Source organism: Sutcliffiella deserti (genome assembly GCF_020037475.1).
Taxonomy (GTDB): domain Bacteria; phylum Bacillota; class Bacilli; order Bacillales; family Bacillaceae_I; genus Sutcliffiella_A; species Sutcliffiella_A deserti.
In genome coordinates this window covers 1-56,097 of the sequence record NZ_JAIQDB010000014.1, presented here as the reverse complement: position 1 = coordinate 56,097, position 56,097 = coordinate 1, and the positions used below count along the sequence as shown (strand labels likewise).

Annotated in this window: 49 protein-coding genes, 2 tRNA genes and 2 riboswitches; of the genes, 14 read left to right on the top strand and 37 right to left on the bottom strand. The window is 39.2% G+C overall.

Annotated elements, in window-relative coordinates:
* Positions 1–743 precede the first annotated feature (743 nt).
* The 5 genes from K9B36_RS16040 to K9B36_RS16020 form a co-directional block, all read right to left on the bottom strand.
* Complete coding sequence (locus tag K9B36_RS16040; RefSeq protein WP_223703415.1) at positions 744–2,069, bottom strand: NCS2 family permease; 1,326 nt, start codon at positions 2,067–2,069, stop codon at positions 744–746.
* Positions 2,070–2,242: 173 nt separating this feature from the next.
* Positions 2,243–2,344: riboswitch (purine riboswitch) on the bottom strand.
* A gap of 187 nt (positions 2,345–2,531) precedes the next feature.
* Entirely contained in the window at positions 2,532–4,052 is a 1,521-nt protein-coding gene (gene guaA, locus K9B36_RS16035; RefSeq protein ID WP_223703418.1) for a glutamine-hydrolyzing GMP synthase, read from the bottom strand.
* A gap of 184 nt (positions 4,053–4,236) precedes the next feature.
* Positions 4,237–4,338: riboswitch (purine riboswitch) on the bottom strand.
* Between the two features lie 39 nt (positions 4,339–4,377).
* Entirely contained in the window at positions 4,378–6,585 is a 2,208-nt protein-coding gene (locus tag K9B36_RS16030) for a transglutaminase TgpA family protein (RefSeq protein WP_223703414.1), read from the bottom strand.
* A 2-nt stretch (positions 6,586–6,587) separates the two neighbouring features.
* Positions 6,588–7,799 carry a DUF58 domain-containing protein gene (locus K9B36_RS16025; protein WP_223703413.1) on the bottom strand — a complete coding sequence of 404 codons (1,212 nt, stop codon included), beginning with the start codon at positions 7,797–7,799 and terminating at the stop codon, positions 6,588–6,590.
* Positions 7,799–8,752, bottom strand: a complete 954-nt coding sequence (locus tag K9B36_RS16020; RefSeq protein WP_223703412.1) for an AAA family ATPase — start codon at positions 8,750–8,752, stop codon at positions 7,799–7,801. The genes K9B36_RS16025 and K9B36_RS16020 overlap by 1 nt, the downstream gene beginning before the upstream one ends.
* 404 nt (positions 8,753–9,156) lie before the next feature.
* Between K9B36_RS16020 and K9B36_RS16015 the strand changes: the two genes are divergently transcribed.
* The 4 genes from K9B36_RS16015 to K9B36_RS16000 all read left to right on the top strand — a co-directional run bounded on the left by K9B36_RS16015 (position 9,157) and on the right by K9B36_RS16000 (position 14,131).
* Positions 9,157–9,864, top strand: coding sequence for a Na-translocating system protein MpsC family protein (locus K9B36_RS16015; protein WP_223703411.1), 708 nt, complete (start codon positions 9,157–9,159; stop codon positions 9,862–9,864).
* Positions 9,865–10,063: 199 nt separating this feature from the next.
* Positions 10,064–10,471 carry an anti-sigma regulatory factor gene (locus tag K9B36_RS16010; protein ID WP_223703410.1) on the top strand — a complete coding sequence of 136 codons (408 nt, stop codon included), beginning with the start codon at positions 10,064–10,066 and terminating at the stop codon, positions 10,469–10,471.
* A 335-nt stretch (positions 10,472–10,806) separates the two neighbouring features.
* Positions 10,807–12,516, top strand: a complete 1,710-nt coding sequence (locus tag K9B36_RS16005; protein WP_223703409.1) for a glutamine--tRNA ligase/YqeY domain fusion protein — start codon at positions 10,807–10,809, stop codon at positions 12,514–12,516.
* A 655-nt stretch (positions 12,517–13,171) separates the two neighbouring features.
* Complete coding sequence (locus K9B36_RS16000; protein ID WP_223703408.1) at positions 13,172–14,131, top strand: nuclease-related domain-containing protein; 960 nt, start codon at positions 13,172–13,174, stop codon at positions 14,129–14,131.
* Positions 14,132–14,361: 230 nt separating this feature from the next.
* On the opposite strand, the gene K9B36_RS15995 is transcribed toward K9B36_RS16000, so the two are convergent.
* The 5 genes from K9B36_RS15995 to K9B36_RS15975 all read right to left on the bottom strand — a co-directional run bounded on the left by K9B36_RS15995 (position 14,362) and on the right by K9B36_RS15975 (position 19,781).
* Positions 14,362–14,520, bottom strand: coding sequence for a DUF1540 domain-containing protein (locus K9B36_RS15995; protein ID WP_223703407.1), 159 nt, complete (start codon positions 14,518–14,520; stop codon positions 14,362–14,364).
* Between the two features lie 165 nt (positions 14,521–14,685).
* Positions 14,686–17,268 carry an ABC transporter permease gene (locus tag K9B36_RS15990; RefSeq protein ID WP_223703405.1) on the bottom strand — a complete coding sequence of 861 codons (2,583 nt, stop codon included), beginning with the start codon at positions 17,266–17,268 and terminating at the stop codon, positions 14,686–14,688.
* A complete protein-coding gene (locus K9B36_RS15985) occupies positions 17,265–17,948 on the bottom strand; it encodes an ABC transporter ATP-binding protein (protein ID WP_223703404.1) in 684 nt (227 codons plus the stop codon). Before K9B36_RS15985 ends, K9B36_RS15990 begins: the two co-directional genes overlap by 4 nt.
* 137 nt (positions 17,949–18,085) lie before the next feature.
* Positions 18,086–19,093, bottom strand: coding sequence for a sensor histidine kinase (locus tag K9B36_RS15980; RefSeq protein ID WP_223703403.1), 1,008 nt, complete (start codon positions 19,091–19,093; stop codon positions 18,086–18,088).
* Between the two features lies 1 nt (position 19,094).
* The gene (locus K9B36_RS15975; RefSeq protein ID WP_223703402.1) at positions 19,095–19,781 is read right to left on the bottom strand and encodes a response regulator transcription factor; all 687 of its coding nucleotides are present in this window, start codon (positions 19,779–19,781) and stop codon (positions 19,095–19,097) included.
* A 275-nt stretch (positions 19,782–20,056) separates the two neighbouring features.
* On the opposite strand from K9B36_RS15975, the gene K9B36_RS15970 reads away from it, so the two are divergent.
* A complete protein-coding gene (locus K9B36_RS15970; RefSeq protein WP_223703401.1) occupies positions 20,057–21,040 on the top strand; it encodes a sodium:calcium antiporter in 984 nt (327 codons plus the stop codon).
* 305 nt (positions 21,041–21,345) lie between these two features.
* Here K9B36_RS15970 and K9B36_RS15965 read toward each other — a convergent pair whose 3' ends face one another.
* From K9B36_RS15965 to K9B36_RS15930, 8 genes are all read right to left on the bottom strand, one after another.
* Positions 21,346–22,095, bottom strand: a complete 750-nt coding sequence (locus K9B36_RS15965; RefSeq protein ID WP_223703400.1) for an SDR family NAD(P)-dependent oxidoreductase — start codon at positions 22,093–22,095, stop codon at positions 21,346–21,348.
* Positions 22,096–22,183: 88 nt separating this feature from the next.
* Positions 22,184–25,369 carry a hypothetical protein gene (locus K9B36_RS15960; protein ID WP_223703398.1) on the bottom strand — a complete coding sequence of 1,062 codons (3,186 nt, stop codon included), beginning with the start codon at positions 25,367–25,369 and terminating at the stop codon, positions 22,184–22,186.
* Between the two features lie 173 nt (positions 25,370–25,542).
* On the bottom strand, positions 25,543–26,550 hold the full coding sequence (locus K9B36_RS15955; RefSeq protein ID WP_223703396.1) for a LacI family DNA-binding transcriptional regulator: 1,008 nt from the start codon (positions 26,548–26,550) through the stop codon (positions 25,543–25,545).
* 38 nt (positions 26,551–26,588) lie between these two features.
* Entirely contained in the window at positions 26,589–27,200 is a 612-nt protein-coding gene (locus tag K9B36_RS15950) for a YesL family protein (RefSeq protein WP_223703394.1), read from the bottom strand.
* 135 nt (positions 27,201–27,335) lie between these two features.
* Positions 27,336–28,184, bottom strand: coding sequence for a carbohydrate ABC transporter permease (locus K9B36_RS15945; protein ID WP_223703393.1), 849 nt, complete (start codon positions 28,182–28,184; stop codon positions 27,336–27,338).
* A gap of 11 nt (positions 28,185–28,195) precedes the next feature.
* Positions 28,196–29,113 carry a carbohydrate ABC transporter permease gene (locus tag K9B36_RS15940; protein WP_223703392.1) on the bottom strand — a complete coding sequence of 306 codons (918 nt, stop codon included), beginning with the start codon at positions 29,111–29,113 and terminating at the stop codon, positions 28,196–28,198.
* A gap of 238 nt (positions 29,114–29,351) precedes the next feature.
* On the bottom strand, positions 29,352–30,644 hold the full coding sequence (locus tag K9B36_RS15935; protein WP_223703391.1) for an ABC transporter substrate-binding protein: 1,293 nt from the start codon (positions 30,642–30,644) through the stop codon (positions 29,352–29,354).
* A 281-nt stretch (positions 30,645–30,925) separates the two neighbouring features.
* Complete coding sequence (locus K9B36_RS15930; RefSeq protein ID WP_223703390.1) at positions 30,926–32,269, bottom strand: GH1 family beta-glucosidase; 1,344 nt, start codon at positions 32,267–32,269, stop codon at positions 30,926–30,928.
* An 841-nt stretch (positions 32,270–33,110) separates the two neighbouring features.
* On the opposite strand from K9B36_RS15930, the gene K9B36_RS15925 reads away from it, so the two are divergent.
* Together K9B36_RS15925 and K9B36_RS15920 are read left to right on the top strand one after the other, a co-directional pair.
* Positions 33,111–33,320 carry a YuzF family protein gene (locus K9B36_RS15925; RefSeq protein WP_223703389.1) on the top strand — a complete coding sequence of 70 codons (210 nt, stop codon included), beginning with the start codon at positions 33,111–33,113 and terminating at the stop codon, positions 33,318–33,320.
* 173 nt (positions 33,321–33,493) lie between these two features.
* A complete protein-coding gene (locus tag K9B36_RS15920) occupies positions 33,494–34,384 on the top strand; it encodes a manganese catalase family protein (protein WP_223703387.1) in 891 nt (296 codons plus the stop codon).
* Positions 34,385–34,734: 350 nt separating this feature from the next.
* On the opposite strand, the gene K9B36_RS15915 is transcribed toward K9B36_RS15920, so the two are convergent.
* From K9B36_RS15915 to groES, 6 genes are all read right to left on the bottom strand, one after another.
* The gene (locus tag K9B36_RS15915) at positions 34,735–35,373 is read right to left on the bottom strand and encodes a hypothetical protein (protein WP_223703385.1); all 639 of its coding nucleotides are present in this window, start codon (positions 35,371–35,373) and stop codon (positions 34,735–34,737) included.
* Positions 35,374–35,850: 477 nt separating this feature from the next.
* Entirely contained in the window at positions 35,851–35,937 is an 87-nt protein-coding gene (locus K9B36_RS17080; RefSeq protein ID WP_223703417.1) for an SEC-C metal-binding domain-containing protein, read from the bottom strand.
* A gap of 37 nt (positions 35,938–35,974) precedes the next feature.
* Complete coding sequence (locus K9B36_RS15905) at positions 35,975–36,541, bottom strand: SF0329 family protein (protein ID WP_223703384.1); 567 nt, start codon at positions 36,539–36,541, stop codon at positions 35,975–35,977.
* A 234-nt stretch (positions 36,542–36,775) separates the two neighbouring features.
* Positions 36,776–37,099, bottom strand: coding sequence for a hypothetical protein (locus K9B36_RS15900; RefSeq protein WP_223703383.1), 324 nt, complete (start codon positions 37,097–37,099; stop codon positions 36,776–36,778).
* A 641-nt stretch (positions 37,100–37,740) separates the two neighbouring features.
* Positions 37,741–39,375 (bottom strand): chaperonin GroEL, encoded by a 1,635-nt coding sequence (gene groL, locus K9B36_RS15895; RefSeq protein ID WP_223703382.1) that lies wholly within the window; start codon positions 39,373–39,375, stop codon positions 37,741–37,743.
* 44 nt (positions 39,376–39,419) lie between these two features.
* Positions 39,420–39,707: a co-chaperone GroES gene (gene groES / locus K9B36_RS15890; protein WP_223703381.1), complete on the bottom strand. Its 288-nt coding sequence runs from the start codon at positions 39,705–39,707 to the stop codon at positions 39,420–39,422.
* A 312-nt stretch (positions 39,708–40,019) separates the two neighbouring features.
* Here groES and K9B36_RS15885 point away from each other — a divergent pair, with 312 nt between their 5' ends.
* Positions 40,020–40,742 (top strand): CPBP family intramembrane glutamic endopeptidase, encoded by a 723-nt coding sequence (locus K9B36_RS15885; RefSeq protein ID WP_223703380.1) that lies wholly within the window; start codon positions 40,020–40,022, stop codon positions 40,740–40,742.
* A 57-nt stretch (positions 40,743–40,799) separates the two neighbouring features.
* A complete protein-coding gene (locus tag K9B36_RS15880) occupies positions 40,800–41,000 on the top strand; it encodes a YdiK family protein (RefSeq protein ID WP_223703379.1) in 201 nt (66 codons plus the stop codon).
* A 25-nt stretch (positions 41,001–41,025) separates the two neighbouring features.
* On the opposite strand, the gene tatC is transcribed toward K9B36_RS15880, so the two are convergent.
* Genes tatC through K9B36_RS15865 form a run of 3 tightly spaced genes read right to left on the bottom strand, consistent with a single transcriptional unit; the run spans position 41,026 to position 42,660 of the window.
* A complete protein-coding gene (gene tatC / locus K9B36_RS15875) occupies positions 41,026–41,781 on the bottom strand; it encodes a twin-arginine translocase subunit TatC (RefSeq protein WP_223703377.1) in 756 nt (251 codons plus the stop codon).
* A 17-nt stretch (positions 41,782–41,798) separates the two neighbouring features.
* Complete coding sequence (locus K9B36_RS15870; protein WP_223703376.1) at positions 41,799–41,981, bottom strand: twin-arginine translocase TatA/TatE family subunit; 183 nt, start codon at positions 41,979–41,981, stop codon at positions 41,799–41,801.
* A gap of 40 nt (positions 41,982–42,021) precedes the next feature.
* Positions 42,022–42,660: a redox-sensing transcriptional repressor Rex gene (locus K9B36_RS15865; protein WP_223703375.1), complete on the bottom strand. Its 639-nt coding sequence runs from the start codon at positions 42,658–42,660 to the stop codon at positions 42,022–42,024.
* A 244-nt stretch (positions 42,661–42,904) separates the two neighbouring features.
* On the opposite strand from K9B36_RS15865, the gene K9B36_RS15860 reads away from it, so the two are divergent.
* Together K9B36_RS15860 and K9B36_RS15855 are read left to right on the top strand one after the other, a co-directional pair.
* The gene (locus tag K9B36_RS15860) at positions 42,905–44,845 is read left to right on the top strand and encodes an ABC-F family ATP-binding cassette domain-containing protein (protein ID WP_223703374.1); all 1,941 of its coding nucleotides are present in this window, start codon (positions 42,905–42,907) and stop codon (positions 44,843–44,845) included.
* A gap of 58 nt (positions 44,846–44,903) precedes the next feature.
* Positions 44,904–45,086 carry a hypothetical protein gene (locus tag K9B36_RS15855; protein ID WP_223703373.1) on the top strand — a complete coding sequence of 61 codons (183 nt, stop codon included), beginning with the start codon at positions 44,904–44,906 and terminating at the stop codon, positions 45,084–45,086.
* A gap of 64 nt (positions 45,087–45,150) precedes the next feature.
* Here the strand turns inward: K9B36_RS15855 and K9B36_RS15850 are convergent, their stop codons facing one another.
* The 8 genes from K9B36_RS15850 to thiL form a co-directional block, all read right to left on the bottom strand.
* Complete coding sequence (locus K9B36_RS15850; RefSeq protein ID WP_223703372.1) at positions 45,151–45,852, bottom strand: hypothetical protein; 702 nt, start codon at positions 45,850–45,852, stop codon at positions 45,151–45,153.
* The gene (locus K9B36_RS15845) at positions 45,845–46,726 is read right to left on the bottom strand and encodes an ABC transporter ATP-binding protein (protein ID WP_223703371.1); all 882 of its coding nucleotides are present in this window, start codon (positions 46,724–46,726) and stop codon (positions 45,845–45,847) included. The genes K9B36_RS15850 and K9B36_RS15845 overlap by 8 nt, the downstream gene beginning before the upstream one ends.
* Entirely contained in the window at positions 46,723–47,091 is a 369-nt protein-coding gene (locus tag K9B36_RS15840; protein ID WP_223703369.1) for a GntR family transcriptional regulator, read from the bottom strand. The genes K9B36_RS15845 and K9B36_RS15840 overlap by 4 nt, the downstream gene beginning before the upstream one ends.
* A gap of 1,608 nt (positions 47,092–48,699) precedes the next feature.
* Positions 48,700–49,725 (bottom strand): tRNA (adenosine(37)-N6)-threonylcarbamoyltransferase complex transferase subunit TsaD, encoded by a 1,026-nt coding sequence (gene tsaD, locus K9B36_RS15835; RefSeq protein ID WP_263399403.1) that lies wholly within the window; start codon positions 49,723–49,725, stop codon positions 48,700–48,702.
* Entirely contained in the window at positions 49,722–50,171 is a 450-nt protein-coding gene (rimI, locus tag K9B36_RS15830; RefSeq protein WP_223703367.1) for a ribosomal protein S18-alanine N-acetyltransferase, read from the bottom strand. Before rimI ends, tsaD begins: the two co-directional genes overlap by 4 nt.
* Before the next feature lie 9 nt (positions 50,172–50,180).
* Positions 50,181–50,876: a tRNA (adenosine(37)-N6)-threonylcarbamoyltransferase complex dimerization subunit type 1 TsaB gene (gene tsaB, locus K9B36_RS15825; protein ID WP_223703366.1), complete on the bottom strand. Its 696-nt coding sequence runs from the start codon at positions 50,874–50,876 to the stop codon at positions 50,181–50,183.
* Positions 50,873–51,328 (bottom strand): tRNA (adenosine(37)-N6)-threonylcarbamoyltransferase complex ATPase subunit type 1 TsaE, encoded by a 456-nt coding sequence (gene tsaE, locus K9B36_RS15820; protein ID WP_223703365.1) that lies wholly within the window; start codon positions 51,326–51,328, stop codon positions 50,873–50,875. The genes tsaB and tsaE overlap by 4 nt, the downstream gene beginning before the upstream one ends.
* A gap of 12 nt (positions 51,329–51,340) precedes the next feature.
* Positions 51,341–52,327: a thiamine-phosphate kinase gene (gene thiL / locus K9B36_RS15815; protein WP_223703364.1), complete on the bottom strand. Its 987-nt coding sequence runs from the start codon at positions 52,325–52,327 to the stop codon at positions 51,341–51,343.
* A gap of 156 nt (positions 52,328–52,483) precedes the next feature.
* Here thiL and K9B36_RS15810 point away from each other — a divergent pair, with 156 nt between their 5' ends.
* From K9B36_RS15810 to K9B36_RS15800, 3 genes are all read left to right on the top strand, one after another.
* Entirely contained in the window at positions 52,484–52,801 is a 318-nt protein-coding gene (locus K9B36_RS15810; protein WP_223703363.1) for a DUF3243 domain-containing protein, read from the top strand.
* 166 nt (positions 52,802–52,967) lie between these two features.
* The gene (locus K9B36_RS15805) at positions 52,968–53,909 is read left to right on the top strand and encodes a DUF2268 domain-containing putative Zn-dependent protease (RefSeq protein WP_223703362.1); all 942 of its coding nucleotides are present in this window, start codon (positions 52,968–52,970) and stop codon (positions 53,907–53,909) included.
* Positions 53,910–55,268: 1,359 nt separating this feature from the next.
* Entirely contained in the window at positions 55,269–55,607 is a 339-nt protein-coding gene (locus K9B36_RS15800) for an NIPSNAP family protein (protein ID WP_223703360.1), read from the top strand.
* A 239-nt stretch (positions 55,608–55,846) separates the two neighbouring features.
* On the opposite strand, the gene K9B36_RS15795 is transcribed toward K9B36_RS15800, so the two are convergent.
* Both K9B36_RS15795 and K9B36_RS15790 read right to left on the bottom strand, forming a co-directional pair.
* Positions 55,847–55,922 (bottom strand) — tRNA-Asp (locus K9B36_RS15795).
* A gap of 3 nt (positions 55,923–55,925) precedes the next feature.
* Positions 55,926–56,002: transfer RNA gene (locus tag K9B36_RS15790), tRNA-Met, on the bottom strand.
* Positions 56,003–56,097: the final 95 nt, after the last annotated feature.

The window sequence follows — 56,097 nt, the reverse complement described above, 5'->3', positions numbered from 1 at the left end:
ACGCTGTTGTTTTGTTTAGTTTTCAAAGATCATTTTCACTTGCGTTTATGTCGCTCACTTGCGACTTAATTACTATACCATGTTAACGTTTTGTCGTCAACAACTTTTTGTTTTTCTTTTATCGCCTCAACATTCCGAAATAGTTTTTCTTGTTTTTGCGGCAACGAATAATAATATACCATCTACCTGTTAGCAAAGTCAACTGTTTTTCTGAAATAACTTTTTTGATCATAATTTATAATTCCACACTAATAGATTACTAGCTAACTTCCAAAATCACATTAGCATAAATCTATATGTCGGTATTAGCTTAGTTTATTTGTAACCTTATATTTCTCTTGTTCCCTGTCTATTTCCTGATAAACATCATAAGCCCGTTTTATTTAAACAAACATTTGGTATTTTTATCCTAGGAGCAAATCGCGAACACCTATTAACAACCTGTCGAAATAAAGACCAACACGTTCTCCTTCTATATAATATACAGACTAAACTAAGAAACCAACCGTCATTACTTTTTAACTATGGGCTACTTTCGCATACTATGTAGCTGCAGCAAAAGTTGTTACAATCCAGATCTTATCTCTCTGTCACATTCATCTTTGGAAGATCTGCCATAAGCATCTGTAGTAAATAAGATTGATGTAAACCAAAAAAGCACCATAATAAAAAACACACGACGATTCAATTTAGAATGTCGTGTGTTTTTTATAGATTGTAATTTACTTTCTATATAGAAGAAACTATTCCACTAAAAAGATGAAGTAGAGAACAAAGATGATTAGTAGTCCGTACATTACCGGATGAATTTCCTTAGCTCTACCTTTCATGATCATCGTAATCGGGTAGAAAATAAAGCCAACCGCAATACCTGTGGCAATGCTATAGGTTAAAGGCATAGCAATAATAGTTAAGAAAGCTGGTACCGCTATTTCAAATTTATCCCACGCAATTTTTCCTAGCGTTGATACCATGAGCACACCTACGATAATTAGTGCAGGTGCTGTAACCGGCTCTGTGATGACAGATAATAATGGGAAGAACCATAACGATAACAAGAATAAGATCGCAGTGATGATCGATGTAAATCCGGTTCTTCCTCCTGCCGCGACGCCGGCTGATGACTCAATATAGGAAGTGGTAGTGGATGTTCCAAGTATCGCCCCGGAAACTGTTGCTGCAGAGTCAGCTAATAACGCTTTGTTTGCTCTTGGTAGTTTGTCTTCTTTCATAAGGCCAGCTTGGTTGGCAACAGCCACTAGCGTACCAGCTGTATCAAAGAAGTCTACAAATAAGAAAGTCAGAATAACAACGAGCATTTCAATGGTAAAGATGTCACCAAGATGAGCAAATGCTGCACCAAAGGTAGGCTCAAGAGGTTGAATAGCTCCAACGATTGCTTCTGGTCTGTCGATTAATCCAAATACCATACCGACGATTGCAGTGATAACGATACCGAAAAAGATTCCACCTTTAAAGCCTCTTACCATAAGAATAACTGTAATTATAAGACCAAAGACCGCTAACAAAGTATTTCCATTTGTTAAGTCACCAAGGCCAACTAGTACTGCGTCATCTCCAACGATGATGCCGGCATTTTGAAAGCCGATAAATGTGATGAACAGTCCAATACCTGCTCCTACTGCATATTTCAACTCTGTAGGAATGGCATTAATGATTTTCTCGCGAATTCCAAAAAGCGTTAAGACAATGAAGATCAATCCTGAAACTAAAACGCCTGCTAGTGCTGTTTGCCATGGAATTCCCATTGTGAGAACAACTGTGTAGGCGAAGAATGCGTTTAGTCCCATTCCCGGTGCAAGTGCGATTGGGTATTTTGCGTAAAGACCCATAATTAAACAACCAACTGCTGCTGCAAGTGCGGTGGCGGTAAAGATTGCCCCCTGGTCCATCCTAAGTGCATCTGGATAATCTCCGACACTTGCTAGTGACAACATCAAAGGGTTGACGATTAGGATGTAAGCCATTGCCAGGAAGGTAGTCAGTCCGGCAATCGATTCTGTTTTATAACTTGTTCCGTGTTTATCAAATTCAAAATACTTCTTCATTAGGATTCTCCTCGCGTTGTTTATTATTTTCGGTAAAAAGAAAAGCTATTTTCGTATTGATTGTCGCTTCTACGCAAGTAGAGTTCCTAAAAAAGAAAAACGCCCCTGATTTACCAGAGACGTGAACATACGAGGATGGAATAGGTAAGCGGATCTACGGTTAGACAAATCAATACCTTATCCCTACTCCTCGTAGTCAAGCCTTTTACGGTAGCCTGGTAGAAACTTTTGGGCCATATTCCCAAATTTATACGAGAGTAAAACTATTAAATTATGATTATTTCTATTTTATTCTACTAAATTCTACAGCATTCGTCAATATAAAAACGAACATTTTTTATTATAAGTATATATTCGTTCGGTTTTTATACAACAAAAGCCAGCTGGGATTCTCCAGCCGGCTATTACAGAGGTAATTATTCGTATTAAGCTAATTTTGCGCCATCGTGTAAAAGGGGGCTATTACTCCCACTCAATCGTTGCAGGTGGTTTGCTTGTAATGTCATACACCACTCGGTTAATATGGTCTACTTCATTTACAATTCGTGTGGAGATCGTTTCAAGAACATCCCATGGAATTCTCGCCCAATCAGAGGTCATCCCATCAATGGAAGTTACCGCACGGATACCGATTGTATAATCGTATGTTCGTTGATCTCCCATTACACCTACACTGCGAATGTCAGGCAAAACCGTGAAGTATTGCCAAATATCCCGATCTAGTCCCGCTTTTTTAATTTCTTCACGAAGAATATGGTCTGATTCACGGACAATCTCTAACTTCTGATTGGATATTTCACCTAATACACGTATTCCGAGGCCTGGACCTGGGAATGGTTGACGCCAGACGATTTCATCAGGAATTCCTAATTCTGAGCCTAATACACGTACTTCATCTTTAAATAAAGTGCTGAGCGGTTCAATTAACTGAAATTGCATGTCTTCTGGCAAACCGCCAACATTGTGATGAGATTTAATTGTTTGGGCAGTTGCAGTGCCACTTTCAATGATGTCTGTGTAAAGGGTTCCTTGTGCTAAGTAATCGATCCCCTTCAATTTGGTGGCTTCATCGTCAAAAACATAAATAAACTCGTTCCCAATAATCTTACGTTTTTGCTCAGGATCAGAAACTCCTTTTAACTTGTTAAGGAAACGGTCCTTTGCATCGACTTTGATGACATTCATATTAAAGCCATCACTGAATGTTTTCATAACACTATCAGCTTCATCTTTTCTCAATAGGCCATGGTCGACGAATATACATGTGAGCTGATCGCCAATTGCTTTGTGGATTAACACCGCTACTACAGAAGAGTCCACTCCTCCACTTAATGCACAAAGAACATTCTTATCACCAACAGTGTCACGGATTTTTTGCATTTCAATTTCAATAAAATTCTCCATTGTCCAGCTGTCGGTACATCCGCATATATGGTAGACAAAGTTTTTAATTAGGTCATTTCCATAAACTGAGTGACGAACCTCTGGATGAAATTGAACACCATACAGCTTTCTTTCTTCATCACTAATACCCGCAATTGGACAAGAAGGGCTTGTTAGGTCTGTTACAAAGCCTTCAGGGGCTCCAACCACTAAGTCACCATGACTCATCCATACTATTTGCTGCTCAGGCAGTTCACGATAAAGAGAGGATTGGTTCGTTACGGTAGCAAGAGCTTTACCGTATTCACGATGACTTGCTTTTTCCACAACCCCGCCAAAGTGCTTAGTCATAAGCTGCATTCCGTAGCATATGCCTAATACAGGAATACCTAAGTCAAATATTTTCTCGTCACAGCTTAAAGAACCTTCACCGTACACGCTGTTAGGTCCGCCAGAAAAGATAATTCCTTTAGGATTCATTTTTCGGATTTCTTCTGCTGTAATTGTATGGGGATGAAGCTCACTGTAAACCCCAAACTCACGTATACGACGTGTAATTAACTGATTATATTGACTGCCGAAATCTAAGACAACGACCATTTCTTGCACACCTTCTAAATGAATACCTTCCACACTAATTCACCTCATGTAATTTAATAATGCCCACACCAAGATATTGTTTATCTTTACCTTGAAAAGGATCATAATCCTATTTTCTCCGACTAAAAAACAAAAAAACCAGAATTCCTCTTCCCAAATACATAAGAAGGCAGAATTCTAGTCTACTAGAAAAAACTACCTTCATAGTCGGGTAGTTAACGGCAACCCGGTAGAGACTCTCGAACCATATTATCGAGGATATATGAAGCCAATTGCTATTAAATTTATAAATTTGTTCTTATTCTATCAATGAGTGTATAGCAGGTCAAGATGTTGCTTTTTTAATTAAATTTTCCCATAATTCCACCGATTGCTCCCATTCTGCTTTGGACGAGTCTCCACGATAGATTACTTTTTCATAGCGAGAGGTTAAGGTTTGCATCTCACTGCCCCTGTAAAAACCATCAATATATTTAGCATATTCTCTTAACGTTTGACCGTCCTCGCGAACCAAGCCAATAGAGTGTAGCTGCTTTAACAGGGCGGTATATGCTTTAGGGAAGGTCGAATCATCCCTCTTACCTCGATAACGTGCTATATATAGATAAGGCTTCCACTTTTTTCTTGTGAAGAAAAGCAGAAAAATTAGGGCGGTTATGCTGCCTAATGTCATCAACACAGGTTTCCAGGAAAGTTGTAAGTCAAAGGTATTATCCTGACCATTCGAGGAGCTTCCTCCTTCATCAATATCCTCCTGCCCTTGTTCAGGTGTTAATGGATCTTGCGTATCAGGAGTTTCCGCAGGTTCTGGAATTTGATCTTCCTCGTCTTCACCTGTGTTGCCTTCGGTTGCTTCGTAAACAAAACTATATGGATTACTAAACCCGCTCGTAGGTTCATATGTAACCCAGCCCACCTCAGGATAATACACCTCTACCCACGAGTGGGCATTATTGTTCGTAATTTGATATACACTCTGATTCTCATCATTCATATCAACGTAATCCCCTGATGTATAGCCTTTAACCCATCTTGCCGGAATATCGACAGCTCGGAGTAAGGCAACCATAGAGGTGGAAAAGTTATCGCAATAACCTTTCATTGTTTCAAATAAAAATTGGTCAACATAGTCTTCTCGTCCTGTTGGGACTGCAACATCTGTTGTTTCATACGAAAAGTCATTAAGGCGGAAGTAACGCTCTACAGCCGTCACTTTATCGTGCCTATTAGAGTAGGAGCTTGTGATATCCTCCGCAAGATCTCGGACCCGTTCAGGCAGTGAGTCAGGTAATTGGGTGTAGCGATCAAGAAACTCTTCAACGCTTTCTAACCCTGTACCAGATTCGGCACTTTTTAATGATTCAATATAATAACGAGGAAATTCATAGCTCACCTCGTATTCTTCTAATCTTACAGGATCTTCATCTAAATCCAGGGTGTTAATTTTCTCTGTGATTGGATTTATTTCAAAGATCGTCTCTTCTGCTTCCACACTAGTAAATCCAAGTGGATAATTCAGATGAGGGTATTCCAGTTCCATTGTTATACTAGCAGTCAATGGCTCTGTATCCACCGTATCACTCAGCCAAGAAACAACATTGTTGCTATTCCCATCTAACGGAACAGGATCCGCTTCTGTAGCGTCCCACCCTTTTCCTGTATAGATGTCCTTAGTTTCTACGCGCCAATAATGTCTTCGGTTCACTTCTGCTTGGAAGACCACAGAATCATCAGGTACAAATGGACCGCCTAATCTTGAGTCATTTTCTCCATACCCTATTTTCTTTACTCCTCCTACTCCTTCTCCAGCACCATCTCCATAGGATGTCAGAAAAGGTACTGGATCTGGCCATATTGGGGCAGCTTTAGGTGATAGATACCCAACTGTGGCCGACAATAGCACGAAAACGGTAAGTGGAATTCCCCACGCCAGCATCATTTTTCCAGAACGGAAGACTCCCTCCCTTTCCTTCAACCGTTCCAAATGCACAAATCCTACGATCAGCAAGCCCACCACCATTAATCGAACGATTGCTGTATTCCCTTGATACGTAGTAAAGGTATCGAGTATTGCCACATATGTAACCGTGAAAACAACGAATAGTAGCATTTTTTTCCGATAAAGAATCCAATAGATGACTAAATAACTTATAAGCCATAATAGAATAAATAGGAGGATACTACGAAATAGCCCGGTCATTGCTGGCCAATCAGAAGCCCAAATCATATCAAAATTGTACTGCAAGTCCTGCCATAAAAAGGCGAACCATTCTTTTCCTAAGAAAACGCCTGGCATATATAGTACATGAAGGAAATACATCATAAACCCTAATTGCACGACAGAACTCAATAAAGGAATTATTTGCAAAAAAGACAATACAAAGGTTACGGTGAGAAATACGATAAATACGTAAAGATTGGAAGTGTCTGTCACCTGTTCGAGCGGCAGCACCCATTCTAATAGAAGAACAAAACCAAAAATGTGCATAAGCAGTGCATAGATATTACGTTGGTATGGATTGGATACTCCCATCTTTAACTCACCTCACTTATTGTCTCGGTTGCGCGACCTGCATAAATAACCTTTACGATAATGTTTCTTCTCTTTAAAAGCTCGATATAGATATTCTCTTCTTTCGTTACTCTTGCGCCTTCATCTTTCGTTAACATCACTTGAAGGTGAATGTGGCGCTGCGATAATTTCTCAAGACTCTCCACCGTTTCCTTCCCCAGCTTCCCTGTCAGAAAAAGAAAGGTAACTGTCGGTTGGAATTTCCCTATCTCCATTTCTAGTACCTTCGCAAAGCTCAACTTACTGTCCGGTTGAATTTTTGCCAAATGATAATAGATTTGGGAGAACTGCTCTTCCCCGCTTCGCAAAGGAAAAATAGACCGGTCCTCTCCAATGGAGACAAGACCAATTTGAGAGCCGTATTTCAGTACTGCTTTTGTTAAAGTGGCGGTATAGCTAACAGCACTTTCAAAAGAGGTGGATTGCGACCGGTCTACAAACAAAACCACATCGTGACTTTGCTGCTGTTCAAATTCCTTTGTCATAATGTCATTTCTTCTTGCCGTTGCTTTCCAGTCAATCCAGGAGAACCTGTCGCCAGGTTGATATTCCCTCACCCCAACCGTCATGGAAGTGTCTCTTACCATCCTCATATTCGAGGAAGTTGAACCTTGATCAAATTTATTTTCATGCTGCTTGTAGGTTATTTCTTCATAGTCTGGGTAAACCAGGAACTTATCATGAAGTTCCACCATTCTTTCTTTTTCCATTAACCCGAGAAAATCACCCGTTTTAAAGCGAATCGCCTGTAAGGAGTGTTCTCCACGAGGTATTCGATCTAATGCATATTGATAGGTAATCTTATTGGTGAACCAGGGAAACAGAATCCTCTTGGCACTCTTAGTTTGTTGAGAGAATAAGAGATTGCTAGGCAGCACTTCTTCTACTAATAGATAGGGTAACGGAAAAGGGATGGTTCTTTTTAAAGTGATTGTTCCTATCAGTCTATCCCCTGCTTTGTATTTTTCTTGGTTTAACGTTCTCACTACTTTAAAGTCGGTTAATGGATAAAGCAAAATGAGTAATGAGAAGAGAGCAAAGGGCAAGAAGCTGAAAAATAAAAACCAGCTGACGAATCCACCTTGAAACATTGCATAAACAAATGTGATCACCACAAGCAAAATAAAGGACACTAACTTTGATAGCTTTTTAACTCTATGAAAAAATGCTTTCATTATCGGCTCATCGACCTTTGAACAGGGATAGGCGTTCGGTCAATTACCTTTCGCACCACTTGTTCTGCTGTCATGCCTTCAAATTTCGCTTCAGACTTCAAGATGATTCTGTGTGGCAATACATATGGTGCTAAATACTTTATATCATCTGGCACTACATAATCTCTGCCATGAATAAATGCGTATGCTTGGCCAGCTTTCATAAGAGCTACAGATCCACGTGGACTTGCACCTAAATAAACGGATTGATGTGTACGTGTCCGATTGACCATGTCAACAATATATTCTTTAACTGTTTGATCAACATGAACCTCTTTTACCTGTTTTTGCATCTCTTGAAGCTCTTCTAGTGTAATTACAGACTGAAGCTCATTAATTGGCTGCCGTTTCTCGGTAGAATGTAATATTTGCACTTCCTCATCTGGAGAAGGATAACCCATATTCATTTTAAATAGAAAACGATCTAACTGGGCTTCTGGTAATGGATATGTCCCCTCATATTCGATAGGATTTTGAGTAGCCATAACAAAAAACGGACTTCCTAAGGAAAGAGTATTTCCATCCACCGTCACACTTGCTTCTTCCATTCCCTCAAGTAAAGATGCTTGGGTCTTAGGAGAGGTACGATTAATTTCATCAGCTAAAACGATGTTACCCATAATTGGACCAGGGCGAAATTCGAATCGCAGTTCTTTTGGGTTATAGATGGAGCTGCCTGTTACATCTGAAGGAAGAAGATCAGGCGTAAACTGAATTCGCTTAAATTCTGCTCCAACCGATTTGGCAAGCGATCTTACCATCAGCGTCTTTCCTACACCCGGAACATCCTCAAGAAGTACATGTCCTCCAGCAAGGAGTGCGACAATGCTCAGTTCTGCTACATGATTCTTTCCAATCATTACGTTTCCTATATTATCTAAAATCCTTTTAACCTGTATTTGTGAAGTTTCCATTAATAAAGTACCCCCTATATGGTCTAAGCCTTACTTCCTATACCGAAGTAGTATAAAAGTACAACCTTCTATATATTCTCTCACCGAGACTAGAATCCCTTTTTTAGGAAATAATTATTATTTGCAATATTCCCTATATATAGAATAACAAAAAAAATGAGCGATAGATATTAATCACTCTTTTTCTTTAAGGCTCTTTTCTTAAGGATTGTTCCTATAAGTCCATAAAATATGAAACAAAATAAAGGATTTCTTTCTTAAATGTAGAATATTTTAGTAACTGCAACTCAAATGGTAGGATTGACTTATCTTTTACGTTATACTAGTGTTTAGACTTACATACACTCATTTTAATTAAATTATGGAATAAAGAAGATATGCTTTGTTCTTAGAGGAATGACACTATGACGACAGAAATAAATATAAAGCAAAAACAATTAGAGCTTGCAAGCAGTATTGGCAAGCTTTTGCGAGATCATTTCGGTAAAGGACCAGAATCCATTTATGTTACAATCTCTGATCCTTATGTTACTGTTTATTTGCGTAATTTCCTCACTCCAATGGAGCAAGCTCTTTTAAAAGAGCATCATTCCATCACAGTGGAGGAAACTCGTGATAAACTTATGCATGGACTTGCCCCTGAAATGAAGGAATTAATAAAAAGTGTCTCAGGCATTGAAATTGAAGAGTTTTATTACGACTGGACATTGCAATCGGCCTCGGGATTATTTATGGGAATAGGTATAGAAAAGGAACCATTACCTGACTTTTCCTATCCTAACAGCGATAAGGTGGAATCATTAGTTTCTATCGTAAGTAAAGAAGCCGAAAAAGTTCCAGAGAAAATATATTCTCATCTATTTAACTCTCGAACCCTTGTTATTATTCGAAAAGGGATCCTCGTAGAAATAGAGAAAATGCTGATTGAACTCGGCTTTGAAGAGGAATTGACCATTGCAAAACGAAAGCTTGAAAAAGGTCTGCTTTACAAAAGACAGGACCATTTCGAAAAGTACTTAAACGCGCAACTTCAGGATGTATTTGTTAATTGGGATTTTAAGTTAGATAAAAGCACCATCGTATTTATCCTTAACCCAAATAAAATAGAGTAGGCAGTAATGATCTGGGCATAGAACTAGACATAAGCCAAAAAGAAGGTAGCACGACCAACCTTCTTTTTGGCTTATTTTATTGGATAATATTACTAATTTAATTGAAAAAGAGCATAACAGCAACGAATAATACTTAACACCTTAAATAGAAGTAATCATTAATGCGAAATTTTTAGCAATACCTTTGGAGGTTGATAGGATGAATAATAAAGTTGGAGAAAAGCTGGAAATTAAGGATGAGAAGGACATTATCATTGTCAGGAAAGCTGGACGGGAAATTGCAACCGAGCTAGGCTTTAATGCTATCGACCAAGCCAGAATTGCCACGGCCATATCAGAACTGGCAAGAAATGTAGTCAGGTATGCGGGTAAAGGTGACATAGAGATAGAAGTTATTTCAAAACATGCTACCGGCTTAAAAATCCATGTATCAGATCAAGGTCCAGGTATAGAGAATGTGAAAAAAGCTTTAGAGGACGGCTATTCCACATCCAACAGCCTTGGTGCTGGCTTGCCAGGTGTCAAAAGATTGATGGACGAGTTTAAAATTGATTCTGAAATGAACAAAGGTACAGAAATCAGGATAGTCAAATGGCTAAGAAAATGATTATCCTCCCTACAGTAAAAAGAATCTGTGGTGCTTTCTCCAATCACCGCTTACTTTTTATGTGCCGCCACCGTTAGATCTCCTCTTCAATTATTTCTCCTTTAAAACATCCATGGAGAAAGGCCTTCCATTTAATACCCCCTCCCGTCTGATAATAAACCACTGTTCAGATATTGACAGTCGCGTTAACATATTGATATTGTTATCCTCCCTTCTTTTATTAGCTTTTGCGCTTCCTATTTCTTGTGTTACAATATTGACTATCATAAGTGGTGGGAACAGAGTTCAATTGGCACTTTCCCCCGGCATTCTTAAAATAAGGAAGGTTGAAAAACTTGGAACATAACCCTAAGAACTCGAATTTTATTCGAAATATCATAAAAGAGGACTTGGAATCTGGTAAGCGAAACCATGTTATCACCCGCTTCCCTCCTGAGCCAAACGGCTACCTACATATCGGACATGCAAAGTCCATCGTCATCAACTTCGACCTTGCAGATGAGTTCAACGGTAAAACGAACCTGCGCTTTGATGATACCAACCCATTAAAAGAAGACGCAGAGTACGTTAAATCCATTAAAGAGGACGTAAAATGGCTTGGATATGACTGGGACGGACTTTTCTTTGCATCTGATTACTTTGAAGAGATGTACAACCGCGCCGTTCTTTTGATTAAAAAAGGCAAGGCGTATGTGGATGATTTGTCTGCAGATGAAATCCGCACCTATCGGGGAACACTGAAGGAGCCAGGGAGAGACAGCCCCTACCGTGACCGCTCTGTAGAGGAAAATATGGACCTTTTCGAGCGCATGCGCAATGGCGAATTCGGAAACGGCGAAAAGGTGTTGCGTGCAAAGATTGATATGAAATCACCAAATATCAACCTGCGTGATCCGGTTATCTACCGAATTTCTCACACGCCACACCATAACACAGGTGACAAGTGGTGCATCTACCCAATGTATGCTTTTGCTCATCCAATTGAGGATGCCATGGAGGATGTGACGCACTCTATCTGTACGGTGGAGTTTGAAGACCAACGTCCGCTTTACAACTGGGTGGTTGAAGAAACAGAAATGACAGGAACTCCGCAGCAAATAGAGTTTGGCCGTTTGAATATCACCAATGCGGTGATGAGTAAGCGTAAGCTGCGCAAACTTGTGGAAGAAGGCATTGTTGACGGATGGGACGATCCACGTATGCCGACGATTTCTGGCTTGCGTCGTAAAGGCTATACACCTGAAGCAATTCGGACATTCGTCCGCGAAACTGGGGTATCCAAGGGGTCTGGATTTGTTGACTCTCAAATGCTTGACCACTTTGTGCGCGAGGATTTAAAGCTAAAATCCCCACGTACGATGGGTGTTGTTCGTCCATTGAAGGTTGTGATTACCAACTATCCGGAAGGACAAATGGAAATGTTGGATGCTGAAATCAACCCTGAAAACCCTGAAATGGGAACTAGACAAATCCCATTCTCCCGCGAGATTTACATTGAGCAAGAGGATTTTATGGAGGACCCACCGAAGAAATACTTCCGTCTCTTCCCTGGTAACGAAGTCCGTCTGAAGCATGCTTATTTTATTAAGTGTGAGGATTTCATTAAGGATGAGGATGGCAATGTAGTAGAAATTCATTGTACGTATGATCCAGAGACGAAGAGCGGCACAGGCTTTACTGGCCGTAAAGTAAAGGGTACGTTGCATTGGGTCGAAGCATCTCAAGCTGTTCCAGCAGAGTTCCGTCTTTTCGAACCTTTGTTGTTGGATGAGGAGCCGGAAGCAGAAGTCGATGCTGAAGTAGCAGATGTTGCTGGCACGGAGGAGGAAACGGTGGAAGTGGAAAAATCATTCCTTGACCATGTGAATCCAAACTCATTGAAGGTACTAAACGGCTTTGTAGAAGAAAACATGAAAAGCGTCGAGCCACAGGAGAAATTCCAATTTTTCCGCCACGGTTACTTTAATGTGGATCCGAAGCTTACAACTTCTGACAAGCTTGTATTTAATGAGATTGTGTCGTTGAAGAGCTCGTTTAAGTTATAGGATTAGGTTGGTGGCCCCCGTTAGTGAACGGGGGCTTTTTTGTTATGGGGTGAGGGGTTGGGTGGTTGGGCCTCGGGTGGGGGGGGCGGATTGGGGGCGGCGGGGTCTCGATCTGGGGTGGTGGCGTGTCGATCCGGGGTGGCTGGGGCTCGATCCCGGGCGGGGCATGTCGATCCGGGGTGGCTGGGGCTCGATCCGGGGCGGGGCATGTCGATTGGTGTCGAATGGCATTTATATTAGCTCAATTGGACAATAAATTGAAAAAGTGGCTCATATATTTAAAAGTTGGATTATAAAATAGAAACTTGGATTATAAAACTGTTTCCACAATAATAGCTGTATTTATCTAAGTGGGTACAACCCTGTTAAAGTTGAAAATCGCTCTTTCTTTAGTGTGAATAGTACTGTAAAAATCCAAAATGCCGTTTTTTACGTCTTACAGCAACAACTTTGTTGAAAAAGGCCCTTATAAAAGCGTTCCTCGTAATCGAATGCTACATTTACCTAGGTGCGTACAACCTTTTACAATCGTTGCTGTCGTATTCTTATGGAAGTTTAAAAAACCGAAAACCTGAATATTAAATTTTCACTTGTGCAGGAAATCTTAAGCCCTAAAGCGAAGAAGAGAGAGAATACGAAGGAAACGAGGTAAGAAATGATAATAAAAAACAGAGAAAAGCCATTCAGGTTGCTCGCGCATGAAGCCGCAATGAGAAGAGTCCCCAAAACCCATTCAAAATTCCCACAAATCGAAAAAGAATTCTACCGTTTACACTATGGCTATAAAGGGGAAGAAGCAATGGACTACTTTTCATCCTTCCTCCCGCATGAAAATTATAAAATATTGCACGGTTTAAGGGTTCCCGACACCAAAGGGCGATTCTTCCAAATGGATTCCCTACTTATTGCCCCTAGTCACTGCCTTATTTTAGATTCCAAATACATTTCAGGGAAACTGGAATTTGACGAAGATACCGGTAGTCTTATACGTCACAATGAAGCGGGCGAAGAAAGAGTAGGTGATCCTTTGGCACAGCTATCACGACACAAAATTCAGCTTTCCGCTATTATAAATGAACTCAAACTTCCCATGATACCGATTCATACCCAAATTGTCATCACACACAAAAGCGCCACTTTAATTAAAAAATCCTCCACTCTACTAAATAAAATAGTCTTTCACACTAATCTCCCGACAAGAATGAAAGAAATCGATAACATCCATAAGAGTACAAGTTTTTCAAATAAGGAAATCAATAAACTCGTGAAAGCACTTTTGAAAAGTCATTATGCTGATTCATTTAACATTATGGATTTTTATGAACTTGATGCTTGTGATTATATAAAAGGAGTCATTTGTGCGAAGTGCTCTCATGCACCGATGAAAAAAACGTATCAAAAATGGGTGTGTTTAAAGTGCGGGCATAACGAAATTGATCCTCTGCCTCAAACAATAAAGGACTATCCTTTGCTTGGCCTTGGGAACACTATAACTAATAAAGAGTTCAGAGAGTTTGCATGTATTCATTCTATCAGCATAGCCTCTAAAGAGTTTCTAACATTAAACCTCCCCCACCAGGGTTCCAAAAAAGGCCGGATCTATTATTTGGAATAATAAAAATGCCACCTATTCACTGGAGGCGCTCTTTTTCACTCCCACTACTATTTCTTACCTACTACCCGGGTATGCTAGTGTTATAGAGATTTCGAGGCTATCGTTAAGGTTTAACACTCTTCTTAAAATAAGTGACTGAAAATATGCAAATTAATGTATATTACTGATAATGATTATCAATAATAAGAATAAGAAAGACAACCACGGCAATGGTTGTCTTTTGAATAAAATCAGCTAGTAGGTTCAAACGTTTTGCAATCTGTTTCTTCACTATTAGAAGCATTTTTACTTTTGTTGTTCACTACATAAATTTGAGTTGCACCGCACTTGTTCTCTTGATTTACGTTGTGAACACAACTACTTACTTCACATAAAATATTTTGTGTCAAAATGAACACCTCCTTCTTTAACTAGGATAATCAAGTCGGTTTGTTACTATACATAAGCCAAAAGAAGGCATTTTTGTATGAATTTTATTTTTACAGTAACTATAATAGGTACCATATCAGATACAACTAAAAGATGAGTCGGTTAAACCAGCTCATCTTTTCTTCTTATATGTTCTCTTGTTTCAATCCATCAATAATATTATCCTTTTTAATCTTGGAGATCGAATATAGCATGGCTGAGCTGACGATGATGAAGATGGCAACCACCACAAAAAGTATATCAAGCAACGGCAGGCTAAATCCATATTCAAACGTTTCCACGACGGAGCGATGGATCAGATACATAATAGCAATACTGATCGGCAAGCCAAATAGCAGCGCATTCAGTCCATAGAAGATGCTTTCGAAATTAATCATTTTGTTAAAGCCTTTCGGAGTCATTCCGACAGACTTCAGCATTGCAAACTCTCTCTTTCGCAATGAGATGCTCGTAGAAATGGTGTTAAAGATATTGGCTATGGAAATTAACGAAATCAACGCAATGAATCCATACGTGAATATCGATAAGAACATAATCATCTGCTGGTCACGCTCTCTTGATTGAACGACGTTATATATATACAGTGAAGAAGGGACAATCTCTTCAAGTGCCTCCTGCGTTACCATCGGATCACTGGTATTCAGGTAAAGGCTTGAATGTACTTCATTCTCTGCCTGTTCAGTAAGGATGGTATCTAGCATTTCCATGGGGATAATTATATCCAATCCGCCGATCCCTGACGAATTGCCTCCCATTGGAACCTGGCCTGTGAGTGCACCAATCTCGACGTTCGCCAGAGAAGTTATTTCATTTGTTTCATAATTTGTAAATAGAAGTTCCACTCTATCCCCAAGGTTCGTGTTAATGGACTTTGTTTCAACAAACTTAGAAGCTTCGTAATCCTGGTAGGATATCTGTTCAATAATTATGGCTCGCAGGTTGTCTGAATCTTGATAGGTACTCGAATCTGTTCCTACTTTTTCAGCATACTTTTGAAAACTGCTATCATCTAAGCCATATAAATTAATATAATATTGATACTTGCCGTCTTGAAGCTCGATATTTTCTCTATCAATAAGATCTTTTAACTCTTCAGGAAATTTCTCTTCCTCAATAAGTGAGGTCAGCTGAAGTGTCTTTTGAAGGCTGTAATCCGTCACACCTTCCGTATTGATTAAGGACTCTAGATCGGAAGTGTCTTCGCGGCTTCCTCCAACTAAAATATCATAATCGATTCCGCTCTGTGACATTTCCACCGATCTGCTTAAATTCTCCGTGAAGAATGAAACCGATAAGAAGAGGATAATGCTGATGACAAGTGAGAAAAGTGTCGCATAATACCTTTTTTTGTTCCTTTTCACATTTTTCATGCCGATTTCAGCTTCCAAGCCAAAAACTTTTCTGACCAGCTTGGAGGTTTTTACCCCTTTGCTTGTTAATTTTATATCCTGTGTCTGGCGAATAGCATCAATCGCTGAGACTTTGGATGCTTTACGCGCCGGCATATAGCTTGAAATGAAAATCGTTGCGCTTGAAATAAGACATGCGACAAGAATGGAAGCCGGTGTAGCAACCACTTCAAGCTTTACGGTTGTCCCTAATGCATCTGCAATAAACGAATTAATGAACATAAAGGTGACTGCTATTCCACCGAGACCAGCTATAACACCAACGGGGATGCTGATTAACCCGATTACTGCCCCTTCAAAAAACACGGAATTGCGCTTTTGCCTTTTGGTGGCCCCCACACTCGAAAGCATTCCTAAATGCCTTGCCCGCTCAGAGACACTGATGGCAAACGCATTATATATCAGTGATACCGATCCGATGAGGATAACAGCGATGATAATACCTGCCAATGAATACATCGTTGTGTGCAGATTATCATTATCTGTTACGCCAGAAAACCGGAGTAGCTCATCGTTAAATTCAACAAACTCAATCTCGTTTTGTTCTGCTAATTGTTCTGCCTGTTCAAACAATGAGCGATTTAGTTCCTTTACAACCACAACAGCATTAACTCTATCTGCTTGATCCAGATTTTCATGATTGATAAAATTAATTACTGTGTATCCTGGATACCATGGTTGCTCCCAAGAAGGCATTTCGACAGTGCCTACAACGGTGAATGTTTCGGTTGAGTGAATTTCCAGATTTTCAACTAATCCGTCTTCATCTCGCTGAACGGAATAGTTCTGCAGCAAAGGCTCTGGTTCACCTTCCACAATGCGGTCTCCTATTTCAACGGTTATTTCATCGCCGATTTTATACTCGATCCCTGTGTCTTCCGCGATATGCTCAGAAACGACCACTTCGTTCTCTGCAGCAGGAAGGCGTCCACTGCTTAACTCTATTGGGAATTGTTCCAAGCCTTCCGTGTTGTATCCTTTAAAAAATAGGTAGGGCTTATCCGTCTCCTCGAATCCTTCCAACTTCGCATAGCCCATATCGCTTGAAAGCATCATTTTTTGGGTATTTTCATCCTCTTCGATAGCCTTTATCTGATTTGTGGTAACATTTTTATATTGAACATGCCACTCACCATTGTCTGCAATGGTCTGTCTTTTTAAAAGGTCAAGAAAAGAGACACCAAGCGTCGCCACAGCTGTAACCATCGCAACAGAGATGATGACACCAATAACGGTTACAAGCGTCCTTCTCTTATTCTCTTTCAAATGCCTTAATGTCAGCTTATTGATAATGTTCATGGACGAATCACCTCATCCTTGGCGACTTTTCCATCATTGATTTCAATTACACGGTCAGCCTGCAGGGCAATCCTTTCATCATGGGTAATGACAATAAGTGTCTGATTATAGGTTTTGTTAAACATTTTCAGAAGTTCCATGATCTCGCCGCTATTCTTGCTGTCGAGGTTTCCTGTTGGCTCATCCGCAAGAATGATTGCCGGATTGCTGATTAATGCCCTGCCGATGGATACACGCTGCTGCTGTCCACCAGAAAGTTGATTTGGCAAGTGATTCAAGCGATCTGTTAATCCGAGTGTAGACGAGATCTCATTGAATTGTTTTTGGTCAACTTTGTGTTCATCTAAGAGCAACGGCAGTGTCATATTCTCTTCAACTGTCAAAATCGGAATGAGATTATAAAACTGATAAATTAATCCAATCTGCCTGCGCCGGAATATTGCAAGCTGTGTTTCGTTCAACTGATAGATATCTGTGTTATTGACTAGTACCTTCCCGCTTGACGGTCTATCCACACCACCGAGTAAATGAAGCAGCGTTGATTTACCTGAGCCAGATGGACCGATGATTGCCACAAATTCTCCTTTTTTAACTGAAAACGATACATCATCCAATGCCTTTACTGCGGTTTCTCCCTTACCATAAACCTTAGACAGATTTTCTATTTGTAAAATATTCATAGTGTATAGCCTCCATATTTCGAATGTTAAACTTAGTATATCTGCCTAAGATGACTATAAAGTGACTTTTATTGTGACAGTTTAGTCACTTAAGGGGACAGATTCATATCCCATTGGACGAACCTACCCCCTTTTTGTCAGGTACGAGCCTTGTTATAAAACTTGATATGAAACTCTGTTCCGGCTCCTTGTTCACTTCTGACCTCGATATCCCCCTGCTGGCTGGTGATGATGCTGTACGCCATCGCAAGCCCAATTCCAACGCTGTCCTCTCCGGCATTTTTCCCTTTATAAAAGCGCCTGAAAATATAAGGCAAATCTTCCTTGGGAATTCCATGCCCATTATCTTTCACCTTTATTTCTGTATAAAGGGGATTTTCTGAGAATGAAATGGATAGTTGACCTCCCACAGAAGTATGTTCCACACAGTTTTTCAATATATTGATCAATGCCTCTGCTGTCCAATGATTATCTCCTGTAAAATTGACAGACTCGTCTCCTTCCACCAATAAAGTCTGCTCCTTAATATCCATGGGAATCAAAATTGGCTGCACAGCCCTTTCAATAAGGTCAGAAACAGAAACTTTGTCTTTTCTAAAGCTAACAGTGCCTGCATCAATTTTTGATAATTTTAAAAGAGATGACACAAGCCACTCGATTCTTTCCAATTGCACACGGATATTCCTGGTGAATTCAACCCGCTTCAATTCATCTAGCTTATTACCGCTGAGCAGATCGGCCATGACCATCATGGATGTTAGCGGAGTTTTCAGTTGATGCGAAATATCTGAAATCGCATTCGTTAACTTGATTTTATCCTGTTCTAAATAAGAACTCTGCTCGGAAAGCATCAGGGTGACTTTATAGATATCGCTTTTGAGGATACTCAGTTCTCCCTCATAATTGTCGCGGACATCCAATTTATAATCGCCATTGCTGATACGGCGTAAGTAGCCCGATAGGTTTTCAATTTCCCTGTATCTCCAATTCGTAAAAATCAAACTGCATGTTATAAGCAGCACGGAGGTGAACAGAACAAATAGTGCTGCAGATATAGACAAATAGAATGCTGCTGCCCCGCTGACTACAATGCCACTCAAAATCATTATGATAAGATAAAGTCGAATTTCCCTGTTTCGCCACATATCATTGACCTGCCTTGTAGCCCATTCCGCGAACGGTTCTGATAATCACAGGGCTCTGCGGATTTTCCTCCAGCTTTTCCCGTAAACGCTTAATATACACGGTGAGCGTATTGTCATTTACAAAATCCCCTGCCACATCCCATATGCGGTCAAGCAGCTGAGCTCTCGTCAGTACCTGTCCGACATGATTGGCGAAAATCATCAAAAGCCGGTATTCCAATGCAGTCAGCAGAACCTCTTCCCCATTTTTAAACACTTTGCCTTCTAATGTATTAATACGAATATTCTCAATCTCTATGTAGCTTTTCACCTGTTCAGGCTGCTTCTGGTAGCGCCGCAGGACCGACTTGATACGTGAGAGCAGTTCACGAATCCTGAATGGCTTCGTAATATAATCGTCCGCTCCCATATCCAGCCCCATCACTACATTTACCTCATCATCAAAAGCCGTAAGAAAAATTACAGGTTTGTCCTCACGCTTCTTCACCTGTTTGCACAGGTCATAGCCGCTTCCATCAGGCAAAGACAAATCAAATAAACATAAATCTATCTGATCTAAGCTTTTATCGATCGCCAATTCTGCCGATTCAACGTTATGACAAAGAATCGTCTCAAACCCCTCTTGCTGAAGGGAATACTCCAAACCCACAGCGATCGTCCTATCATCCTCTACCAACAAAACTCTCATCCTCTATCATCCTAACCGTAACCATTTTCTTCTATCATATTTTATCTGTTGCTTCCCGTCAAAAGCTAAAGGGGGTCCTCCCACTCTTATCTGTCTTCCAGTTTTGTTACAGAATAAAATGTGTCTATTAGTAGAAAAGTGTTAGAAGGAATTCAGTCGGGTATATGCTTCATATACTCTCATCTTCCATATTGAAAAAGGTGAATAGGGGTTAGGTCCCCCTATATAAAGATTAGACTTGTGACTAACTGAGAAATTAAGGAGTTTATAATTTTATGACATGGTTTTATATAAGTATTTTTATCATCTCTGCCATCGTTTCTGCAGTGTCGGCTATTCATTTATCCAGACATGCAGACACGATTAGTAAACAAACAAGACTCGGTGGATTTTTAGCTGGAACTATTCTCTTAGCAGTAGCCACTTCTTTACCAGAGTTAACGACTACCGTATCGGCAAGTATAATCGGGAGCGCCGACATTGCAGTCGGTAATGGTTTGGGTAGTATATTATTTAACACTCTTGTATTATTTGCATTAGATATTCACTTCCGAAAAAAAAGATTATTTCTCCAGGTCGCCCATACTCATATCTATACAGGGGTAATCGCTCTCCTGCTTTGTGTAATCACTGCTATTGGATTAACCATTAACTTTTCATATTCTGTGATGAATATTGGTCTCACAAGTTTTGTCGTTACCACCGTTTACGTAGCCGGTATGTGGTTTATTTCTAAAACCCAAAAGAAAGAACCGTCTGCCGAAAAAGCTCAAACAAAGCTTACTGAGAATACATCTATTCGACAGGCGGCACTAAAATTTGTGTTATTTTCCATCGCCATTTTTGTTTTCGGGAGCGCACTTAGTCTATCAGGGGATGCAATTTCTAAAAGTACAGGCATCAGCGCAACAATCATAGGAAGCTTCTTAGTTGCCTTGGCTACCTCACTTCCAGATGCCATGGGAGTATATATGGCCTTGAAACTCGGCAATGTTAATATGGCTATTGGAGCAATCCTTGGCAGTAACGTCTTTAATATATTGGTAATCGCAATTGGAGATATGTTTTATTTCAGGGGAAGTATTTGGCAGGACACAAGTGATGAATTAGCTTACATTTCCTTCGTAGGCTTCCTGTTAACAGCTCTGGTGATGATTATAGTGAAAAGAGATCGTACGCGTAACAGTTTCACGTATATTCTGCCTTCACTGTTGGCGGTTGCTTCGTATCTGATTGTCATTGGACTTGTTTTGTTTTAACAACTAAACTGAGATGGGACTGGGACTTGTCTCAGCCCCATCTCTTTCTCTTAAGTAAAAATTTCATCCACACACTTCGGTCCAGCCCCTTTACTATTTCGTTATACCATGCAAAAATAGTCGATATATATCGACTCGTTTTTAATCGCTCTAAACTTATATGAAAATTTTATTCAATCAAACGTTTGTTTGAAAATTACTACTTTAGGAAAATTTAATAAAATTTAATACTGCTTCTTATTATAAAACTAATAAAAAAAGCATGAAAACTGTTATATCAGTCCTCATGCCTTTGCTTCTTACACCTATATACCAAACGTATTTCCACCATTCACAGCGATCGCTTGGCCAGTAATAAACTTCGATTGATCAGAAGCTAAAAATAGGACTGTTGAAGCAATATCACTAGGTAATCCCGCTCTTCGTAAAGGAACGTTCTTGGCATAGCCACTTGCATCGATTCCTTCATGCCTCTCTACTGGCACAAATCCTGGATTTAACAAGTTTACTGTAATGCCGGATGGGCCTAATTCATTTGCCCATGACCGTGTCATCCCGAGTTGAGCAGATTTAGCAGTAACATAGGATGAAAAATGAGGATTTCCTAAAGATATTACCTCGCTTCCTATATTAATAATACGCCCTTCCCCTTTTTCCTTCATTCCAGGCAATACTGCTTTCACTAGAAACAAAGGGGCTTTCACAAAAAAGTTTAATTGATCCAGATAATCTTCCCAAGAACTCTCTTCTATAGCTAACTCCGGTTGTGGCCCTGTTGCATTATTCACCAGGATGTCGATGGTTCCTCCGAGCTTTTCCTCTACCTCTTGCACAAGTTTTTGCACAGCCTCTTCGTTAGTAATATCGCTTTGAATGACTAACGCCTTTCCGCCTGCCCTTGTAATAGTTTGAACAGATTCCTCTGCTGCCGCCGTATTATGTGCATAGTTTACAATGACCGTTGCACCTGCTTCTGCTAAAGTGGCAGAAATGACCTTTCCTAACCCTCTTGACCCGCCAGTGACTAAGGCAATTTTTCCTTGTAAAATTCGCAAATTAAGTCCCCCCTCATTAATCTTAATTAACATATATAAAGAAGAGCTAAAAGAAGAATAAAAATCTATTCTTCTCTTGCCATTCCCATTATCTTAATTCAACAACGATCCTACTCACTTTTCCATTTCGAATTGCAGCAGCTAATTCGCCAACTACTTCGCTACTCTTTACCTTCTTCACCGTTCCATCTACTAAAGTTAGCTCTAATGATGTTGGCAATACAGCATTCGCTCCGTACGTATTCTTTTTTTCCTTGTTCACATATGTTACTTCTGTTTGACCAAGGAACATGAATGTAACTTCACCATTCTCAGTGAACATCCAGGAAGGTAAAGTTGGTGTCAAACGACATACTAATTCATCGTTTACAACATGGAATGGCTTTTCTCCAGCCATCATCACAAACCACATGTTCATGAACTCAATAGTAGATCCACTTAAACGCGAGACAAAGCCGCGACCGTGCAGTGTCGGGTTCGGATTGGCACTACTTGCGATAAAGGATGAGTTTTCTAATGGACTTCTTCCATACACCGCAGGATTTAAAAATGGAATGAGTGCGGTCTTCATATCTTCAAAAAATTCGTCTGTTAATCCAGCTTTTAACGTTGCTAGTAGATACTTATATTCCATGTGTAAAAAGATCGATTCGTTTTCTAACCATCCTGGAGTAAATGACTTCGCTCGTCCAAGCTCTAAAGGCTCCTCCGCGATACTCATTGATGTTTTATACATTTGAAGCTTTTCATCATAAAGTTTAGATGCTTTAACCGTGTCGTACAGCTTTTTCGCCATTGTCTTATCGCCGATTGTTTTTAACTGCTTTACGACACCTTCTAAAAACGGAGTAACTGCTTTCGGTTTCCATTCTATTGTGGAAAGGTCGATCTCTTTTCCGATTTCCGCAGCCGGCTCGAAGTAAAAATAGGTTGGAATAAGTGGAGCACGATAGGACTCCACTCGTTTAATCCCTTGTTCTACTCGGTTCAATAATTTCGTTACGTACTCTTTTACTTCATCGATGGAGTAGACAGCCTCTCTCCCATTAATTCCGCGATAAATATCTTCCCGATAATTCTCTCTCAGTGTAGATATGTTGTTCCAGTAACGTTGCTCGCTCTCATCGGAGTGACAATCAACTAACTGTATTTCTTCCACTGCATGGCGTAAAAATGCATCTACCTCAATCGGCAAAGAAACCTTTTCTGTACCATTCACATTTACATGGAGCAACAAGTCTAACAATCTTTTCAACTCATATAACTCTGAAGTGCATGCGCCTATCATCCCTGGAAGGCCGTTCAAGGAATCATTCCAACCTGGCTTATCTCCATCCATCTCAATACCAAGTCCAAACGGCGCCATCGTAGATGTTTTCACCAATCCGAGAATTACTAGCTTTGAATATAAACTTGTATAGTACGTTTCTCCTTCACCAAACTGATCTCTAATCCATAGCACACCATCGTTAGCTTGTGCTTTTTCTAGCTTTTCTTTCACTTTTTCCACTGCGTCGTACTGTCTCAGCTTCCCATTCCGGACCACATATTTCTCTTTTCTCGTTTTCACTCGTACAGGACTTTCGAAAAACTTATACTCCTTTTGCAAGAAAAACGGTTGTTCCTTATCAGGATAAATAGATAAGTAGCTATCTATAAGATCAAGATTATATGTCCAGTGGTCCATCCAATATCCTTCTCCAAACTCCGCTTGCTGCTTATCCGAAGACGCTAATAACACGTTTGTTAAAAATTGCTCAAACGAGGTAGTTAACTCTAAGTTATTCTCTTTCACAAAGTGCTTTAATTCACCTGGTGTAAAGCTATTTTCGAAGAATTTAGAAAGCATCTCTTTACTCGTCCCGTCTTGTACGAATGATTCGAAGAAAAATGTCTTTGTTAACTGAAAACGGACACCTTTTACAGAAAGTGGATTATAACCGTCCAATTGTAGTAGATTCATAAATTGCTGAACGTTATAATCCTCCACTTTAGGTTCAAAAAACACATCACAACGGCGATTCTGGTTAATATCTCGGTAATTTCCATTACCTTGTGAATAGTAGGTAGGACTTATTGAAAAGAAGTTATAATCCCTTTCTAAATCCCCATGCTTTCTAGAAAATAAGTAATAAACTTTTTTCTGTTCCTTATTCTCAAAAACAATTGGGAAACCACCACGTAGACCATTATCTAAATAACTTTGTTGTGCATACGCATCAAACAAAGGCATTCCTGTACGAGTCTTTATTTTGTTCGTAATAGATTCTGTAATCGTTCTAGCTCGATTTTTCTTTTCCTCTAACATTGAAAATGACAGCATATTTTTTACAGAAGACTGTACCGTTTCCGCATTTTTCGCATGACCGATTACGGTATACAGTTCAAATTCACCTTCAGGAGCTAGCTCTACTGCTTCTGCTGAAAAGCCTCCTGACACCTTATTCGTCGTTTGTTGAGGCTGTTGTAAAAGTTCCTGTACAGAATGCTTTAAAAACATGCGTGGTACTCGTAACGACGTATCTGTTCCGAATATAACATCTCTATCAACAATTGGCTTTACCATTTGCTCCCCACGTTGCTCGCTTCGAGAAAAACCCACATAAAAATTACCTTGTAGAATTTCTTTTACCTCCGAAGTATCTTCTATGCTGCCTCTCAATCGGTAAAAAGGAATTTTCTCGTCTATATACACAACATCGAACCAGCTCTTAATCGTGTTCCCCAATTCTTTATATGCCCCATTTGGAACACCACTCGGAAATAGTGCAGGAAGTCCATCGAGTATTTCAATTTCTCGCTTTTTATCAGTAAGATTCGTGACCTTTACGTGACGAACGAGCCCCGCAACTGCTGACTCTGGCAAAATAAAGTATTCTACATCTAGCTTTAGTCCCAAATCAGCATGAACATATTCTAATTTTAGAACATTTTCAGAAACGGTCATCTTTTCATGAACGGAAGACTCGAAGGAAGATTGAGCAGTAAACGGTTCAAGAAATGTTGCATTCCCATCTTCCTTTAGAACTTTTATAAATGTTCTAAAGCCTTGCAGAGGAACATGCTGATACGATTTATCGGCAGGCATAAACTCCATCATTGCATGGTTTTTATCCGCTACACCAAAACTGGCAATCCCTTGCCCTTTGTTCACATAGAAAACCCACATCGGAATGCCATTAACTCCGGCAATGCCCGGCAGAAAGCTTGAAAACGGAGCCTGTTCCTGATAATTCCCTATTTCAAACGTACCTTTACTCGTCAACTCGTACATCTCATCACCTTCTTTATAGAATAAAAACCGTTAAATAATTGTTGTTTTTGAGAGAGTAGCCACGGGGAAGAGGAACGGTCTAACTCTAAATTCTTCCTCTATCTTTAAAAGCGAAAACAAACGAAACCGCTTTCGTAAAAATTGAAAAATAAAAGGGTTATAGACCAATATTTCTATATTGGTCTACAAGATTCTCTTTCCATTAGAGAAACCGGGATCTTCACAGACATAAACTGCTTTTTTTTGTTATTAATTTGATCTAACAACATATTCGCAGCCGTTTTGCCGATCAGCATCGTATCTTGTCGAATCGTCGTTAACCCCGGAGAAATATAACGAGCCATTTGAATATCATCAAAGCCTACAATAGAAATGTCTTCTGGAACGTTCAAACCATTCTCTTTAATGGCAGCAATCGCAGCAATTGCCATTAAGTCCCCAGCTACATAAACAGCTGTCGGCCGGTCCTTACGCATTAATAATTTTTCCATCGCTTTTTTTCCACCATCATACGTAAAGTATCCACCATCTACAACGTATCCTTTAGGAACAGTGAGGCCATGCTTTTCCATCGCTTGAGTATATCCCTTTAGACGTTGAACACCGACGTACAATTCCTCACTACCAGCAATATGGGCAATATTCCGATGTCCTAGTGAATAAAGATAGTCGACTGCCATCTCACTTCCATGAAGATTATCACTAAAAACCACACTGACTCCTCTAGTATCTAAATCAATAACGACTGAAGGGATATCTGATTCCATTAACTTCTCAATATCTGGTGTGTTTAGTGTGGAACAAACAACCACTACACCATCTACTCCTCGGTACATAAAATGATCTAAATAAGATCGTGATTCTTTCCCGATTTTACTAGAAGCGAATAGAAGATCATATCCTTCTTTCTCCGCACTTTTTTTAAAGCTTTCAATCACCGCATTGAAAAATGGATGCTCCATGCCTATTCCAGAGTCCTCGACGAATACGACTCCAATTGTCCACGATTTTTTCGTTGATAACGTCCTCGCGCTAGAGCTTGGAAAATATCCTAATTCATCTACCGCTTGATTGATAATTTTTTTTGTTTTTTCTCCTACATCGGAACGATTGTTTAATGCTTTAGAAACAGTGCTGATTGAATAGCCTGTCTTTTTAGCAATATCATATATAGTGGCCATTGTATCTCCCCGCTCCCCCACATCACGTTGTTGATAGGCTAAACTGCTTTATATTTTTTAAACACGGAATAGTTGATACTCATAAGGACGTATGCAAAGACACTAATTCCAATTAATAAAAATAGTTTCGGTAAATTAATTGCAACTAAGATGTAAGCAACCAACCACACAAGCTGCATAACTGTATTCAACGGACTAGCAAAAACTAATCCAGCTGCTACCTTCAGGTACTGTAATGTTTTATACTCAAAATGAGCCATCACTGAAAATAAATTCACAAAAGTCATTAAGACAATAACTGAAAATCCAAAAATAACTACATAAATAAATAAATGTATAGATTCATCGTAAAAGTAAGAAACAAACGAGAAGTTTACATAAATAATATAAAATAATAGTAAGAAGATTGCACCATTGATATTAGAACGGAAGAACTCTTGTTTATAAAACTTTAAATAGCTTCTAAATAAATAAATGTCTTTCTCGCCTTTGATCCATTCTCTCACCACTCGAAATAGCGCTACGGTTGAAGGCATAAAGCCAAAAACACCTAGTCCTAATAGAAAGAAAAACAACCACAAAATATTGAGTGCTGTAAATTTATAAATAAACTCGGCAATTTGAACGATTAACTTCCCCAACTGTATCACCTCGATGTGATAGGGTCGGCCAGAGCTATTTTCATCGCTTCATAGCCAACCCTATTCATTGGTAAGATAGATTCTAGATTTCTTTATTATATCGTCTCATTTCTTCTAATGTAACCTTTTCCATAAAGCACCGTATTACTTAACTGCACCTTCAGATAGGCTTTGAATAAATAAACGGTTGAACAATAAGAAGACAATTAGCAACGGTACGGTCGCCCAGAACGTTCCGGACATAATCATACCATAATCCATTAGACGAGCATCGTTTAGCGCGCGTAACGCAACTTGTAATGTATGCATAGATGGATCTCTTAACACGACCAGCGGCCATAAGAAGTCGTTCCAGACTGCCATGAAGACGATAATTCCTAACGTCGCGAATGCTGGCAAAATCATTGGTACAACAATATTCCAATAGATACGGAAGTTAGAACAACCATCGATTTTTGCCGCTTCGATAATTTCATAAGGTACACCATCTTTTATATATTGTCTCATCCAAAAGATACCGAATGCGTTGATTAAACCAGGGATAATTATCGCTTTAAAATCATTCAACCAACCTAACGTTGTAATGATATAATATTGCGGAATTAAACCTAACTGTGGTGGGACCATCATCGTTACTAAAATCATCCCAAATAAAATACTTTTCCCTTTAAAATCAAGCTTCGCGAAGGCATAACCAGCTAGAGAGCTTAAAAATAGTGTCCCTAACGTTACAGTCGTTGCTACAAAGAAGGAGTTCCACATTGCTCCAAAAAAATCGATACTGCTTAACACTTTCTGAAAGTTTTCTACCAAATGCTTTCCTGGAATAAACGGAGGCGGCACTTGGTTAATCTCCCTATTTAATCGGGTAGCCATTACGAACATATAGTAAAACGGAAAGAGGGAAACTAAAGAACCAATGATTAAGCTTACATATACTAATAATTTTTTAGGTGAGAATTTCCCTTCTCCTACTTCTCTTTTCCCTGCCATTTTAGTCCCCCCTAGCTAATTTTTTTCGAACGTCCAAGTTGATTTGTAATTAGCAAGTTAATTGCAGTTAACGTGATAATGATAAAGAATAAAACAATTGCTGCTGCGGATGCTGTTCCGAAGGAGTTATACACAAACGCGTCTCTCCAAAGGTATGCAACCATTGTAATACCTTCTTCACGTAAGCCTCTTCCTAAGAAAATTAACGGTTCAGTGAATAGTTGCAAGCTTCCGATTGTTGCTGTGAACACGACGAACATCGTAATCGGCTTTAACATTGGTAAAGTGATAAGGCGAATTTGCTGCCCGACTGTTGCCCCATCAATTTTTGCTGCTTCATATAACTCTTTTGGAATACTCTGCATACCAGCTAAGAAGATAATTGTGTTGTATCCTACCCATCTCCAAAAGACCATTGTCGCAATGGCGATTTTAACTGGCCAATCTTCAGCATTCCAACGAATAGGCTCAATATCAAAGAAACTTAAAAAATAGTTAGCAAATCCAAATGGTTGATTATTAAAAATAAGTCCAAATATAATTGCTACAGATACGATGGAAGTAATATACGGTAAAAACACCAATGTGCGAAAGGTATTACGAAAACGTATTAATGCTGAGTTTAAAGCAAAGGCGATCAATAATGCCGCAACGATTTGAGGTACGGTCCCCATAATTCCAATAAGAAATGTGTTTACAATGGAAGAGAAGAACACAGGATCGTTAAATATAAAGGAAAAGTTTTTCAAACCATTAAACTCCATCGCATTTAAGCCATCCCAGCGGAAGAAAGATAAATAGAAACTAAATATCATTGGGAACAGCCCAAAAATAGCAAATAGGATGAAGAATGGTGAGATAAAAAAATATGCTGATAAAGCTGTACGCTTTTTCTCGGATAAACGGTTACCCTTTTTAGTTGTATCCACCTTTAATCCCCCTTAAAGAAATAATAAATGGCTGTTTTCGCATCTTTACGAAAAGAGCTTAATAAAAAAATGTTGGAAACCTCTTGTTGGTTTTCGAGAATGTCCTATATCAACTCCCTGACACCTAGAGGAATGGAAGTGATAGAAGCCACTCTCGAAACAATCTTTTTAATCCGACCAACAAGATTATTTTTTTATAGGGTATGACAAGCAGCTGCCATACCCTATGAACTATAACCTATCTGTCTAGAATAAGTTGAATTCTTTCAAGTGCTTCTTTCCACTCTTGTTCACGATCAGCATCAGCAGAAACGTTATCAAGTGCTTGTTTCATTTCATCATCTACCGGGTAGTATAATCTACCTTTGTAAACTGGCTCTACTTGTTGTGCCGCTTCAGAGAAAATTTGTGCAGTTGCAATTCCACCGAAGTATGCATCTTCGTATTCCATAAACTCAGGCATCTCATATACAGCCGGTGCAGATGGGAATAAACCGTAACCTAAGAATGCTTTTAATTGCTGCTCAGGAGCTGTTAACCAAGAGATAAATTTATAAGCTTCTTCTGCATTTTCAGACTCAGCTGGAACCGCTAAGTAAGATCCACCCCAGTTACCTGCGCCTTCTGGCATTGTTGTAATAGACCAAACACCTTCTTCAGGAGAGTTGTCTTTAATAACACCTTGCATCCACGCTGGAGCTAGCATTGTTGCATATGTTCCTTCACCCATACCTCCAAACCATTCTGGAGTCCATAAAGGAATATCCCCTACTAGATCTTGTTCAAATAAATCCGCTACATAGTTAAACGCGTCTTTAATTTGATTGTGCTCATCCATAATTAACTCATCGTCTGTATTGAAGTACTGTTGAGTTGCTTGGTCACGTCTTGCATTGTAAACAAGCTCCCCAGAATCAGTCATTAACTTACCCGTTTTTTCTTTAATTTCTATCGCTACATTTTCGAAGTCTTCCCAAGTAGAGATTAACTCGGAAACAGCTTCTGGTGAGGAGTCAAAGCCTGCTTCTTCAAATACATCTGTACGATAGAACATTACAGTTGGACCGATATCAGTTGGTAATCCGAATAAAAAGTTTCCATCTGCATTTTCCCCATTTTGCCATACCCAATCAAGATAGTTGCCTGAAATATCAGCTGCACCATAATCAAAAAGGTTTGCAAACGCGTGCTCCGCGTTACGATATCTCTCAATTTGCGCTTCTTCAATCATCGTAATATCTGGTGCACCAGAACCTGCAGAAATAGATGTAAATAGATTGTCATGTAAGTCATTCATATCACTGTTTTGAAGATTAATAGAAACATGTGGATTGTCCTCTACATATTCTTCAATTAATTTATCGTATCCCGTATTCCCAAACTCCCAAAATACTAATTCAACGTCACCGCTGCCGATTTTTTCACTAGATGAATCATCACCTGCGTCATTACTACCGGCATTATTATTACAAGCTGCTAATAAAGACACAGCTAAGGCTGATGTTGCTGCAAGTTTCCAAAACTTTTTCATTTTGTTTTCCCCCCTGGAAAATTTAATTTTATTGAAAAACTTCAATGACAAGTAAGTCTAATTACCGCTCTACTTCCTCACCCCCTCAAAAGATTAGGATACAAACAGGCAAGATTAAAATGTGGTGGTGACTTCTCGAACTTGGTACACCTGTCTCGTAAGCGCTTACTTTAAACAGAAAGAAATTTTAAGCGCTTTGTAATACATAGTAAAATATCGAAGCGTCAACTTTCTTTCTATGATGTGAGTTGACACTCCGAGCAAACACACTGAGTCAGAGCTTAAACTTCAAAGAAATTATTTGTAATCGTCTGTTTATACCAGTAGAAGCTATCCTTTTTTGTACGTTCGAGCGTGCGGTAGTCAACATGAACAATTCCGAAACGCATAGAGTATCCTTCTGCCCACTCAAAGTTATCTAATAAGGACCAAGTTAAGTAACCTTTAATGTTTACTCCATTCTCCATTGCACGGTTTAAGGATACTAAATGCTGTCTCAAGTAATCTGTACGTTTACTATCTTTGACCTTTCCATTCAAAGGCTCATCGTTGTAGCATGAACCATTTTCGGTAATGTAAATTGGCACATCCCCATATGTTTTACTTATATAGGTTAACACTTTATAAAATCCTTCAGGGTAAATGTTCCAGCCTATATCCGTCTTTTGATAGCCTGTATCCACTCTTTCATGGTCAAACAAACCTTCATTTTCTTTGAATCTTCCAACACTACCTGTGTAGTAATTAATACCAAGCAGATCGATTGGTTGATTAATTATTTCCATATCACCATCTTGAATATTTAAAGTAGCACCTTTTGCCGCAAACCAATCAACCATATATTGTGGATAAGATCCTTTGAATACTGGATCAAAGAACCAATCAATGAAAAATGCATTTGCACGGTTACATGCGTCAATATCTTCCTGTCTTTCGCTAAACGGTTCATTCCACTCTACATTGGGAGCGTATCCAATTTTCCCTTCTAATCCTAATTCTCTATACCGAATGACCGTTTTACCATGTGCTACATGTAAATGGTGAGCTACATTCAACGCCAATTGAAGGTCTCTGTGACCAGGGGCATGTGCACCGATATAATTTGATAAAAATGAAACACACCACGGTTCATTGAATGTAATCCAATTTTTTATTTTTCCCTCAAACTCTTTGAACATTACCTCTGCATACTCTACAAATGCATCAATCGTTTCCCTGTTATCCCAACCACCTTTATCTTGCAGCGCCTGTGGCAAGTCCCAGTGATAAAGGGTACACATTGGTTCAATACCTTTTTCTAGTAAACGATCTACTAAATTGTGATAGTAATTTAACCCCTCTTGATTTACTTCTCCAGTACCATTTGGAAGAATTCTTGGCCACGCAACAGAGAAACGATAATAATCGACACCAAGATCGTTCATTATTTCTACGTCCTCATCGTACCTATGGTAGCTGTCACAAGCTACATCCCCATTATCACCATTTACGACCTTACCTGGTGTTTTAGAAAATGTATCCCAAATAGAAAGTCCTCTTCCACCTTCCTTTACAGCACCTTCAATTTGATAGGAAGCTGTCGCAACCCCCCACTTCATATCTTTTGGAAATTGTATAATAGCCATGATGTGACTCCTCTCATAATCTAACACAATATTATTTAAACTAAACCGCTTTCGTAATATACAAAAAATATAAGGTTTACTAAACCGCTTTCGTAACTGTTAAAAAAATATAATATAAGCTTTTAGGCCTTTTTTGAACTATTCCTATCGAAGTCCTTGCCTTTAGTTGTATTGCTGCTAAAAACTTATAATTTAGGTTCCTTAATAATGAAACCGCTTTCGTAAATTCATTATAAGCCTATATTTATGAAAACGCAATCATTTTTTTGTCAAAAATTGTGTCGATAAGCTAAGGTCACATTACCCCTATTAGATTCAATAAATCTTTGGCATGGATTCAACCTTCAATTCTTTAGAGAAGGCTTTTTTCTCATTGATTGTTGCTATTGTGTAGTTTGTTGTAGCCTGGGGAGTTTGTTAACTTTGGAAATGTAGATGAATTTCAGGAGTTGTTAGATACATTCGGAAATTTATTAGATGGACTTTTAAATGTGTTAGATGAAACCACAAATCTTGTCAAATTGACTTAAAAATTTGCCCAGCTATCGAATTTTGACTCAAAATTAGTCTCTAACCAGATTATATTAGCTATAATCCTCATGATCACGAGCACTTTTGACCTAAATGGGGGAAAAATAGACCGCCACAATTATTCAGGGCAGACGGTTATAGGGACAGGTCCCTTGACCCAATCTTGAAGAACTCTCCGTATATTTATCAAGATTTGAGGGGAGGGAGTCCTCAGGTCATGAAGGTATCAATTTAAACAATAATTTTTAGTCTGTTTTCATATCGAGAATCATATAATCAGGAAGTATGACTTTAGAATAGGAGGATCTAAATGACAAATAACAGCCTGTTAAGCTTCTATGATCCCTATGTTTATCAGACATTAACAACCATTGTTGATAAAACTGTAACTGTTCAAACTATAAGAGGCAGCGTTCGTGGCTCTTTGAAAAATGTATTGCCTGACCACATTGTTGTTGAATCGAACGGGACTCCCTTTTTTATTCGAACCCAGCAAATTATATGGGTTTTTCCTGGTTAGTAAAGGCTCTTTTCTTAAAGATTGTTGCTGTAAGCCTGTTCGCTGTTCTACTCACAAAAAGCAAGAGCGAAATATAACAGGAAAAGAGCACGATTGTAACGGGTGGTTTTAACTTACAAAAAGTAATAATCAATCCGAAAACTGCCTTAACAAAAGGAAGTGGAGGGGAAATAATGTTTAAAAGAATAGATAAATTACAAATCGAACTTCCAGTACCCGCTCACGGTGATATGAATGCCGCTGCTGCAGTACAAGAGCTCTTGGGTGGAAAGTTTGGGGAGATGTCTACCTTAAATAACTATATGTTTCAGTCTTTTAACTTCAGAAATAAAAAAAAGCTCAAGCCTTTCTATGATTTAGTGGCAAGCATTACAGCAGAAGAATTTGGCCATGTAGAGCTTGTTTCTAATGCAATTAATTTGTTATCGGTCGGTAATACTTTTCCAGGGGATCCCGATATCACTCCACTTCAAAATGGGAAGGATGCGAGAAACACCTACCATTTTATTGCTACAGCTCAAACGGCTCTACCCGGTGATTCAATGGGAAGAGCTTGGACTGGTGATAATGTTTTTAATAGCGGCAATCTGGTTTTAGACTTAACACATAACTTTTTTCTAGAGATTGGTGCACGCACACATAAAATGAGAGTGTATGAGATGACAGATAACCCAGTTGCTCGAACCATGATTGGGTATTTACTTGTTCGTGGAGGAACACATGTCCTCGCCTATGCAAAAGCAATCGAAATTGCTACAGGGGTAGACTTGACGAAGATGCTTCCAGTTCCGAATCTTGATAACTCAAAATTCGATTATGCCAAACCATTCATAGAAAAAGGCTTAAGTAATGTGCTATACACATGGAGCGAAACAGATTACAGGGATATCGGAATGATCTGGAAAGGGACAAATCCCGAAAGTGGCCAGCCGCTTGAAGTGAAAATTGGTACCCCAGAAGGCGGGCCGATCCCAGACTTAGAGGAACTACCAGAAGAATTTGCCCCTGGTATTACTAGGGACGATTATGAACTAATCAAAAAGCGTTTATTGAAAAATATGTAATAGATTCTTTGAAGGAAAACTACTATTAATATTTGGATTTGTTTAGCGAACGGCAGCAGCCTCTGTTCGCTATTTTTATTTATCCTCATTTGAAACTTGATTGGAATTAAAGAGGATTAGTATAAAGTGGGTTGGTGGACAAGCAACTCGCTTTTAATGTGGTTATGAAGGTTGAAACGGCGGTGATGAGCTATGTACATATGACCTCTAATATTGAGAAAGGGCCTTCCAATAGTTTAGCAAATTTCGAAAGACCTCCTAATATATAAACATTTCATAAGCTAAAAAAGACTGCCGAGATTTTCTCAACGGTCTGAGTATCACTGCATAGAAGTGAGTTACTTTACACCTTAATTTAATGAAAATACATTTAATGACCTTGTACTTACAGTGGCTGTTAATATGTTAGTTCCTGTTACAGTTAATCGGACCTCATAAGTGTGCGCACCTGCTCCCGGTGTATCAATCCAAGTTAAATTTGGAATTTCACTAAATAAGCGTACAGTTCCAGCGGGTTTATCTCCTTCGTTATTCTCTGTGAGAGTAGCTAAAAGTACTCCATCTCTATACAAGGAATACTCTATTGTGTACTGAAAAGTAGTAGACAAACCTACTATAATATCTACTTCTGCTACCGAATCTACCTTCACTGATTGGTCTGCATCAGCATTTACAGTTACTGACAACACTGTAGTTTCTTCTTCAATAGGTAAGACCGCACCCTCTCCACTTTGGTCAAATCCAAAAAAGTCTATTCCTCCTTCTGGACCTGGTGGGCCTTCTGGACCTGCTGGACCTGCTGGGCCTGTTGAGCCGGCTGGGCCTTCTGGACCTGCTGGACCTGCTGGACCTGCTGGACCTCTTGGGCCGGTTGGGCATATTGGACATATTGGATTTGTGGGTCCGCGCCTTACAGGAGAACAATTACTATTTGCTGATTTCCAAACTGGAGTTTTATTACAACAACCAGAATATTTAGTTCTTTTCAAAATTAATCACCTCCATTCTTACTACAACAATTTATGCAAAAAAACCAAAACTGCTTGGACCTCTTAAACGATTAGCAGCATGAAAAATGCCTGATTATCAATTTTAAGAGCGCGGTTAACGTACTTTTTAGAAACGAAGCCGAACGGGTTCCTTTACCGAAGAACTTTTACAAGGCCTACTTAAAGTTCAACCACATCCATTATCTAAACATTACACCGAGAGTCATGGCCCCACTGAACGAGATGCTCGGCACAGAGGTAACGGAGTCATATTAATAAAAAAACAGAAAAACCTCTGACCATCTAGTGTCCAGAGGTTTTGATTCTTGTATTGGCAAGGCTTTATTAAACAGTGAAATCTTTATTAAATTCTATCATTTTAGTCCACCTAAAATAATAATTGGGAATACTATTATGCATTATGAAATGCAATGCTCTACTAATCTTCAAAAAAATACTATTTCACGAGGAAGCACGTTATTTATTCATACAGCACTTCTTATACTTCTTCGTACTTCCACAGCGGCACGGGTCATTGTAGCAAAAGTCCCATTTTAGTCGCAACGTAATAAGTGATGTTCAGGTGATCAGTTATTTATTATCATAACGTACTAAGCCTTAGTTCATAGAAATACTGCACAATTGGATGCTTTAACTTTATCTTCTCGGCCATGTTTAAAATTCGTTTTTTTCCAACCCTTCTGTCCACTATAGCTAGAATATTCAATAGGATATCATTGCTCTCTATGCTTTCCTCTATAGAAGTGGATAAAAACTTATTAGCTACAACGATAAAATTTGATTTGCTTAATGATGACTGCGCTGAAATAAGCTCCCTTGCATATTCTGATAATTTTCTACCCCTTGCAATTACTTTTAGACGATCCTCCGGAACTTTCCCTTTGGTTTCTTTTCTTACAGCTTCAATTTCCTCATTGGTGATAGGAATTTGGATAGCTGAATCATTCTTAATTTCCAGCTCCGTCTGATACCATCGGATTAAGTTAGTATCACTCATATTGAGTACATTCTTTTTATCTACCGCAATATAACAAAGTCCTGCCTTATCAGGTAAATAACGGTAGCTTGTTGCCCGATATTCAACCCTTCCAAATAATGCAGGACAAAGAAAACTCTCCAGATTTTGCTTTAATTTGCTCCAGACCATGTAACTCTCCTTAATTTTTTCTTTTCCTTTAGTTATTTATTTTATTGCTTCTACTAACACACAATGTTCTGGTTTTTAAAACCCTCCGCATATTGGAAAGTGATTTACTTTTATTATATCATTGATTGGATTTATTAATTGTTGCTCGAGGAGATATATATTAATTCCCAGTTACTACCATGTGGTTATATAGTTAAAGAAGCGAAGTAAAGAAGCAAACAGTCTTTAAAAATTTCATCCAAAATACACTCTGACACTCCCTTCTTTTTTTGCTGTCGCTAAACAGTTTTGTAAAAACTCGGAGATTTGCTTAAGATCCCAACTTTCGCCTTTTGTTTTCGAATCAATTCTAGCAAGTAATTCAATATAGTCTACCAAAGCCTTTTCAATTTGTGGTACCGAAAACTCAGAGTGACCACCCGATCCACTGACTCCTGCATAGTAATCATTTGCATCAAGTAAATCGTACAGAGTAAGTGCATTATAATTACACTTACTAAATCGTGCATAAGCAACTTCTTCCTTCGCCTTATTGAATCCTGATATATCGTGACCCATCAAATTCCTCCTTTTATTTTGAACGAAATTAAAAATAAACTTACTTGTTCAGGATCTATCACCTCCTTAAAGTACAAACCTTTTAGTGTAGATAATATCTTTTATAGGTAAATGAGTAAGCAATTCAGTATTGTTTGGTGAAAAGGGAGAAGAAAAGGATAATTAGAAGTTTAGCTGAACAGTTTTTCATTATGCTGGGGAGGCGAAAGTACTGACACAATAAAAAGTGTTAGAGGTTGGGAGAAGTTGTATGTCTACATAATTTCATGGTCCATTTCACTTGTCAAACTTCAAAAATGAAAGATTTAGAGTATTTTCTTATATAAATTTCAATTATCATCTAGGCTAATTAAGAGATTTCATTTCTCCGCTTAACCCAAAATAAAAAAGAAGCTCCTCACAAGTTTACTCAACTTATGAGAAGCTTCTTTCTTTATCTCTATGTTAGCAAAATGTTAGCATTCTACTCTCACCTTACTTTAAAACCCACTCATATCAAGGGTTCGGGGATGTATTGTCTAGCTCCAGCGGCTAGCCCCTCGAGGTCATAAGCCACTCTAGGAATGAAGACAAAGAGCGTCTTCTTTCCTAGATCGTCTTATGCTTGTCGGGGCTGAACAAGCCGCTTCCGCTTTTCGTTATTACATCATGCCGCCCATTCCACCCATGCCGCCCATATCTGGCATTCCAGCTCCGCCACCGTTTTCTTCCGGTAGGTCAGCTACTACAGCTTCAGTAGTTAGGAACATTGCAGATACGCTTGCTGCGTTTTGAAGTGCATAGCGTGTTACTTTAGTAGGATCTACGATACCAGCGTCAAGCATGTTTACCCATTCGCCAGTTGCTGCGTTGAATCCGATTCCTACGTCTTCTTTTTTCAGACGTTCTACAATTACAGAACCTTCTAATCCTGCATTGTGTGCGATTTGACGTACTGGCTCTTCGATAGCACGTAATACGATTTTCACACCAGTAGCTTCGTCGCCTTCTGCTTGGATTTCAGCCACTTTGTTGTAGATATTAACTAGTGCTGTACCACCACCAGCTACGATACCTTCTTCCACTGCTGCACGAGTAGAGTTTAAAGCATCTTCAATGCGAAGTTTGCGCTCTTTTAGTTCTGTTTCTGTTGCCGCTCCAACTTTGATTACTGCTACGCCACCAGCGATTTTCGCTAGACGCTCTTGTAATTTTTCACGGTCGAATTCAGAAGTTGTATCTTCTAATTGCGCACGGATTTGACCTACACGAGCTTGGATCTCCTCAGTGTTGCCGTGTCCGTTAACAACAGTCGTGTTTTCTTTTGTTACAACGATTTTGTCAGCGCGTCCTAATTGGCTGATGTTCGCAGATTTAAGGTCTAAGCCTAGTTCTTCTGTGATCACTTCTCCGCCAGTTAGTACTGCGATATCTTGAAGCATTGCTTTACGACGGTCACCGAACCCAGGAGCTTTAACTGCTACTGCATTGAATGTTCCGCGTAATTTGTTCACTACTAATGTAGCTAGCGCTTCGCCTTCTACGTCTTCAGCGATTAGTAACAACGGCTTGCCTTGTTGTACCACTTGCTCAAGAACTGGAAGGATTTCTTGGATGTTGGTGATTTTCTTGTCTGTGATCAGAACATATGGGTTTTCCAATACTGCTTCCATTTTGTCGGAATCAGTTACCATGTATGGAGATGCATATCCACGGTCGAATTGCATACCTTCTACTACTTCAAGCTCTGTTGTGAACCCTTTGGATTCTTCCAAAGTGATAACGCCGTCGTTTCCAACGCGCTCCATTGCTTCTGCAATCAATTGGCCGACTTCTTCGTCTGCTGCAGAGATAGCTGCAACTTGAGCGATGGAAGCTTTACCTTCGATTGGCTTAGATATATTTTTTAATTCTTGAATTGCAACCGCAACCGCTTTTTCGATACCTTTACGTATGCCCATTGGGTTAGCACCAGCAGTTACGTTTTTTAATCCTTCACGAATCATTGCTTGCGCAAGAACTGTTGCAGTTGTTGTACCGTCACCAGCAACGTCGTTTGTTTTGCTTGCAACTTCAGCAACAAGCTTAGCACCCATGTTTTCGAATGCATCTTCTAATTCGATTTCTTTTGCAATCGTTACACCGTCATTTGTGATTAATGGAGAACCAAACTTTTTCTCTAATACCACATTGCGTCCTTTTGGTCCTAAAGTTACTTTCACTGCATCCGCCAATTTGTCTACACCGCGTAACATGGAGCGGCGAGCTTCTTCACTGAACTTGATCTCTTTTGCCATAATAGATAGACCTCCTCTGTAAAATTGTGTTTATTTTATCTAAATTATTTTCCTACAACAGCCAAAACGTCTGTTTCTTTTAAAATTAAGTATTCTTTGTCTTCGTACTTTAATTCTGTACCAGCATATTTTGAAAAGATTACGCCGTCGCCTACTGCAACTTCAAGTGCAACACGCTCACCACTGTCTAATACACGACCTGATCCAACCGCTACTACTTTTCCTTCTTGAGGCTTTTCTTTAGCAGAGTCAGGTAATACGATACCACTTGCAGTTCTTTCTTCTGACTGTACAAGTTCAATAACAATGCGATCACCTAATGGCTTTAACATGAAAATAAACCTCCCCAAATTATATGTAATGTTTTTTATTAGCACTCTATACTCTCGAGTGCTAACACAATTATTATAATAATGAATCTTATCTTCTTTTGCAAGTATCTTGCCTAAATTTTTTTCAAACATGATAATTGTCCTAAAGGTGCATCAAACCCTTTTTCATTATCTCACTAAAAAGCGTATATAAACGCAGGAATAACATATTATTTTGTAAGGTCGGACTAACAGGGCACCTTATCATTATAAGTGGCTACTGATTATATGGTACAATACGAAAGCGAATATCTAACATAAGAGGAGTTTATTATGACCAAACAGTATTGGTATGTTATTTTAACGTATGTTTTAATGCAACTATCAGGCTTTATCGGATTTCCGATACTTTTAGCACTTGGTGTGGAGAGAGAATTTATTGTTGGTTATTGGACCTTCATCAGCTTTACCATCGGTTTGATTATTGTTTCTTGGATTTTAAGGGCAGAATGGAAAGAAGGAGATTTTCGTAAAGAAACTGCTTCTATTCCCCAAACAATTCTTTGGTCCTTCCTTGGCTTTTTTCTTGCATTGTTCGGGCAAGCTATTGCGGCCCAGATACAACATCAATTATTTGGAATTGAACCAGGTTCCCAAAACACCCAAGACATTATGGGCTTTGTAATGGCAGCTCCAATTATGATTTTTGCCATTACCATTGCAGGACCTATCTTAGAAGAAATTATCTTCAGAAAAATTATTTTCGGATCCCTATATAAACGGTTTAACTTTGCAGTTGGATTGATTATCAGCTCCCTGATTTTTGCGGTTGTTCACCAAGATTTTAAGCATCTTCTCATCTATTTCGTTATGGGTGGAATCTTTGCCTTTCTTTATGTAAAAACGAACCGTATCATTGTACCTATAATTGCACATGTTGCCATGAATTCTTTTGTTGTGATCGTACAATACGTATTTAAAGATGAAATAGAAGATATGATGAAGCAAATGGAAGAAATGCAAAATGCTCTTTCTGCTTTTATTCATTTCTTTTAACAAGGATTTTCTGAAAGAATGGTTGTTTGGAACGATTAGTATTGGAGGACTAGCCTGATGAGATTTTCACCATTGAATATGTTCTTTTTTTACGGCACGATGGGACTACTCTTTTTGTATTTGGCAATTGCGTCGATGGAAGAAAGCATTTGGGAATGGCAAACCCTTCTACTTATGCTGATTGCTACGTTTGACTTTGGAGTCGCTATTCGTGCTTACCTGCTTCATAAAAAACTGAAAAATATAGATAAAAAATAGGCTGCATACCATATAGGTGTGCAGCCTATTTTCTATTTAGCTCCTGATCTTGCTCTTTTTCTGCTTGCTTTACCTTTTTATAGCCAAAGCGTGAAATGATAATACTCACTTCATACAAAAATAGGAGCGGAACCGTTACCATTAAATGCGAGAGTAATTCCGGTGGGGTAATAAAAGCCCCAACGATAAGTAAAATAAAATAGGCAAATTTCCGTACTCTTACAAGAAAATCAGGAGTAATTATTCCTAATCGAGTTAAGAACATCACAATGACCGGCATTTGAAATAATAGTCCAAATGGCAAGGTCAGCTGAAATAAAAATTGAAAGTACTCGTTTATGCCAATAACTTGATTTATATCTAAGCGTTCTGCTAGTCTGCTCATAAAATTCACTACAAAAGGAAAGAGAATAAAATAAGAAAAAGCTAGTCCACTTAAAAACAAGAAAATCGAGATAGGTATATAACTTAATGTAACTCTCCGCTCTTTTTCAAATAACCCTGGACTGATGAACGCCCATAATTGATAGAGAGTGACAGGAAAGGTGATAATAAATGCAATCAAAAAGGAAAATTGCATAAAGATCTTAATTGGATCTGTTAAACGAAAGGCATTCATCGTAAGCTCTTTCGCCTCATTCGTCTGCTGTAAATAGACAATGATTGGTTCTGCTAGGAAAAAGCCACCGATCGCCGATGCAAAAAAGAAAACGGCGATAATGATGATTCTCTTTCGGAGCTCACCAATATGGTCATACACCGACATTTCTCTATCTAGCATATATGTTCATCCTTACATTACTTTGTTTCTTCTTTTTTCTCTGTTTTCTCGTCATCATCTGCTAATCCCTTTGTTGCGTTTTTAAATTCACGCAACGTGTTACCTGCTGCTTTACCTAGCTGAGGTAATTTACTTGGACCGAAAATCAATAATGCTACAAAAACAATTAAAAAGAGGCTACCCATTCCCATTGGACCCATTCTTGCCACCTCCTCGAAATATCCTTATTCTACTACTTTTTCAGTCTGTTGAATAGTGCTTGAGAAAATATACCAATGACTGTAATTCTACTGCTAAATCAATATGATGAATGCGGATGTTTTCCGGTACATTAATACGTGCTGGCGTAAAGTTTAGTATTCCCTTTACTCCTTGTTTTACTAGTCTGTCGGCGATAGGCTGTGCTACCGGTGCCGGAACGGTAAGAATCGCTACTGTCACGTTATCTGGAAGATCCTTTTCTATATCATCCATATGAAATACCGGAACCCCGCCAATTTCAGTTCCTACTTTATTCTTATCGATGTCAAAAGCCATCACAATTTTGGTGTTATTGTTTTTCATGAAATTGTAGTGCAGGAATGCGGTTCCTAAATTCCCCACTCCTATTAGAGTAACATAAGTTAATTCATCTTGGTCGAGCGTTTTCCGGAAAAAAGTTAACAAATATTGAACATTGTAACCGTATCCCTTTTTCCCCAGAGCCCCAAAGTAGCTAAAGTCCCTCCGAATGGTAGCGGAATCCACTTTTACCGCTTCACTAAGTTCGGCAGAGGAAACTCTTTGCTTTCCGGATGTGCTTAAATTTTTCAAAAACCGATAATACAATGGCAATCTTTTCGCCGTTGCCTGAGGTATTTTTATAGATTCGTTATTCATTAAGACTGTCCCCCTTTCTAGCGAGCATTCCTTTTACCTTATATCTGTCTGTTTTATATGTTAGCCTTTTTCGCGTTGCTTGTTGCTTTCTACTCTAATTCAGAACCGTGTCTCACCTAGTCTACTTTTAAACGTTTTCATTTTACCTTATTTTTCTCATTTTGTAAGTAGGTTCGGTTGCCTATTCTTGATGTGCGGCAAGAAGAACGATACACTGAATATAGAATTGCATGAGGTGAAGATAATGATTATTTTACAAATAAATCAGTTAACAAAATATTTTGGTGCTGACCTTATTCTATCGAATATAAAACTAGAAGTACAATCGAAAGATAGAATTGCGCTCGTTGGGAGAAACGGTGCTGGTAAGTCGACTTTATTAAAAATCATTTCCAATCAGTTATCCTATGATACAGGCGATATTATCAAGCCAAAGGATGTGGAGATCGGCTACCTTGCTCAAGATACCGGTCTTCAAACGGAACGTTCCATTTGGGATGAAATGCTGACCGTCTTTTCGGGGTTAAAAGATCTTGAAACCCAGATGCGTGCGTTGGAGTCAAAAATGGGGGATCCTTCTTGTTTTGAAGATGATGCCTTGTATGCGAGGGTGTTGAAAGAATATGACGAGGTGCAAGAGAACTTTAAGCAGCGCGGAGGCTTTCAGTACGAAGCTGATATTCGTTCGGTGCTTCATGGTCTCCGGTTCTCTGAGTTTGATTATGGTACACCGATTGAGACGCTCAGTGGCGGGCAACGGACACGGCTTGCTCTTGCAAAGCTTCTACTAACAAAGCCTGATCTTTTAATTTTGGATGAGCCTACAAACCATTTGGACATTGATACCCTTTCATGGCTGGAAAATTATTTGCAAGGTTATCCCGGCGCATTGCTTATCGTCTCCCATGACCGTTACTTCCTAGATAAGGTAGTTACAACGGTTTATGAAATTTCAAGAAAACAATCCTTGAAGTTTACCGGTAACTACAGCTCCTATCTTTCTCAAAAAGCAGAACAATATGAGAGGGACATGAAAGTATTCGAAAAGCAACAAGATGAGATCTCAAAGCTTCAGGACTTTGTTCAACGCAACCTTGCGAGAGCCTCTACCACCAAGCGTGCGCAAAGCAGAAGAAAGCAGTTAGATAAAATGCAAGTGCTTGACCGTCCAAAGGGTGACGAGAAATCTGCTTCTATTATGTTTGATATTGATAGACAGAGTGGAAATGACGTTCTAAAGGGCAAGGACCTTGCTGTCTCTTATGATCAGTCCCCCATATTTCGTCATGTCGACCTTTCCCTAACCAGAGGAGACAGTGCGGCACTTGTAGGACCAAATGGGATTGGGAAATCAACGCTCTTAAAAACCTTGGTGAAAAAATTGGAGCCTTTGGAAGGGTCATTTTCCTTTGGAGCCAATGTTTCAATAAGCTATTATGACCAGCAGCAGGCAGATTTGACCTCCAATAAAACGGTATTACATGAACTATGGGATGATTATCCCCATAAAACAGAAAAAGAGATTCGCACCGTTCTTGGGAATTTCCTTTTCTCAGGAGATGATGTTTTAAAGCCCGTTTCTACGCTAAGTGGTGGAGAAAAGGCAAGATTAGCACTTTCCAAGCTTATGCTGCAACGATCTAATGTTCTTATTTTGGACGAGCCTACCAACCACTTGGACTTGGACAGCAAGGAAATTCTTGAAAATGCCTTAATTGATTACCCAGGTACAATCCTTTTCGTTTCCCATGACCGTTACTTTATTAACCGCTTAGCCACGAAGGTTTATGAATTAAGTAAAAACGGAGCTATTGAGTTTCTAGGGGATTATGACTATTACATCGAGAAAAAGGAAGAAACATTAGAGCTTGAACGCTTAGAAGCGTTGACTACTAATTCAAGTGGACCGAAAGATACTTCCGCTACAGCTGCAAATGCTTCTGATAAAATGAGCTACGAACAGGAAAAAGAGGCCAAACGTCTGGAACGGCAACGAAAGCGCCGAGTGGAAGAGATTGAAAAAGAAATGGAAGAGCTCGAGCAGAAAATCGAGCATAACGAAAGTGAGCTCTGCCTTCCTGAGGTCTATCAGGCTCATGAAAAAGTACTGGAGCTTAACACGGAAAACGAAGCATTACAGGAGAAGCTCCTTGCCTTGATGGAAGAATGGGAAGAACTTGTGTGAAATAAAGCAACCACTAGGTTTCACAAGATAGATCTCATGTGGTTATCAGGGGGATAGGATGAGTAGATTTTTTTCAACAGTTATATTGGTTGTTATTATAATTAACACCATAAGATACACTAGTTACATTTTTACCGGACCAATTGAGCCCTATTATTTTGTGATGCTTGCGATTAATCTGATTGGACTTTGCTTCGGAGTCTACTATTTATTTTTTCAGAAGAAAAGACAAAAAAACTGAACACGTTGGTCGAAAAGCAACAAAAACCGCGCAGCCATTCGAGACTGTGCGGTTTTCTATGTTCTTATCGTGTCGCACCTGGTAATGTGGAGGCCTTTCTAAGCATCCCCCAGTTCGGCAGGTAAGCTAAAAGGGCAACACCAAGTACCAGCAAAAAGTTAAGGCCTTGCTTCCATCCTTCCATATCCACCAATATATCGAGCAAGAAGTTTCTTGTTGGAGGAAAGATTGCAATAATAACAATCAAAGCCAATGTACTTAATCCTCCAATCAGACCTGTTCGGTAAAAGATGGTGCCAAGCAGAAAGCCAAATGATAGAAGCAAAAAGCAGATGATCGTATCGACAAACAATTGGTTATACCATGTGTTCGCCAAGGCCGTCGCCTCAACTGTATGGAAGGTCAGAAAGTGTTCACTACCCGAAATAGCAACAATTTGATTAAAAATTTTGAGATAGATTATGTGAATCGTAGAGAACACCGTTGCAACGATGACACAATAAATTAATACACTTAACAAATACTGATTTCTTGTCGCACCAAGCTTTATGCAATAAGGGAAGGTTTCCTTTGTTGTCAAAAAGCCTGTGATACCGCAGAAAATGTAGATAGCCATACTTGTTACAACAATCATGTTCGTGTCAAAGGATAGGACGATTAGAAACATGGTTGTTATACTGAGAATCATAATGGACCAGAATACGATGAATGAGAACCGCATATCCACCGCAAGGTAATAGAGTACTGCTCTCATATCTTTAAGCATAATTCTTTCCCCCCGTTAACTCTTCTTCTGTCATATACACCATCAGTTGCTGAATTGTGCTGCGATTTGCATCAAGATTGAAAGAGGCTGCCTGTTCCACTGTCAATCCTTCACCATATAAAGTGGCTGTCTTTCTTCCTGCCAAAACAGATTCATGGAGCACTCGCTTGCCTTTTGCAAACTCATCCACCGCGTCCCTTTTACCGGTAACAGTGATGCTTGATCCTAATAATTCTTCGGTTGATTTATGAAAAAGAAGTTCCCCGCTTCTCATCAGGATAACCTCTTCGAACAAGTTGCTTACCTCGTCGATCAGGTGAGTGGAAAGAATGATGGTTCTTGGATACTCTTCGTACGCTTTAAGCAACACTTCATAAAATTTATACCGTGCCGCCGCGTCGAGACCGATATATGGTTCATCGAGAATCGTAATCTTCGCTCTGCTTGCAAGACCGATGATTATGCCAAGCGAGGACTCCATTCCTTTGGAAAGCCCTTTAGTTTTCATAGAAGGCTCAAGGTTAAAGGTTTTAAGCAGCGCATGAGCCGTGTCCCAGGACCAATTAGGATAAAAGAGGGACGCTACCTTTAAAATATCTTTGATACTAAGGCGTTTAATGAAGTTATTGCTCTCGTTTACCAGGCAAATTTCTTTTGTTATTTTTCTGTTATTAAAAGGATTCTCTCCATCAATAAGAATTTCTCCTGAAGAAGGAAGTGAATGACCGGCTAGCAGCTGCATCAGCGTCGTTTTACCAGCGCCGTTGCGTCCAAGAAGTCCATAGATTTTGCCCTCTTCAAGCGTTAGCGACAAGAGATCCACCGCTTTTTTGGTCCCAAAGTGTTTCGATACATTCTTTAACTCTATTTTCATTCCTCGCCCCTCCTCCCGATAAGTGCTACCATTTCTTCTTCAGTAATTCCTAGTTTACTTGCTTCCTTCTTTAACGGAACAATGTAATTTGTATAAAATGCCATTTTCCTTTTAGTAAGTATAATCTCCTTTGCTCCTTCTGCCACAAACATTCCGACCCCTCTTTTCTTGAATAGGATTTCCTGATCAACCAACTGATTAATTCCCTTGGCCGCTGTTGCTGGGTTGATTTGATAGTATTTCGCAAATTCATTTGTGGATGGTACCCGTTCTCCCTCTTGCATGCTTCCTTCTAAGATGCCGCTCTCGATCATTTCTGCCACCTGCTGGAAGATGGGAATGTCCCCTTTAAGGTTAATTTCCACGCTTTCACCTACTTTGGTTTACTTGTTTAGACTGATTGTTTGTGATGGGTGTTAATTGGTTAGCTACTTATGTAACTAACTATATAGGTAGTGAAGTTTTAAGTCAATTGTTTTATGAAATTTGATTTGGTTTTACTTGAGTTATTGTGGAACGTAAGAATAAAAGCTCTCATCTCCAACTTTGTGCTTTTTTGTCGATTAAAAAAGGTTTATTGCTGAAGCTTGTCGATTATATGTAGTTACCCACAACCTTATGCACATATCCACCCTTGTTTAATAAGTTATCAAGAGAATTATCCACATTATCCACAAAACTAAGTAAAGTTACCCACATTTTTATTCACAAATTTGGTGTTATTAAATAAAGGAATCTTACTATTTACCCACAGGTTGTCCACAACCCTGTGGGTAAGATGTGAGAAGCGTCTTTTTGGGGGCATTGGTGCGAAGGAACGAAGCTTTTTGAACATCTTTCTCTGGTAATTGTACGGTTTATGTAGCTACTTGGGGGTTTGAGGTACATCATCTCGGTTCTTCCACTCTTTTCATGTACTTACTTCGCTCTTCTAGGTACATCATTTTGCGACAAGCTCTCTTTTCATGTACTTACTTCGTCCTTTTAGGTACATCATCTTGGGACAAACTCTCTTTTCATGTACTTATTTTGCTCTTCTAGGTACATCATCTCGCGACAAACTCTCTTTTCATGTACTTACTTTGCTCTTCTAGGTACATCATCTTGCGGCAAACTCTCTTTTCATGTACTTTCTTCGACCTTTTAGGTACATCATCTTGGGACAAACTCTCTTTTCATGTACTTATATTGCTCTTCTAGGTACATCATCTCGCGACAAACTCTCTTTTCATGTACTTACTTTGCTCTTCTAGGTACATCATCTTGCGGCAAACTCTCTTTTCATGTACTTTCTTCGACCTTTTAGGTACATCATCTTGGGACAAGCTCTCTTTTCATGTACTTACCTCGCTCTTTTAGGTACATCATCTCCGGACAAACTCTCTTTTCATGTACTTTCTTCACTCTTATAGGTACATCATCTCGCGACAAACCCACTCTTCATGTACTTACTTCACTCTTCTAGGTACATCATCTCCTGCCAAACCCACTTTTCATGTACTTTCTTCACTCTTTTACGTACATCATCTCACGACAAACTCTCTTTTCATGTACTTTCTTCACCCTTCTAGGTACATCATCTCGCGACAAACTCTCTTTTCATGTACTTTCTTCACCCTTCCAGGTACATCATCTCGCGACAAACACACTTTTCATGTACTTTCTTCACTCTTTTACGTACATCATCTCACGACAAACTCTCGTTTCATGTACTTTCTTCACCCTTCTAGGTACATCATCTCGCGACAAACTCTCTTTTCATGTACTTTCTTCACCCTTCCAGGTACATCATCTCGCGACAAACACACTTTTCATGTACTTTCTTCACTCCTCCATCTACATCATTCCGTCCCAATCCCCATTTCCATGTACCTGCGCCGCACCAAACGAATCCCCCGCCAGCTTAAAACCAAAGAGTTACCAAAACGCGAAGCAGCAATTTTGACCAAAAAAAAAAGCCTTTTAACTAATAATTAGTTAAAAGGCTTTTCAATATCCAATCCCGGATTAGCATTCAAATTCATTCCGGATCTTTTCCCTTTGCGGTATAGCACACTCCCAGCAGTAGCAATCATGGCTGCATTGTCTGTACAGAGCGATAAAGGCGGAATGATTAGCTCTTTCCCCGTTTTATCCACAGCCTCCTGCAAAGCTGCCCGCAGTCCCTTATTAGCTGCCACTCCTCCAGCTAATAGAACCTGGTCAACTTCATATTGCTTCATTGCCTTTAGTGTTTTTGTTACAAGCACATCGATGACACTTTCCTGAAAACTGGCTGCCAGATCTTCTGGAACAATCTCTTCGCCCTTTTGGCTGGCATTGTGAAGGGTGTTGATTACTGCTGATTTTAAGCCAGAAAAGCTGAAATCATAGGATTCTTCTTCAAGCCACGCTCTTGGCAATTTAATGGTTGCCTGCCCTTCTTGTGCCATACGATCGATATGTGGGCCGCCAGGGTATGGAAGCTTAAGCGTTCTTGCTACTTTGTCGTAAGCCTCTCCTACTGCATCGTCACGCGTTTCCCCAATCACCTCAAAGCTACCATGCTCTTTCATGAATACAAGCTCTGTATGCCCGCCGGATACGACTAGCGCCAAAAGTGGAAATTTGAGATCTCCAACAAGCTGGTTGGCATATATATGGCCTGCAATATGATGCACCCCAATTAATGGTTTAGAATGGGCAAATGCCACAGCCTTCGCTGCATTTACACCAATTAATAGTGCCCCTACAAGGCCTGGTCCTTCTGTTACAGCTACAGCGGAGATCTCATCCATTGTCAGACCGCTTTGCGACATTGTTTCTTCCAGTACAAGTGTAATCTGTTCCACATGATGCCTGGACGCGATTTCCGGAACAACACCTCCGAAGCGCTGATGACTTTCGATTTGTGAAGAAACGACATTTGCCACTATTTCTTTTCCATTTTTGATAATAGCAGCAGCTGTTTCGTCACAACTTGTCTCAATTCCTAAAATGTATTCCTCTTTATTGTTCATAAATTCACCCACATCACTAATGCGTCTTCATTGTTATCCACATAGTATTTTTTCCGTATGCCACCATTTTGAAAACCGTGCTTTCGGTATAAGTTCTGTGCCACGATATTGGATACCCTCACTTCTAATGATAGCGTAGTGGCGCCAGTTTCTTTACAGTACTCGATTGCTTTTGCTAAAAGTATATCCCCAAGCTTACGCCCTCTACAAGAAGGGCGAATAGCAATATTGGTAATCTGAGCCTCTCCCATGACAATCCAGATTCCACAATATCCTATTACGTTTGCCTGTTCTTTCATGACAAAATATGTAGCATATGGATTATTGGCAATCTCGTAGTAAAAGGCGTCCTTGTTCCAAGGGGTAGCGAATGACTCCAACTCTACCTCATAAACACCATCGATATCTTGTACCGTCATTTTTGCAATATCAAAGATTGTTTCCATCTTGTTCTCCTATTTATCTTTACTTTCCAGCCATTTCGTCTCCGCTTCTGCTAACCTCGTGTAATTTGGGACAAAAGCATGGAGATCTTCTGCATCTTTATGGAGGCCGATTAAGGCCAATTCACTGGGACGAGGGTTATTTTCACTGTTTTGAGCAAAATGTGCGAGCTCCCCAAGGTACTCTATGATGGTATCTTTATGAATGTGCACGTCATTTCCAATAAATAGTACGTCCTTACCTTTCTCTTTTAGCATGGTAAGCCAATCAGTAAGGAGGATATTAATATCTTCTATTTCTGTGACCACCCTTTGATTTTCCCACTTATATAATCCTGTATACACCTGACCGCGTCTTGCATCCACGATGGAACAGACTGAGCCTGGAAAATAACGACCATTCGCTGCCAATAGCTCTAAGCTAGACACACCGGCAAGTGGCAAATTCAATGCCCAAGCTAAAGTCTTCGCAAGTGTCACACCAATTCGAACTCCTGTGTAAGAACCAGGTCCCTTGCCTACAACAATATGGGTCAATTCATTTGGTTGTACTTCACAATCCCTTAATAGTTGTTCAATAGCTGGCATCGCCCGTACCGAATGGTTTTTCTGAAGGTTCGTCACAAGCTCGCCTATTACCTTGCCTTCCTCCACTATGGCCACGCCGAGCACATAGGTAGAAGTATCAATCGCTAATACCTTTGTCATTCCATTAGCCCCTTACATAGTTCTTCATATCTACTACCTTTTGGAGTCAGTACAATCTTTCTTTCATCATCTCCATGATGATAGAGATAAATTTCTAATCTTTCTTCAGGTAAGTAATCTTCTATTAAATGAGCCCATTCCACTACTGAAACACCCTTACCTCCAAAATAATCATCAAATCCGAGATCTTCCTCGCTATCCGCAAGGCGATAAACATCCATGTGATAGAGCGGCAACCTTCCCTCATATTCTTTGATAATTGTAAATGTCGGGCTATTTACATTGCGGGTAATATCGAGACCCTTAGCCAAACCTTTCGTAAAAGTGGTTTTTCCGGCCCCCAAGTCTCCCTCTAATAAGAGGACGTCTCCCCCTTGCAAAAGCTTTCCTAACATACGGGATTTTTCGATCGTTTCTTCTGCAGAATGAGTCATTAACTCTACTTGTAACATATATAAATTCTCCTACTCTTTTTGAAAATGATTAAATCCTTCTTTTTTTAACTCTACTTTACCGTGTTCATCATACATAAATACCTTCCCATCCCCATCTGCCACTTTTCCAATTGCCGAAATCACTATCTCTAATTCTTTACACTGCTTTTGTAAAAAAGGCCAGTCCGCAGGCGAAATGGTACCGACAAGTTCAAAGTCCTCTCCACCTGTAAGTGCCCAGGTCAGAGCATTCTTTGGATTATATTGCATTAAAATAGGATCTATTGGTATTGTATCCTTATTAATCATAATATCTACATTACTTGCTTCTGTAATCTCTATTAACTCACTTGCCAAGCCATCACTGACATCATTTAAGGCAACACGTTCAAACCCTGCCAAAACTCTTCCAAGACTCACTTTTGGGGAGGGCTGTTTATGCCTACTGACTAACTGTTTCCATTTTTCTTGATTTTCAATTGCAACATTCTTTAATAAAAGGTCCAAGCCTGCTGCGGATTCTCCTAAGGAACCTGACACAAAAACAATGTCACCGTTTCGTGCGTTGGAGCGCAGTAATCGCTTCCCTGTTTCTACCTTCCCGATAACAAACACACTTAAAACTAAAGAGCTACCTGAAGTGGTATCTCCTCCGATTAGATCCATTTTATACTGATCACCTAAAGCTCGCATACCATCATAGATTGCAACAAGATCTTTTTTAGCCCATCTAGTAGGAATTGTAATGGACACAAGGTAATAGAGGGGAATCCCACCCATGGCTGCTACATCACTTATATTCGCAGCTAATGCTTTATAACCAATATCAAATGGCTCCATGGTTTGAGCGGAAAAATGAATCTCCTCCACCATAGTATCCACACACACAACCTTTTCAAATTTTGAATCCACTCCAATAATAGCTGCATCATCTCCTATACCCACTACCTTGTTCCTATGAAACAAAGTAGAAGGCTCGATGCTTTTAATAAATTCAAACTCATCGGAAATGGACATAAATACGACACTCCTCTGCTTCCATATGCTACCCACTATTATAACGAAAGAGCCTGTATAAAGAAAATAAATCCTACAACTCTCCCAAAAAGGTTTCACTTATGGAAAGAAAGGTAATGGAATATAGAACATCAATAATAAAGGAGGAATTCAATAATGGCACATACGGACCAAGAAACTACACAAAGCAAAGTGGAAAGAAAAGTAGAAAATATGGACCAGGACAAGAAAGAACAAATTTTAGCCGATTTTGATACCTTTAAAAACTACTTAAACGATAAGATCGCTGTTGGGAAAAGAGTAGGACTTGGAGAAGAACAACTTGCGCTAGCTGCCGAGAAAGTTGCAGATTATCTAGCAAAACACGAGGAACCAAAGAATCGCGAAGAAAAGCTTCTTCAAGAGCTCTGGAAGGTCGGCGACAAAGAAGAACGTCATAAGCTCGCACACATGCTAGTCAAACTAGTGGATTAATAGAATAAATCAGAAGCCCGGCCTTGATAGGCCGGGCTTCTTTCGCGTTTCGAAACATAAAATATATTTTGTCAAGTTAAAGGATTTCGTAGTATTTTGTAGAATATTTAACCTTAGGCACAAATAAGTATTAATTGTGAACAATAATATTCTAGGAGGGAAATTAATGCGTTTGAAAGGTTTTTTGTTTTTATTTGTTATCATCTTGGCTTTAACCGGCTGCAACAATGGAGAAAGTGTGGATTCGTCCGGTACTAGTGAAGAAGGACTCTCTGTGAGTGTCGAAAATCCGGATAATGAACAGAAATTTGAAATTATCCACGCTTATCAACTATTCAACCCTTTTTATGAAGAATCAAAAAGCATTCCAAAAGAAGAACATCTCGACCTATATAAATCATCTATTATTGATCCCCTATATGACAAGTGTTTTAAAGACGGTGAATACATCCATTTAGCTGAATCCCTTCTAAACGAGGAACCTAAAAACCGCATCGCCGTACAAGACGTTATCAAAAAGATTGATTTTACAACTACAAATGAAGCAATTAAGGACGCCCTTATCACATCTTCAAACTTACTGCCAACTGAAAGTGAAACCACTGTATGTGTATTCCCCACCAATGATTCTACTAACTTAATGTTTACTGCAGGAGCAGGAAAAATAATTGTTCTCTATAATAGAAATTACTCTAGCGACATTATCAAAGCTGGTGTTGCCCATGAGTACCATCACAGCGTATGGTCAGAAAAACATTACAACAACGATTCTTTCACTGTGCTAGATAATCTAGTATTCGAAGGGAAAGCCGTAATGTTCGAAAAAACCGCCTACCCTAATATCAATTTGACACAAGTAGACGAGACTTTTAACAACGATCAATGGGCAAAAATCTCAGGTGACTTGTCCAACACCGACCAAAATAGAGCACAGACTATTCTAAGAGGAAGCAAAGAAGGATTCCCTAAGCATTATGGATATAGTGAAGGCTACAAAATGGTCAAAGCATACCTTGATGCAAACCCTGACGCAACCATAGAAGAATGGACAGAAAAGCCTGCAACCGAGATATTTGAAGAAGGTAGTTACCAAGCGAACTACAATTAAGTAAAGGAAAGCCTGCTGTCTTTTTTAAAGATGGTAGGCTTTTTTGTCTGAAATCTTTTTCCGCCTTCTGTTTTCTTCTCAATGTGGTTATAAAAACTACTTTTTTAATCCAACTTTCTATTTTATAGTCTAACTTTTATATTTATAAGCCACTTTTTCATTTTATAACCCATTCGGATCAATATAAATGCCATTCGACACACACCGACACATTATGTGCACCCAGCGTTCTAAATTTTAAAGTCTCTCTCCATACAGTGCGATCTTCTCCACTACGGCTCATAGGTCCCCTCAGCACTTATTCTATATAAAAGTAGTGAATGATGAATATCGATGGAGTCTAGCAAGGGTTACTATACAAGCAAAACCAGAAAAGTATAATTGTCGTTTATCAGTTCAACAGCAATAATCTCTACTCCACAATCAGGTGAATTTCTGAAAATGGAAAGCATCTTTTTTGCTAAAGGTTATTTTGTCATTGGTTTATGCTTTTACGTAAGTTGGTGCCACTCGTTGTTGCTGCCGGGCTCTTTTCCTGCAAAACTAAGATTATCTTAATTTTGAGTGAATAGGACAGTAAAAAGTCCAAATGCTGATTTTTTATGATCTTATAGCAACAACCTTTTAGAAAAGAGCCTTCTAAATAAGGACTGGGTTGTACGATTTATGTTAATCAGTTGGTATTAACCAATGGGGCATTTTTTACTGGAACAAGAGGCTATTATAAATCATGGTTATTTTGAAGGTGTTTAAAACAGGTCAATAGATAAATATGTTAAAATATACAAACGACAGATAATTAACACTATTCATCAAAAGGGAAGGATAGTAGAACAAGAGGATTATCCACATAATTTAGAAATGAAGTGTTGAAGTGTTTCCTTGNATATGTTAAAATATACAAACGACAGATAATTAACACTATTCATCAAAAGGGAAGGATAGTAGAACAAGAGGATTATCCACATAATTTAGAAATGAAGTGTTGAAGTGTTTCCTTGCTCACTCAACTTGCACTAGATCTTTACCAAGAGGACTTTCTAGATATCTATGGATACCTTTGGTTCTCGTTTGTATTCGGTTTAACATATGAAATCGGAAGTTGGATTAAAATGGAAGCTATAAAGAACTAGAGGATATTATTAGAAAATATAGAGAAAATTCTAAAGAAATAAGCTAAATTTTACACACTAAATGCATTATTTAAATGAACTAATGCATTGATCTAATTTAAAATTAATTAAAGGATCTTCCGCTATCTGGGAGCGATTGCAGCATAGTGTATCGCTCCTTATCTAAGAATTGGGCAGGATTGTGGAAAATATGCAAAACAGGGGATATATAATAGGAGGTCCAGATATGTTTTATAGAAGAAAACTTTATACTGTTAAAAGTGATTTTGTTGAGGAGTTCAATGCTCACTTCAACAAAACAAACTTACCTAATCAATTAAAGCATGGAGCACGCTTGATAGGAAGATGGATGAGGGATAATAAGGACAATACTGTCGAAATTTTTGCCATTTGGGAATATGACAGCTATGAAGATTATGTGGGAATAGAAACAAATATAAAAAATGATAAAACACATGTTCAAATGATTAAAGATTGGTACGAAAATAGTGGCGGGAGAGAACAGGTGCTTAGTCAGTACATACTTGAAGTTAAAAATGAAGCATTAGAGTCTACACTAAGATAATTCATCTCCTACGCAATCTGGGAGCTTTAATGGAACATTGAAATAAAGGAAAAAGGCTTAGAGTGAAAACCCTCTAAGCCTTTTTGATGTGAAAAATGTTGTGATTTCATTGCGATTTGCCCTGTGATTTTTTTGCACCTCACAAGTAAACCCGTTAATGTATGTTATGGAATGTTTTTTATTTCATCCTAAAAAAGGGCAAAAAAAATACGAAACCAAGTTTCGTTCTTTAGTAAAAATGGCGGTCCCGACCGGGATCGAACCGGCGATCTCCTGCGTGACAGGCAGGCATGTTAACCGCTACACCACGGGACCATTTGGTTGCGGGGACAGGATTTGAACCTGTGACCTTCGGGTTATGAGCCCGACGAGCTACCGAACTGCTCCACCCCGCGACAATATTAGTATTTAGTTTAAATATACTATATAACTTTTTTAAAAAAGCAATATGCCTGGCAACGTCCTACTCTCACAGGGGGACAGCCCCCAA

What these genes read in the sequence shown, in the direction of transcription:
- K9B36_RS16040 (WP_223703415.1), bottom strand. Translation starts at nt 2,069, where the DNA reads ATGAAGAAGTATTTTGAATTTGATAAACACGGAACAAGTTATAAAACA.
- guaA (WP_223703418.1), bottom strand. Translation starts at nt 4,052, where the DNA reads ATGGTCGTTGTCTTAGATTTCGGCAGTCAATATAATCAGTTAATTACA.
- K9B36_RS16030 (WP_223703414.1), bottom strand. Translation starts at nt 6,585, where the DNA reads ATGGGAGTATCCAATCCATACCAACGTAATATCTATGCACTGCTTATG.
- K9B36_RS16025 (WP_223703413.1), bottom strand. Translation starts at nt 7,799, where the DNA reads ATGAAAGCATTTTTTCATAGAGTTAAAAAGCTATCAAAGTTAGTGTCC.
- K9B36_RS16020 (WP_223703412.1), bottom strand. Translation starts at nt 8,752, where the DNA reads ATGGAAACTTCACAAATACAGGTTAAAAGGATTTTAGATAATATAGGA.
- K9B36_RS16015 (WP_223703411.1), top strand. Translation starts at nt 9,157, where the DNA reads ATGACGACAGAAATAAATATAAAGCAAAAACAATTAGAGCTTGCAAGC.
- K9B36_RS16010 (WP_223703410.1), top strand. Translation starts at nt 10,064, where the DNA reads ATGAATAATAAAGTTGGAGAAAAGCTGGAAATTAAGGATGAGAAGGAC.
- K9B36_RS16000 (WP_223703408.1), top strand. Translation starts at nt 13,172, where the DNA reads ATGATAATAAAAAACAGAGAAAAGCCATTCAGGTTGCTCGCGCATGAA.
- K9B36_RS15990 (WP_223703405.1), bottom strand. Translation starts at nt 17,268, where the DNA reads ATGAACATTATCAATAAGCTGACATTAAGGCATTTGAAAGAGAATAAG.
- K9B36_RS15985 (WP_223703404.1), bottom strand. Translation starts at nt 17,948, where the DNA reads ATGAATATTTTACAAATAGAAAATCTGTCTAAGGTTTATGGTAAGGGA.
- K9B36_RS15980 (WP_223703403.1), bottom strand. Translation starts at nt 19,093, where the DNA reads ATGTGGCGAAACAGGGAAATTCGACTTTATCTTATCATAATGATTTTG.
- K9B36_RS15975 (WP_223703402.1), bottom strand. Translation starts at nt 19,781, where the DNA reads ATGAGAGTTTTGTTGGTAGAGGATGATAGGACGATCGCTGTGGGTTTG.
- K9B36_RS15970 (WP_223703401.1), top strand. Translation starts at nt 20,057, where the DNA reads ATGACATGGTTTTATATAAGTATTTTTATCATCTCTGCCATCGTTTCT.
- K9B36_RS15960 (WP_223703398.1), bottom strand. Translation starts at nt 25,369, where the DNA reads ATGTACGAGTTGACGAGTAAAGGTACGTTTGAAATAGGGAATTATCAG.
- K9B36_RS15955 (WP_223703396.1), bottom strand. Translation starts at nt 26,550, where the DNA reads ATGGCCACTATATATGATATTGCTAAAAAGACAGGCTATTCAATCAGC.
- K9B36_RS15945 (WP_223703393.1), bottom strand. Translation starts at nt 28,184, where the DNA reads ATGGCAGGGAAAAGAGAAGTAGGAGAAGGGAAATTCTCACCTAAAAAA.
- K9B36_RS15935 (WP_223703391.1), bottom strand. Translation starts at nt 30,644, where the DNA reads ATGAAAAAGTTTTGGAAACTTGCAGCAACATCAGCCTTAGCTGTGTCT.
- K9B36_RS15930 (WP_223703390.1), bottom strand. Translation starts at nt 32,269, where the DNA reads ATGGCTATTATACAATTTCCAAAAGATATGAAGTGGGGGGTTGCGACA.
- K9B36_RS15925 (WP_223703389.1), top strand. Translation starts at nt 33,111, where the DNA reads ATGACAAATAACAGCCTGTTAAGCTTCTATGATCCCTATGTTTATCAG.
- K9B36_RS15920 (WP_223703387.1), top strand. Translation starts at nt 33,494, where the DNA reads ATGTTTAAAAGAATAGATAAATTACAAATCGAACTTCCAGTACCCGCT.
- K9B36_RS15905 (WP_223703384.1), bottom strand. Translation starts at nt 36,541, where the DNA reads ATGGTCTGGAGCAAATTAAAGCAAAATCTGGAGAGTTTTCTTTGTCCT.
- K9B36_RS15900 (WP_223703383.1), bottom strand. Translation starts at nt 37,099, where the DNA reads ATGGGTCACGATATATCAGGATTCAATAAGGCGAAGGAAGAAGTTGCT.
- groL (WP_223703382.1), bottom strand. Translation starts at nt 39,375, where the DNA reads ATGGCAAAAGAGATCAAGTTCAGTGAAGAAGCTCGCCGCTCCATGTTA.
- groES (WP_223703381.1), bottom strand. Translation starts at nt 39,707, where the DNA reads ATGTTAAAGCCATTAGGTGATCGCATTGTTATTGAACTTGTACAGTCA.
- K9B36_RS15885 (WP_223703380.1), top strand. Translation starts at nt 40,020, where the DNA reads ATGACCAAACAGTATTGGTATGTTATTTTAACGTATGTTTTAATGCAA.
- K9B36_RS15880 (WP_223703379.1), top strand. Translation starts at nt 40,800, where the DNA reads ATGAGATTTTCACCATTGAATATGTTCTTTTTTTACGGCACGATGGGA.
- tatC (WP_223703377.1), bottom strand. Translation starts at nt 41,781, where the DNA reads ATGCTAGATAGAGAAATGTCGGTGTATGACCATATTGGTGAGCTCCGA.
- K9B36_RS15870 (WP_223703376.1), bottom strand. Translation starts at nt 41,981, where the DNA reads ATGGGTCCAATGGGAATGGGTAGCCTCTTTTTAATTGTTTTTGTAGCA.
- K9B36_RS15865 (WP_223703375.1), bottom strand. Translation starts at nt 42,660, where the DNA reads ATGAATAACGAATCTATAAAAATACCTCAGGCAACGGCGAAAAGATTG.
- K9B36_RS15860 (WP_223703374.1), top strand. Translation starts at nt 42,905, where the DNA reads ATGATTATTTTACAAATAAATCAGTTAACAAAATATTTTGGTGCTGAC.
- K9B36_RS15855 (WP_223703373.1), top strand. Translation starts at nt 44,904, where the DNA reads ATGAGTAGATTTTTTTCAACAGTTATATTGGTTGTTATTATAATTAAC.
- K9B36_RS15850 (WP_223703372.1), bottom strand. Translation starts at nt 45,852, where the DNA reads ATGCTTAAAGATATGAGAGCAGTACTCTATTACCTTGCGGTGGATATG.
- K9B36_RS15845 (WP_223703371.1), bottom strand. Translation starts at nt 46,726, where the DNA reads ATGAAAATAGAGTTAAAGAATGTATCGAAACACTTTGGGACCAAAAAA.
- tsaD (WP_263399403.1), bottom strand. Translation starts at nt 49,725, where the DNA reads ATGAACAATAAAGAGGAATACATTTTAGGAATTGAGACAAGTTGTGAC.
- rimI (WP_223703367.1), bottom strand. Translation starts at nt 50,171, where the DNA reads ATGGAAACAATCTTTGATATTGCAAAAATGACGGTACAAGATATCGAT.
- tsaB (WP_223703366.1), bottom strand. Translation starts at nt 50,876, where the DNA reads ATGACAAAGGTATTAGCGATTGATACTTCTACCTATGTGCTCGGCGTG.
- tsaE (WP_223703365.1), bottom strand. Translation starts at nt 51,328, where the DNA reads ATGTTACAAGTAGAGTTAATGACTCATTCTGCAGAAGAAACGATCGAA.
- thiL (WP_223703364.1), bottom strand. Translation starts at nt 52,327, where the DNA reads ATGTCCATTTCCGATGAGTTTGAATTTATTAAAAGCATCGAGCCTTCT.
- K9B36_RS15810 (WP_223703363.1), top strand. Translation starts at nt 52,484, where the DNA reads ATGGCACATACGGACCAAGAAACTACACAAAGCAAAGTGGAAAGAAAA.
- K9B36_RS15805 (WP_223703362.1), top strand. Translation starts at nt 52,968, where the DNA reads ATGCGTTTGAAAGGTTTTTTGTTTTTATTTGTTATCATCTTGGCTTTA.
- K9B36_RS15800 (WP_223703360.1), top strand. Translation starts at nt 55,269, where the DNA reads ATGTTTTATAGAAGAAAACTTTATACTGTTAAAAGTGATTTTGTTGAG.